Below are 54,481 nucleotides of genomic sequence, written 5' to 3'. Positions count from 1 at the left end.
CTTCGGCCGCCCCGTGGTCGAACACTGGCAGGGGCTGGCCTTCGCGCGGGGCCCGGCCGCGACCGCCGTACCGCGCGCCGCCACGCGCCGCGCGGTGGCGGTCCCGGACTCCGGCGACCCCGCCACCGCCGTCGACCGCGCGCTGGTGGAGCTGCGGGAGCGGGCGGGTACCGAGGGCGTGTACGCGACGGCCCTGGCCATCGACCCGCGCGGCTGGGAGCTGGTCCACTTCACGCTCTGGGAGGACGTCGCACCGACCGCCGAGCCCGGCGACCGCTACCAGGTGCTCCATCTGTCGGCGCCGGGCCTGGCCACGCTGCCCGAGGGGCGGCAGTGGTGACCGCGCCCGCCGTACGGACGGTCCTCGGCGACATCCCGGGCGCGGAGCTGGGCGTCTGCGACGCCCACGACCATTTGTTCCTCCGCAGCACACAGCTGCCGGGGCAGGAACTGGACGACGTCGGCGCGGCCACCGCCGAGCTGCGCGCCTTCCACGAGCTGGGCGGCCGCGCGGTGGTCCAGTGGACCCCGTACGGCCTCGGGCGGGCGGCCGGTGAGCTGCCCGGGCTGTCCCGGGCGACCGGCGTCCATGTGGTCGCCGCGACCGGGCTGCACCAGGCCGCCCACTACGAGCCGAAGACGATCGAGGACGTCCGGGGGCGGCTCGCCGAGCTGTTCGTCGACGAGCTCACGCACGGCATCGGCGGACCCGCCGGCCCCAAGGCGGGGCTGATCAAGGTCGCCGGCGGCTTCCACGGCCTCGACGCCCACGCCCGTCACACCATGACCGCCGCCGCCCACGCCCACCACCGCACCGACGCCCCCATCGCCGTCCACCTGGAGCTGGGAACGGGCGCGCCGGACGTACTGGACCTGCTGTGCGCAGAGTTGGAGGTACCGCCGCACCGCGTCCTTCTCGGCCATCTGAACCGCTCCCCCGACCATGCCGTGCACCGGGAGGCCGCCGCCGCGGGGGCCTACCTCGCCTTCGACGGCCCCTCCCGCGCCCATCACGCCACGGACTGGCGGCTCCCGGAGGTGCTGGCCGCGCTCGCGGAAGCCGGTTACGCCGACCAGCTGCTGCTGGGCGGCGACACGACGACGGCCGCGGCGCGGTCGGTGAACGGCGGTCCCGGCATGCCGTATCTGCTGCGCGGACTCTGCGGGCGGCTCGAAGTGGCCCTGGGCGCCGAGGTGGTGGGACGGATGCTCACCGTGAATCCGGGCCGCGCGCTGGCCGCGGCCTGGCGCGACGGTTGGTACGGCGAAAAGGGCGGCGGGGCTTGACCGCACGTGGTGTCTCCGGCGGGAGCGCGCCGGGCCGCCCGGGCCGTCAGCGGTCGGTCCCGGCGGTGAACCGGCGGATCAGGTCGGCGCGCGACGTGAGACCCAGTCGCTCGAAGACCGTTGGCGCATGGACGCCCGGGGCCAGCTCCGGGAGGCGGCGGAGATCTTCCGGCGGCACCGGGCACGGCGCACTGGTGGAGCTGCCGGCGGGATCAGGCCGCGCCCAGCGCCGCCAGCGGGTCGTCCAGCACGGCCTGCCAGGCCAGCTCGGCCGCGCCCACCAGGCTGTTGTGGTCCAGCGTGCAGGGCAGGATCGGCACGCCGCCGCTCCGGCCGCCCCACAGGCTCCGCTCCGCCACGACCTCCCGCAGCCGTTCCGGGTCGGACTGAAGGAGCTCGCGGTGGAGCCCGCCGAGGATGATGCGGTCCGGGTTGAGGATGTTGACGAGGCCGGCGAGGCCGAGGCCGAGACGGTCGATGAGGAGGTCGGCGGCGGCCTTCACGGAGGGGTCGGCGTACTCGTCACGCAGCAGGTCGCGGGCCTGTTGGAGCAGGGAGCCCTCGGGGCCCGGATCGCGTCCGGCAGCGGTGAGGAAGGCGAGCGGATCGGCCTCGATGTCCAGGCAGCCGCGGCTGCCGCAGTGGCAGGGCGGGCCCTCGGGGTTGACGGTGAGGTGGCCGAGCTCCAGGGCGAGACCGGCGCTGCCCGTGTGCAGCCGCCCGTCCAGGACCAGCGCACCGCCGACGCCCCGGTGCCCGGTGGCGACGCACAGCAGATGCCGGGCGCCGGCGCCGGCGCCGTGGCGGTGTTCGGCGAGGGCGGCGAGGTTGATGTCGTTGCCCACCAGGCCCGCCGGCGGCTCTCCGTTCGGGCTGCGGATGCCCGCCTCCGCCAGGCTCCGGGTGAACAGCTCGCGCACGGGCGCGCCCGCGGGCCAGGCAATGTGCAGCGGATTGAGCGCGGTGCCCTCCGGTTCGGCGACCGCGGACGGGACGGCGAGCCCCGCGCCCACACAGCGGCGGCCGGTCTCGCGCAGCAGCCCCGCCCCGGCCTCGACGACCGCGTCGAGGACGTGCGCGGGATCGGCGGGCACGGTCATGCAGCCGGGGGCGGTGGCGACGATCCGGCCCCCGAGGCCGACGAGCGCGGCACGGAACCCGTCGGTGTGCACCTGGGCGGCGAGCGCCACGGGCCCGTGGGGCGCGATCGCGAGCCGGTGCGAGGGCCGGCCCTGCGACCCGGCGGAGCCGACCGGCCGCGAGTCGACCTGGATCAGGCCGAGCGCCTCCAGTTCGGCGGCGACGGCGCCCGCGGTCGCGCGGGTCACGCCGAGTTCGGCCGTGAGCACCGCGCGGGTGGGGGCGCGGCCGGTGTGGACGAGCTCCAGTGCCGGGCCGAGAGCGCTTCGGCCGCGCTCGAGCCTTGTCCGTGTCTGGGTCACGCCTCTATTCTCACTTTGTGCCGATGCCAAACAAAATACGGACGGCCATTCCGGGGAGGCGCCGCTCCGATGCCCCGGATCGCGACCTCGCCCAACTCCGTGCCGCCCTCGCCGCGTTCTTCGCCCTGGACGGCTTTGTGTTCGCCAGGTGGGTAGCCCGCATTCCCGCGACCAAGGACCAGACCGGCGCTTCGGAGGGCGCGCTCGGGCTGGCGCTGCTCGGCGTGTCCGCGGGCGGGGGTCGTCGCGTACGGAACGCGCAATGCCGCTCGCGCAACCGGAGGCTGACTTCCCAGTTGGCCATTTCCGGTTCGCCGGGCCCCCGGTTGTCAGTGGCGGCTGGCAGACTTCCGGCATGGAGATCGCTGAGCTGTTCGAGACCGTGGACCGCGAGGGCCGGCTGCTGGCCGACGCCGCGGCCAAGGCCGGAGTGGACGCCCCGGTGCCCACCTGCCCCGACTGGCGCGTCCGTGACCTGTTGTCCCACCTCGGCCGGGTGCACGGCTGGGCCGCCCGGATCGTCGGCGAGGGCCTGACTGAGCCGGTCCGGCCGTCCGTCGAGCCGGCGCCGGCCGACGTCGAGCTGGTGGCGTGGTACCGGGAGGTCCATCGCCGGCTGGTTGACACCCTCACCGGGGCCGATCCTCAGGTGGAGTGCTTCGCCTTCATCCCCGGGTCCTCGCCGCTGGCGTTCTGGGCCCGGCGGCAGGCCCATGAGACGGCCATCCACCGGGTGGACGCGGAATCCGCGGCGGGCATGGACTTCTCCCCGATCGACCCGGCCTTCGCGGCGGACGGGATCGATGAGCTGCTGAGCGGCCTGCACAGCCTGGAGCGGACCCGGTTGCGCATGGACACCCCGCGCACCTTCCGTTTCCGGGCCACCGACCAGGACGCGGTCTGGACGGTACGGGCGTCGGACGGCGTGCCGCGCACCGAGCGCAATGCCGAGGGGGTGGCGGACTACGAGCTCAGCGGGCCGGCCACCGATCTCTACCTCGCACTGTGGAACCGGCTGCCGCACTCCGCGCTGAGCGCCCAGGGCGATCCGGAGCTCGCCGTGCTCTGGCGGGAGCGCGCGGGCATCTGAGGCCCGGCCGCTGCGGTTACCAGCGAGTAACAAGTCATGTTAGCTTCCCACCATGTCACGACGCACGATGTCCGCGCGGGCCCTGCGCCGCGCGATGAACTGGTGGCCGCCCTATCTGTTCGCGGGCGTACGGGTGCTGCACCTCGCCGACGACTGGAGCAGCGCCCGGGTCCGGCTGCGGCTGCACCGGTTCAACACCAACTACGTGGGCACCCACTTCGGCGGCTCGCTCTTCGCGATGGGCGATCCGTTCTGGATGCTGCTGACGATGAACCGGCTCGGCCGGGAGTACATGGTGTGGGACAAGGCCGGCGAGATCGATTTCGTCTCGCCCGGCCGGGGCGATGTGTTCGCCGAGTTCAAGCTCACCGAGGACCGGCTGGAGGAGATCCGGGAGGCGACCGCGGACGGCGGCAAGGCGCTGCCGTGGTTCGAGTACGAGGTGGTCGCCGCGGACGGCACGGTCGTGGCGCGCGTTCGGAAGCAGCTTTATGTCCGCCGCAAGCGTCTGGATGGGCAGCGGAGCACGACCGGGAAGACCACGACCGACTGACGAACAGACCGGAGGGCTGAGGCCAGATGACCGGACCGCGCTCCCAGGACGAGCGTGACGCGCTCACCGTCGAGATCGTCTTCGCCGTCGTCACGGCGGGTCTGCTGGCGGCCGTCCTCTTCTTCGCCCTCGCGAGCCCGGCCCTCATCGGCGATCTGGGCCGGGCCCAGGAGACAGCCTGGCAGAGAGCGGCGTCCGCCGTGGCCGTCGTCGGATTCGCCCTGCGCATCGTGCACGTGCTGTGGTATCTGCCCCGTAAGGGGCGCGAATGACCGGGGACCCGCAGCCGGGGCCATGGCAGTGCGCGGGGCTGCGCTGGGACCCCCACGCCGGGCCCGCGCTGATCTGGCGCCATCCGGTCCGCGGTGAGCGGACCTCCCCGCTCGCCCCGGACCGACCGCTCGCCTTCACCACCGGTCCGCGGCGCGCCTGCGTCGGCGTCCGCAGGGGCGTTCGGCATACGCCCTGTCCGGCCGGGGCCGAGGTCGCGGCGTCCGCCGTCTCGGCCCAGTGCCCGGACTGCGCCCGGCTGGACCGCTCGTACTCCGTAGCCGCCGACACCCGTACCGACGATCCGCGCCCGTATGACGTCTATCTCGCCTGGTTCGGCCCGAAGCTGATCAAGGTCGGCATCACGGCGGCCGAGCGCGAGGGCGCACGGCTGCTCGAACAGGCCGCGCTCTCCTACGCCCTGCTCGGCCGCGGCCCGCTGATGGCCGCGCGCCGCGCGGAGGCGGTGCTGGGCGCCGCGCTCGGCGTCCCGGACCGCTTTCCCTACGCCGCCAAGCGCGCCGCCCGCGAGGCGCCGCCGCCCCCGGAGCGCCGCGCGGCCGAGCTCGCCGCGCTCCACGAGCGGGCGCGCGCCCTGGGCGGCCTGCCGGAGTCGCTGACCCGCGCGGCCTTCGAGCCGGTGCACCATGACGCGGCGTTCCGCCTGGACCGGGTGCGCCCCACGCACGGGGTGATCCGGCTCGCCGCCGGGACCACGGTGACCGGCCTGATCGAGGCCGTGGCGGGCCCGGACATCCATCTGACCGCGACGGACGGCCGGGCCCTGCTGCTGGACGCCCGCCATCTGGCGGGATGGCCGCTGGCGGCCGCCGCCGCGGACGCCATGACGACGGCGCCGGTGGCCGTCCGCGAGCGGGAGCCCGAGGGCCCCGAGGCGCTGTTCTGACGGCCGGGTCCCACCGCGGGATCTCCGGGTCAGCCGAGCCAGCCCGGCCTCACCAGCCCCGTCTCATAGGCGAGGACGACGAGTTGGGCACGGTCACGAGCACCCAGTTTGACCATCGTCCGGCTCACATGGGTCTTGGCGGTGAGCGGGCTCACGACGAGCCGCCGGGCGATCTCCTCGTTCGACAGGCCCATGCCGACCAGGGCCATCACCTCCCGTTCGCGCTCGGTCAGCCCGGCCAGCACCGACGCGGGCGCGGGCGCCTTGGAGCGGGCGGCGAACTCGGCGATGAGACGGCGGGTGACCCCGGGCGACAGCAGCGCGTCGCCCTCCACCACGGCCCGCACCGCACGCAGCAGCTCCTCCGGCTCGGTGTCCTTGACCAGAAAGCCGGAGGCGCCCGAGCGGATCGCCTCGAAGACGTACTCGTCGAGCTCGAAGGTGGTCAGCATGACCACCTTTACTTCGCCGAGCGCCGGATCCTCGGTGATCCGGCGGGTCGCGGCGAGGCCGTCGAGCAGCGGCATCCGGATGTCCATGAGGACGACGTCGGGGCGCTGTTCGCGCACCATACCCAGCGCCTGCTCCCCGTCGGCGGCCTCGCCGACCACCTCGACATCCGGCTGGGCGGCCAGCAGGGCACGGAACCCGGCCCGGACCAGGATCTGGTCATCGGCGAGCAGTACGCGGATCACGCTGTCTCCTTTGAGTCGCTCACCAGCGGAATCCTCGCGCGGACGCGGAAGCCGCCGTCCGGGCGGGGGCCCGCCTCCACCGTGCCGCCGAGGGCGGCGGCTCGCTCGCGCATGCCGACCAGGCCGTTTCCGCCGCCCGTCGGACCGTCCGCGGTCGCCGGGCCGTCGTCGTCCACCCGCAGCTCCAGCTCGCCCGGGGCGTAGCGCAGCAGGACGCGGGCAGTCCGGGAGCCGGAGTGGCGGACGATATTGGTCAGCGCCTCCTGGACGATACGGAAGGCCGCGAGGTCGGTGCCGGGCGGCAGGGCGGTGCGTTCGCCCGCCACCTCCACCCGCACCGCGAGCCCCGCGCTCGCCGCCTGTTGGGTCAGCTCCTCCAGACGGTCCAGACCAGGCGCGGGCGAGCGCGGCGCGGCGCCGGACGACCGCAACGTGTCGAGCACCTGGCGGACCTCGCCCAGCGCCTCCTTGCTGGCCGCCTTGATGGTGGTCAGCGCGGTACGGGCCTGCTCGGGGTCCTGGTCGAGGAGAGCGAGGCCGACCCCCGCCTGCACATTGATGACCGAGATGCTGTGGGCGAGCACGTCGTGCAGCTCACGGGCGATCCGCAGCCGCTCCTCGTCCGCCCGGCGCCGCGCCGCGGCCGCCCGCTCGGCCCGGTCGCGGGCCCACTGTTCACGCCGTACGCGGACGAGTTCGGCCGCGGCGACGACCGCCACCGCCCAGGCCGCGATCCCCAGCTCCTGCCCCCACGCGGCGGGCCCGTCGCCCGCCGGGGGGAGTCGACGGTAGAGCCAGTGGCCGATGAGCAGATGGCTCAGCCAGAGCAGTCCGAGGGCGCTCCAGGCGGCAATCCGCCGCCCGGCGGCGACGGCGGCGACGCACGCGACGACCACGCTGAGGAAGACCGGGCCGTACGGATATCCGGCGGCGAGGTAGACCGCGGTCACCGCCGCCGTGCCGAACACGGCGATCCGGGGGTGGCGGTGGCGCAGAAGCAGCAGCGCGGGCCCGGCGAGGAGCAGCGCGTAGCCGTACGGGGCGAGATGCGCCCGGGCGGGCTGGTCATGGGCGGCGAACTGGGTTCCGACCACTTGGAAGACCGCGAGGGCCAGCGACGAGCGCCAGGGCGGCCGGGCGGTGGCCGGCGGCTCGGCGCCCTCGCCGCGCCACGGAGCGCGGGCCGGCCACCGGCGCCGCCGGTCCGGCCCGCCGCACCACTGTGCCCGCAGGGCCGGGAAATCGCGCATACCCGCAACGCTAGACGGCCCCGGGCGGCGCGGCGTCCGCCCGGGGCGGTGGCCGGGCGTACTCCCGGCGGAGTAGACCCGCGACGATCCCGCCGGACAGGGCTCAGCCCCGGTCCGCCGCGCCGCCCAGCCCGGCGGCGCGGGCCAGCGCGGCGGCGGCCTGGCCGAAGAACTCCTCGCGCGCCTCGACCACCTTGGTGAACTGTCCGAAGAGCTCAAAGCTGATCAGGCCGAAGAGCTGCGCCCAGGCCGCGACGAGCGGTGCGAACACGGCGGCGGGCAGGTCGGCGCCGACCGCGTCCGCGATGTTCCGTGCGTCGTCCCGTACGGCCTCCGGCAGGTCCGCCTCCTCGGGTACGCGCAGGGCGCCGGCGGCGTGGGCGTCGCGTGCGACGGAGATCAGGGCGAGGCCGACGCGGGAGGCGGGGGCGATGGTGTCCTGGGGCGCGGCGTAACCGGGCACCGGGGAGCCGTAGATGAGCGCGTACTCATGGGGGTGGGCCAGCGCCCACGCCCGGAGCGTCCGGCAGACCGCCGTCCACCGCTCGACGGGGTCGCCGCCCGGGTCCGTGCGCGCGAGGGCCTGCTCGGCGGCGGCGCCGATCGCGTCGTACGCGTCCACGATGAGCGCGGTCAGCAGCTCGTCCCGGCTGGGGAAGTAGCGGTAGAGGGCGGAGGAGGCCATGCCGAGCTCCCGGGCGACGGCCCGCAGCGACAGCTTGGCCGCGCCCTGGTCCGCGAGCTGGCGGCGCGCCTCTTCCTTGATGGCGGCGGTCACTTCGGTACGGGCCCGTTCCCTGGCCCCTCGGATCGCACTCATGCGGGCAGTCTGCCATCCCTGAGGAGCACCGACCAAGAACGAGAGCACTGCTCTTGCAGTGTCGCGATTGGTGGTGCACACTGCTCTTGAGTGAGAGCAGTGCTCTCAAAGCGCAGCACAGGAGGACCCCATGCCGTCACAGCACTCCATCAAGCCCCGCGGCTTCGAGTCGTCCGTCCACCGCGGTGTGGCCTGGCTCGCCCGGCATGGCGTCAGCCTCTTCGGCACCGCCGAGCTGTCGGTGCTCGGCCGCTCGAGCGGCGAGTGGCGGCGCGTCCCGGTCAACCCGCTGACGCTGGACGGCGAGCGCTATCTGGTGTCGGCGCGCGGGAACGCGCAGTGGGTGCGGAACATGCGGGCGGCGGGCGGCGGACGGCTGCGCAATGGGCGCAGGACGCAGCCGTTCACCGCCGCCGAGCTCCCCGAGGGCGAGGAGAAGGCGGCGGTGCTCCGTGCCTATCTGGTGCGCTGGGGCTGGGAGGTCGGCGCGTTCTTCGACGGCGTGACCGCCAGGTCCCCCGAGGGCGAGCTCGCCCGGATCGCACCGATGCATCCGGTGTTCCGCATCACGGCGACGGACGGGTGAGCGGACGGCTGCGCAATGGGCGCAGGACCCAGCCGTTCACCGCCGCCGAGCTCCCCGAGGGCGAGGAGAAGGCGGCGGTGCTCCGTGCCTATCTGGTGCGCTGGGGCTGGGAGGTCGGCGCGTTCTTCGACGGCGTGACCGCCAGGTCCCCCGAGGGCGAGCTCGCCCGGATCGCACCGATGCATCCGGTGTTCCGCATCACGGCGACGGACGGGTGAGCGGTGGCGCCGGAGGCTCCGGCGCCGATGGGGCGTCTACCCCCGGTCCATCGCCGCCAGGGCCCGGCGGGCCGCCGGATGGGTGCGGACGAGTTCCCCCAGGGTCGTCGTGCCGCGGGTGATCTTTGTAAAGGCCCGCCACGCCGGGCGGAAGCCGGTGATCGCCGCGTGGAAGACCCCCGGGCGGCGGGCGAACGCCGCGTACAGCCGCCGCCCGACGCCCATCTCCACGCCCAGCCCCGCCTTGATCGCGAAGGCATAGTTCAGGGCCTGGCGGCGGGCGTCGACCGCGTCGTGCGCCTCGGCGATCCGCACCGCCCACTCCCCCGCGAGCCGGCCCGAGCGCAGCGCGAAGGAGATGCCCTCACGGGTCCACGGCTCCAGCAGCCCGGCCGCGTCGCCGCAGACCAGCACCCGGCCGCGCGACAGCGGCGAATCGTCCGAGCGGCAGCGGGTCAGATGGCCGGAGGAGATGCTCGGCTCGAAGCCGGCGAGGCCGAGCCGGGCGATGAAGTCCTCCAGATAACGCTTCGTTCCGGCGCCCTCGCCGCGGGCCGAGATGACGCCGACGGTCAGGGTGTCGCCCTTGGGGAACACCCAGCCGTAACTCCCGGGCATCGGCCCCCAGTCGATGAGCACCCGGCCCGCCCAGTCCTCCGCGACCGTCTCCGGAACCGGGATCTCCGCCTCCAGGCCGAGGTCGACCTGGTCGAGCTTCACCCCGACATGCGCTCCTATCCGGCTGGCGCTGCCGTCGGCGCCGACCACGGCCCGCGCCAGCACCGTCTCGCCGTCCGCGAGCACGACGGCGGCCGTGCGCCGGTCGGGCACGGACGGGCCGTGCTGCTCGACGCGCGTGACCGCGGCGCCCGTACGGACGCGGGCGCCCGCGTCCTTGGCCGCCTCGACCAGACCGGCGTCGAACTCCGGCCGGTTGATGAGCCCGAAGAGCACGTGCTTGGAGCGGCGCGTGCGGGCGAGCCTGCCGTTCATCGAGAAGGTGACCGCGTGCACCCGCTCGCGCAGCGGCAGTTCGAATCCGGGCGGCAGCGCCTCGCGCGAGGGACCGATGATGCCGCCGCCGCACGTCTTGTAGCGCGGCAGCTCGGCCTTCTCCAGCAGCAGCACCCGGCGCCCGGCGCAGGCGGCGGCGTACGCCGCGGAGGCGCCCGCAGGCCCCGCGCCCACCACCACGACGTCCCATACCGTCTCTTTGTCCGGGGCTGCGTTGTCGCTGCTCACCTGTGGATCCGCTCCCAATCGACCGACCTGATGCGCCTACCGGCATCCTACGGCGCACCGGCACCCGAGCCTGCTGTGGGATGATCGGCCGCAGAGTCTCAAGCCGTACATAAGTACCATCGCCGCGCATCCCAGGAGCCTTCCCTCATGGAACAGGATCTCGCCGCCACCGTCGCCGCCCTGCAGCCCCGCGCCCGGGCCGAACTGGCCGAGCTGGTGGCCTTCCGGTCGGTCGCGGACCCGGCGCAGTTCCCCCGGAGCGAGTGCGAGGCCGCCGCGGCATGGGTCGCGGACGCGCTGCGCGCCGAGGGGTTCGAGGATGTGGCGCTGCTGGACACCCCCGACGGCACCCAGTCCGTCTACGGCTTCCTGCCCGGCCCGGCCGCGGATGCCCCGACGGTCCTGCTCTACGCGCACTACGACGTACAGCCGCCGCTCGACGAGGACGCCTGGAACACCCCGCCCTTCGAGCTGACCGAGCGCGACGGCCGCTGGTACGGACGCGGCACCGCGGACTGCAAGGGTGGCCTGATCATGCACCTCACCGCGGTGCGCGCGCTCAAGGAGCACGGCGGCGTCCCGGTCAACGTCAAGGTGATCGTGGAGGGTTCGGAGGAGCAGGGCACGGGCGGTCTGGAGCGCTACGCGGAGGCGCATCCCGAGCTGCTGGCGGCCGACGCGATCGTCATCGGCGACGCGGGCAACTTCCGGGTGGGGCTGCCGACGGTCACCGCGACGCTGCGCGGTATGACGTTGCTGCGGGTCTCGGTGGACACCCTGGAAGGCAATCTGCACTCCGGCCAGTTCGGTGGGGCGGCCCCGGACGCGCTGGCCGCGTTGATCCGCATGCTGGACTCGCTGCGCGCCGAGGACGGCACGACGACGGTCACCGGCCTTATGGCGGACGCGGCGTGGGAGGGCCTCCAGTATCCGGAAGAGGACTTCCGTAAGGACGCCAAGGTGCTCGACGGGGTCGACCTGATCGGCTCGGGCACGGTCGCCGACCGGATCTGGGCGCGCCCCGCGGTCACCGTGCTCGGCATCGACTGTCCACCGGTCGTCGGCGCGACCCCGTCCGTCCAGGCGAGTGCGCGGGCGCTGGTCAGCCTGCGGGTGCCGCCGGGCGTGGACGCGGCCGAGGCCAACCGGCTGCTGGCCGCGCACCTCGAAGCCGCCGCGCCGTGGGGCGCGCGGGTCGCGGTGGAGCAGATCGGCCAGGGCCAGCCGTTCCGGGCGGACACCGCGAGCCCGGCGTACGGGGCGATGCGCGAGGCCATGCGCACGGCGTACGACGGCCAGGAGATGGCCATCGCGGGGCAGGGTGGCTCGATCCCACTGTGCAACACGCTCGCCTCGCTCTATCCGGAGGCGGAGATCCTGCTGATCGGGCTGAGCGAGCCGGAGGCGCGGATCCACGCGGTCAACGAGAGCGTCTCCCCGCGGGAGTTGGAGAAGCTCTCGCTCACCGAGGCGCTGTTCCTGGGGAGGTACGCGGCGGGCAAGGGCTGAGCCGATCCCTCCGGGGGCGGGAGAAGGCTCGGAACGGAGCCGCACCACCGGAGCCGCGCCGGTCCTCGGGGGCGGTCCGGCCCCATGGGGGCCGCCTCCGCCCGCACGGCGACGCCGACCGGGCTCGGCCGATCGCTGCGCGGTCGAGCCGGACCGTGGGCCACAGCCGGTCGTCCGGAGCGACCGGCCGGCCAGGGACGGACCGGTCAGCCCACGGGGACACCGGCTTCGAGATACAGCGGGCGGCCCTGTTCGCGGGCGCGCAGCGCCCATCGCAGCCGGCTGAAGCGCACCGGCGGCAGGAGTTCGGCGGCCTCGCTCTCGGTGACGAACCGCCAGCCGCGCAGTTCGGCGCCGGGCAGCAGCACCTCCCGCGCGTCCGCGGCGGTGAGCCGGCCGCCGTCGAACAGCAGCCGCAGGCCGCCGTAGCCGGGCGGTTGGGGCCGCTCCCAGTCGGCGACGAGCAGCCGCAGCGGCTCATCGAGCCGTACGCCCAGCTCCTCGGTCACCTCGCGCAGCCCCGCGCACATCGGGGGTTCGCCGGGTTCGACGACGCCACCGGGGAACTCCCAGCCGGGCTTGTAGGTCGGGTCGACGAGCAGAACCCGGTCGTCCTCGTCGAAGAGCAGGACCCCGGCCGCCAGCGTCTCCGCCGTGGGCTCCGGGGTCTGCACGATGTCGCAGCTCCCGGCGCCCTCGCGGACGGCGTCCGCGATGTGCTCGGCGGTCTGGCGCGGGGTGAGCCCGGTGGTGTCCACGACATGCGCGTCGGTGGTCAGCCAGTCCAGGGCCGCGTGGTAGGGCGCGAGGTGATCCAGGCACCACCGGCGGACGGACTCACTCGCGTCCGCGTCGCCGGGGATCTCCTCGCGCTCGGCTATTCGCTCGCGAAGGATCGTTTCGTCGGTGTGCAGCAGAACATGCCGCACGGGGATCCTGCGGGCGGCGAAGCCACCGAAGATCTCATCCCGGTACTCCTGTCTGAGAACCGTCATCGGGACCACGAGCGGGCCGCCGACCTCCGCCATCAACGCCGCTCCGGTGTCCACCACCAGCCGCCGCCAGGAGGGCAGGTCCTGATAGTCGGACACCTGTTCAAGACGCTTGCGTGGCAGCATCATCCGCAGCCCGTTGCCGACCAGCTCCGGGTCGTAGAACGTGCTGCCGGGCATGAAGTCCACCAACTCGCGGGCCGCGGCGGTCTTGCCCGCGCCGAACGCACCGTTCAGCCAGACGATCACATTTCCCCCTATTCCATCGCCTCCTGACAGTTGCCCGCATCACCCTGTCACGGAAACGCGCGAACGCAGGGGAAGCCCGGATCGCGCCGCCGCCAGGCGGCGGCGCGGGTCCTCGCGTCAGGGGGCGCGGCGGTCACGGGCCCGGGTGACCGGCGCGGTGTCAGCCCTTGCTGGCGCCGAGGGTGAGTCCGGCGATGAAGTGGCGCTGAAGGAGCAGGAAGACCAGCACCGTGGGCAGCGCCACCAGCACCGAGCCCGCCGCGAGCAGGTTGTAGTCGGTGAAGAACTGACCGCGGAGATTGTTGAGCGCGGAGGTGACGGGCAGCTTGTCGCCGTCGGAGATGAAGACGAGCGCCCACAGGAAGTCGTTGTACATCCAGGTGAATTGCAGCGTGGCGAGGGCCGCGAGCGCCGGGCGGCACAGTGGAAGGGTGATGCGCCAGTACTGCGTCCACACCCCGGCGCCGTCCACCCGCGCCGCCTCGATGATCTCCTCTGGGAGGGTGCGCATGAAATTGGCGAGCACGAACACGCAGAAACCGACCTGGAAGGCGACCTGCACGGCGATCACCGCCCAGTAGGAGTCGTACATCGTCATCGAGTCCGACATCCAATAGGGCAGATCGATCTTGGTGAAGAGCACATAGAGCGGGGTGACGATCACCTGCTGCGGCAGCAGATTGCCCGCCGTGAACACCATCAGCAGGACCAGTCCGCCGCGCAGGTGCAGCCGGGTGACGGCGAAGGCGACGAAGGAGGCCAGAAACAGCGTCAGCAGCACCCCGGGCACCGCGACGATGAGCGAGTTGACGAAGTACTTGCTCATTCCGGAGTCGCTGAACGCCTGCTGGTAGTAGTCGAACGACAGATGGCGCGGCAGCGAGAAATAGCCGTACTCGGCCGTCTCCTCGTAGGGGCGCAGCGAGGCGTAGACCGCGAGCAGCAGCGGCGCGAGAAAGGCCAGCGAGACGGTCATCAGAAAGGCGTGCAGCCCGAGCCGTCCGGGCCGCACCCGGCGCCGGCCCGGTGCGGCCGCCGGGGCCACGGCCCGGACGGGGGCGGTCTCGGTGACGGTCATCGCTTCTTCTCCCCTCGTAGCTCCTGGACCAGATAGGTCACGATGAATCCCAGGGACACGGCCAGCAGGACGACGGCGATGGCGGAGCCGAAGCCGATCCGGCTGGCCTCGCCGATGATGTTGTCGGTGACGAGCACGGAGAGCAGCTCGAGCCCGTTGCGGCCGTGGTTGATGGCGTAGACGATGTCGAAGGCGCGCAGCGCCTCGATCACCGTGATGACGCCGACGATGACATTGACCGGCCGCAGCGTGGGCAGGACGACCCGGAAGAAGGTCTGGGTCTCGCTCGCGCCGTCGATGGCGGCGGCTTCCTTGAGCGAGGGGTCGACGGATTTCAGCCCGGCCAGATAGAGGATCATCACATACCCGGTGTGCCGCCAGGCCGCGGCGAGGAGCACCATCCAGATATTGAGGTCGGGGTCGCCGAGCCAGTCCACCGGGTTGTGCTCGTCGGCGAGAATCGCGTTGAGCGCGCCCTGGTCACGGGAGAAGACCAGCTGCGCGATAAAGCCGACAATGGCGAGCGAGAGCACCACCGGCATATAGAGGGTGGACTGGTAGAAGCGGCTGAACCGGACGCCCTTGTCGAGGAGCACGGCCAGCAGCAGTCCGAACGGTGTGGCGACGCAGCCCAGAAAGGCCACCCACAGCAGGTTGTTGCGGACGGCGGGCCAGAACGGCGGATAGTCGGTGAAGAGGGTCGTGTAGTTGTCGACGCCGACCCAGTGGATGTCGCCGATCCCGTCCCAACTGGTGAAGGAGAGACCGATGGAGGCCAGGGTCGGGCCCCAGACCAGGGCCAGGTCGAGCAGGACGGGTATGCCCAGCAGCACGCCGATGACGGCGAGGTCGCGGGAGGTGAACCTCCGCAGCCCCTGCCGCCCGGCACGCCGCACTCTGATGAGCGGCACTGCGTGGATCTCCTAGTCGCCGGCGAAGATGGTCTTCTTCTGGGACTCGATGTCCCGGGTCAGGGAGTCGATGTCGTCCGGCTTGTTGATGAACTGCTGGATCGCCCGGATCATGACCTGCGAGGCGAAGTCGGGCCGGGTGTCGCGGTCCATGAACTGCGATAGCTGCTTGGCGCCGGAGACGAGGTCGACGGCCTTCTTCTGGAGCGCGTTGTACGAGGAGGTGGACGCCTTGCTGTTGACCGCGACGTTGTTCGGGTCCCGCTTCAGATAGATGTCCTCGGCGGCCGGAGTGGCGAGGTACTTCAGCAGGTCCTTGCCCTCCTTCTGCTTCTTGGACTTCTTGGCCAGCAGAAAGCCGTCGATCGGCGCCTCGACCGCGTCCTGGCCGTGGGCGGAGTCGATCTCGGGGAAGGGGAAGAAGTCGAGGTCTTCGCGGTCCGCCTCGGAGAACTGCTGGCCCGGGTGGGGCAGCCCGAAGACCGCCATGCCCGACTTCTTCTGGGCGAGGCTCTGCGCGGCCTCCTGCCAGGTCCGTCCGTTGGCGCCCTTCTGGTGGTACGGCATGAGACCGCGCCACAGGTCGAAGACGTGTCTGACCCTGCGATCGGTCCAGGACTCCTTTCCGCCCATGAGCGAGATATGGAAGTCGTAGCCATTGGCCCGCATATTGAGATAGTCGAAGGTCCCCATGGCGGGCCAGCCGTCCTTGTCACCGAAGGCGATGGCGTCGAGCCCGTCCTTGTCCATGCGCTTGGCGAGCGCCCGGTACTCGTCAAAGGTCTTGGGGATCTCATAGCCGTGCTGTTTGAAGACGCTCTTCCGGTAGAAGACCGCCCACGGGTAGTAGTAGTACGGCACGAAGTACTGCTTGCCATCCTTGCCCGTGGACTGCGCCTTGAGCGCGTCGGAGAAGCCGTCGAAGCCCTTCCAGAGGTCGCTGATCTCGGCGAGCTGCCCCTGCTGGGCGAAGAACTGCATGCGGTAGCCGGCGAACCACATGAAGACGTCGTCCGGGGTGCCCTTGAGATAGCGGTTGACGCTCTCCTGGAACGCCTCGTGATTGACGGTGTTTACCTTGAGTTTCTTGTCCGACTTCTTCTCGTAGGCGTTGAACACCTCGGCGAACGCCTTGCGCGGCACGGCGTCCGAGGCGTTGGAGCCGATCTTCACTTCCTTGCTCGGCCCACCGCAGGCGGTGAGCAGCGTCGGGAGGGCGACCGCCCCGGCTCCGACCGCACTGCCCCGGAGCAGCGCACGGCGGGAGATCCGATGTCCTGACGATGACTGTGCCATGGCCCCCTCCACAGAGGTTCAATCAAACACAACCGAACGCGAGTGAGTGGATCTCACCCGCCCCACGGGCCCACAGTCAAGGGCTTTGACGAGATATCGGACAACCGTTATCGGTTCTCTTCCAACAGACTCCAACAGGGTCTACCGTAAACGCTCGCATGTGACGCGTTCATGACGCTGCGTCACTCCCCGCCCGGAACGGAGGACCCGCAATGCGCCACCGCTCTTCGCGTACCGCGAGACGGAGAATCATCGGAGGGCTGAGCGTCGCCCTGCTCGCCTCCCTCGGTCTTGCCGCCCCGGCCCAGGCCCAGGCCCATGCGTCCGGTACGGCCAGGGCCACCTCGCCGGCCGTGGCCCCGGCCGCGGCCCCGGCACCGGCCCCGGCGCCGAAGGCCGCATCCGGTGAAGGGCCGGCCCTCACCCCTCCGATGGGCTTCAACAACTGGAACTCAACGCGCTGCCGGGCGGAGTTCAACGAGGCGATGGTCAAGGGCATCGCCGACATCTTCGTCGCGAAGGGGCTGAAGGACGCCGGGTACCAGTACGTCAACCTGGACGACTGCTGGGCGCTGCCGCGGCGTGACGCCGATGGCAAGCTCGTCCCGGACCCCGCGCGCTTCCCGAACGGCATCAAGGCAATCGCCGACTATGTCCACTCCAAGGGGCTGAGGCTCGGTATCTACACCAGCGCGGGCACCAAGACCTGCGACAACGCCGGCTTCCCCGGGGCGCTCGGCCATGAGCGGTCCGACGCTCGGCAGTTCGCCGACTGGGGCATCGACTACCTCAAGTACGACAACTGCAATAACCAGGGCGTCGACGCCAAGCAGCGCTACCGCACCATGCGCGACGCCCTCAAGGCCGCATCCGAGACCACCGGCCGCCCCATCGTCTACAGCATCTGCGAATGGGGCCAGAACAAGCCCTGGGAATGGGCCGCGGACGTCGGGCAGCTCTGGCGCACCACCGGCGACATCAGCGACAACTGGGGCAGCATGCTGTCGATCGCCAAGCAGGATCTGCCGCTCGCGCCGTACGCCGGGCCCGGCCACTGGAACGACCCCGACATGCTGGAGGTGGGCAACGGCGGTATGACGGACACCGAGTACCGCAGCCACTTCTCGCTCTGGTCCATCATGGCCGCACCGCTGCTGATCGGCACCGATCTGCGCAAGGCCACGCCGGAGACCTACGAGATCCTCGGCAACCGCGAGGTCATCGCCATCGACCAGGACCCGCTGGGCAAGCAGGGGGTCGTGGTCTCCTCCGAGGGCGGGCGCTGGGTCATCGCCAGGCAACTGGCGGACGGCAGCCGTGCCGTCGCCCTCTTCAACGAGACCGACCGGCCGCGGCACATCGCCACGACGGCCGCCGCGGTCGGCCTGGACCAGGCGCCCGCGTACCGGCTGCGCGACGTGTGGCGGCACCAGGACTACAACACCGCCGGTGCCGTATCGGCCACCGTCCCCGCCCATGGCACCGTGCTCTACCGCGTCTCCCCCGACCGGCGCTGGGCCTCCTACCCGCCCGCCGTCGAACTCACCACCAGGGGCGCGTCGTTGACCGAGGCCGGGGCCACGGCCCCGGTCGATACGGTCCTCGCCGACCTGGGCCGCACCCCGGCCCGCGAGGTCTCGGTCCGGCTCACCGGGCCCGACGGCTGGCGGATCCGGGCCGTCTCCCCCACCCGGGTGGCCTCGCTGCCCACCGGTGCGAAGCTGCGGACGCGCTGGCGGGTCACCGCGCCCGCCGGTGCCAAGCCTGGTGCGTACGAGCTGATGGCCGGCGCCGACTACCGCTCACCGACGGGCGCCAGGGCCACCGCGCGGCTGGCCTCGACGGTCCATGTGGTGGTGGCCCCGCCCTCCGGCACCTCGTACGCGAGCGATCTGCCGTGGCTGAGCGCCCTCAATGGCTGGGGGCCGGTCGAGAAGGACACCAGCGTCGGCGAGAGCGCGGCGGGTGACGGCCGTCCGATCACCCTCGGTGGCACCGTTCACGCCAAGGGCCTGGGGGCGCACGCGCCCAGCGAGGTCACCTACTACACGGGCGGCCGGTGTACGGCCTTCACCGCCCAGGCCGGCGTGGACGACGAGGAGGGGACCGCCGGGACGGTCGCCTTCGAGGTCTGGGCCGACGGGACCAAGGTGGCCTCGACCGACACGCTGACCAACGCCGACCCCGCCAAGACGATCACGGCCGCCATCGCCGGGGCCACGACGGTCCGGCTCGTCGTCACCGACGGCGGGGACGGGGTCACCAGCGACCACGGGGACTGGGCCGACGCGGCCTTCACCTGCGCAAGCCGCTGACGCGCCGCACCCCTGGCCGGCCCTTTCCCGCATCCCCGTCAGCAGGTGGGCAGTCCGGGAAGGGGCTGGTCGTTGTCCCCGCCCTTGACGTAGACGGCGCTGACGTACACCCCGCGGTTGCCGTTGTCGTCGTCCGTCTTGACCCACCACACGTTGGTCCACTCGCCGTAGGTCTCGCGGCGGCCCAGCTTCTCCTGGCAGAAGAAGTAGCTCACGCCGTGCTTGAGGGTGCCGGCCGGCTCACCGCCGTGGGTGTACGAGGTGGCGTCACGCCACACCTCGCAGTTGTGCTTGCCGCCGCCGATGTCACGACAGGCCGGTGGCGCATCGGGAGACGGCGAGCCGCCGCCGGTGCCCGCGCCCCCGTCCTGCTTGCCTCGCTCCTGCTTGCCTCCCTCCTGCTTGCCGCCCCCGTCCTGCTCGCCGCCACCGTCCGAGCCCTCGCCGGAGCCGCCCGCCGCGCCACCGCCCTTCTCGCCGCCGCCGTCACCGTCCGCCGTGCGCCCAGCGGACGGTGAGCGGACGTCATCCGGCTCGGTGCCGCCTTCTTGGGCCTTCTCGTTCGCCTTTCCACCGTCCGGCGACGCGGTGGACGAGGCCCTGGGCGACGCCTTGGCCGACCCCGCCGCCGAGGTGTCACCGTCGTCCCGGACGAGCGCGTACGTCACTCCGCCCCCGGCGAGCAGGGCGGCGGCCACCGCGGCCGCGATCAGCGCCCGCCGGCGCCCCGTGCCCGGCGTGTTGACTCTCCGGGTGGCCGACATCCCTTGCGCCCCGCCGCTCACGACCGCCTCCGCCCGGGGTGGCGGGCCGAATCCCCGGGCGGGAACGACCGCCCCCTCCGCCACGGTCGGGGTCCTCGGGGCCTGCCGCGGACCCGCCTGCGGCTCGGGTGTCTCCCCGGCGGCGACCGCCTCCAGCATCCGCCGCGCCTCGGCGGCCGTCGGCCGGCCCTCCGGATCCTTGTCCATCAGCGCCCGCAGGACGGGCGCCAGCGGCCCGGCCCGGCGCGGCTCCGGCAGCGGTTCGGTGACGATCGCGGTCAGCGTCGACCATACGGAGGTGCGGCGGAACGGCGACGAGCCCTCCACCGCCGCGTACAGCGTCATGCCCAGCGCCCAGACGTCCGAGGCGGGACCCGGCTGCTGCCCCTGTGCGCGCTCGGGCGCGAGATAGTCCAGCGAGCCGATCAGCTCACCGCTGCGCGTCAGTTTGGTGGCCGCGCCGTCGTCGGGCGCCTCCATGCTGGCGATGCCGAAGTCGGTGAGCACGACCCGGCCCCCGGGGTCCAGCAGCACATTGCCGGGCTTCACATCCCGGTGCAGCACGCCGGCGTCGTGGCCCGCGCCGAGCGCGTCGGCGACCTTCGCGCCGATGCGGGCGGCCTCCCGGGGGTCGAGGACGCCGCGCTCGTCCACCACATCGTCCAGCGACGGGCCGTCGATCAGCTCCATGACGATGACGGGCAGCCCGTCCTCGTCGGTCACATCGTGGACCGTGATCACTCCGGAGTGCCGGATCCGGGCCGCGGCCCGCGCCTCCCGCTGCATCCGGGTGCGCAGATCGGCCAACTCCGCGCTGGACGCGTCGGTGTGGGCGCGCAGCACCTTGACCGCGACCTCGCGGCCGAGCACCTCGTCCACGGCCCGGCAGACCACCCCCATGCCGCCGCGGCCGAGCCGGCCCGTCACCCGGTACCGCCCGCCCAGCAGCCTGCCGGACAGATCGCCGCTCATGTCCCCCGGTGCCACGTTCTGGCTCCCCCTTGTGCGCCGTGTTCCGCCGGAACAGCTTAGGGACCCACGGTGACAGCCGCGGCTCAACCGGCGATAGGGGGCGTGCCCGCCCGGAAACCCTCCAGCCGCACCTCCTGGGCCGCCGCGGCGGCCGCGCCGACCAGCCCCGCGTCGGTGCCCGTCTGCGCCGGTACGACCTCCAGCCCCTGGACGAACGACAGCGTCGCGTAGTCGCGCAGGGCGCGCCGCAGGGGCGCGAAGAGCACGTCCCCGGCGCCCGCCACCCCGCCGCCCACGACCGCCACCTCGATCTCCACGAGCGTCGCGGTCGCCGCGATTCCGGCGGCAAGGGCCTGTGCGGCGCGCTCGAAGGATGCCTGTGCCACCGGATCCCCGGCCCGTGCGGAGACGGCGACGGCCTCGGCTCCGGTGTCCCCGTCCGGGCCCGGGAGCCAGCCGTCGTCCAGGGCGCGGCGGGCTATGTTGGGACCGCTGGCGATGCGTTCGACGCAGCCGCGCCCGCCGCATGGGCACAGGTCCCCGTCCAACTCGACGCTGATGTGGCCGATGTGCCCGGCGTTACCGGTCGGACCGGGGTGCAGCCGGCCGCCCAGCACGAGCCCGCCGCCCACCCCGGTGGACACGACCATGCACAGCGCGTCCGTACGCCCGCGTGCCGCGCCCTGCCAGTGCTCCGCGGCGGTCATCGCCACCCCGTCGCCCACCAGCGTCACCGGCAGCGTGCCGGTCCTCTCCCGGACCCCGGCGACCAGCGGGAAGTCGCGCCAGCCGGGGATGTTGACGGGGCTTACGGTGCCCACGGAGGCGTCCACCGGGCCCGCGCTGCCGATCCCGACGGCGGCGACCCGCGACCAGTGGGCGGTGCCCGACAGCTCTTCGAGCACCGCCGAGACCTGCCGCATCACCGTCGCGCCGTCCTCCTGGGCGGGGGTGGCGCGGCGGGCCCGTGCGACCAGCTTGCCGCTGCCGTCCACCAGGGCACCCGCGATCTTGGTGCCGCCGATGTCCAGCGCGGCGATGAGGTCACGTGGCATAGCTGTCGACTCTCCTGGTGGGCCTGGGTGGCATCGGTGTGCGGCTACAGTCTTCCTTGCCGTTGACAACGTTGTCCAGCGGCTATGCTCGACACCCTTCCGCCATGCCGACCAGCGACGGGACGAGCGCACCGTGACCGACACCGCCCCGGATACCGCCAGCCGCACCCCCGCACGCCGCTACGGCACCCGGCCGACGATGAAGGACGTCGCCGCGCGGGCCGGGGTCGGCCTCAAAACCGTCTCCAGAGTCGTCAACGGCGAGGCGGGTGTCACTCCCGACACCGAACGGCGCGTCCAGGAGGCCATCACCGCGCTGGGCTTCCGTCGCAACGACAGCGCCCGCATCCTCCGCAAGGGCCGCACCGCGAGCATCGGCCTGGTGCTGGAGGATCTGGCCGACCCCTTCTACGGACCGCTGAGCCGCGCCGTCGAAGAGGTCGCCCGCGCCCATGGCGCGCTGCTGATCAACGGTTCCAGCGCCGAGAACCCCGAGCGCGAGCAGGAGCTGGTGCTCGCCCTGTGCGCGCGCCGGGTCGACGGCCTCGTCGTCATCCCGGCCGGCCATGACCACCGCTATCTGGCACCCGAGATGGCGGCCGGGGTCGCCACCGTCTTCGTCGACCGCCCGGCGGGCCGGATAGACGCCGACGCGGTGCTCTCCGACAGCTTCGGCGGCGCGCGCGACGCGGTGGCCCATCTGATCGCCCACGGCCACCGCCGGATCGGCTTCCTCGGCGACCAGCCCAACATCCACACCGCCGCCGAGCGGCTGCGCGGCTACCACGCGGCCATGCGCCACGCCGGGCTCCCGGTCCATGACGCCTGGGTCTCACTCGGCCCCACCGACCCGCGGCGGGTACGGACCGCGGCCACCGCCATGATGGACGCCGTGGAGCCGGTCACCGCGCTCTTCGCGGGCAACAACCGGGTGACGGTCACCGTCGTACGGGTGCTTGCCGAGCGCCCCGAGCCCGCTCCCCCCGTCGCCCTCGTCGGCTTCGACGACTTCGAGCTCGCCGATCTGCTCTCCCCCGGCATCACCGTGATAGCCCAGGACTCGGCCCAGCTCGGCCGCGCCGCCGCCGATCTGCTCTTCCGCCGGCTCGACGGCGCGGGGGGCGAACCGCGGCGGGTCGTGCTGCCGACCCGGCTGATCGCGCGGGGATCGGGCGAACTGCCCCCGGCGGCCTCCGCGTCCTGAACGGACCCGCCCCGGTTGCCCCGGCCCCCGGCCGCCCGCAGGGTGGGGGCGGAGGGCCGGGACCCGAAGTGGCGGAACGAGGGAGACGCGATGAGCGGGCGCCGAATGCGGACGATCTGCGCGGTGAGCCTCATGGCCGCGCTGGCGGCGGCGGCCGCCGGCTGCTCGGACGGCGGTGGCGAGCCGTCGTCCGCGGTGTCCCGGGCCTCCGCCGCCATCGGGTCTGCCGAGGCCTCCGCGAAGGCGCAGCTGAAGAAGATCAAGGGCGGGGCCAACGCCAAGGGCGACGTGAAGGCCGGCTCCGTCTCACTCGACAAGAGCGGACAGGCCGTGGCCCGGATCACCATCACCAACAAGAGCCACAACACGGCGGACTACGCGATGGAGGTCAACTTCCGCGATGCGGATGGGGACCTGGTCGACGCCACACTCCTGCGGGTCCCCTCGGTCCGCCCGAACACCCCGAGACAGGCCACCGCCCGCAGCCACCGCAAGCTCACCGGCCACATCACGGCGCAGATCGGCCACGCGGTGCGGTACTGAACACCACGCGGCCGAACCTTCTCAGGCGGCGAGCACCTTGGCCTTGGCCCGCTCGTACTCCTCGGCCGTGAGGTCGCCGTGATCCTTCAGCTCCACCAGGCGCGACAGCTCCTCCGCGCGACCGGTGCCGCCGGCCTCGCGTACGAACTCCCGGAGCTCCTCCTCGGCCTGCTCGGCCCGCCTCATCTCGCGCCGGCCCATCTCACGGCCCCGTGCGATCAGGTACACGCAGACGCCGAGGAAGGGCAGCAGGATGACGAAGACCGTCCAGCCCGCCTTGGCCCAGCCGCTCACCGAGTCGTCGCTGAAGAGATCCGCGAACACCCGGAAGAGCAGGAACAGCCACAACACCCAGAGAAAGACCCACATCGTGGTCAGGAAAACATTCAGCAACGGGTAACTCATCTGTGCCTCCCGTCGGACACGCCCGGCGGCGCGAGGCACCGCCAGGGCCCAACGTCTTCAGCCTACGTCGCCGGAGCACCGCCGCAGGCGACGCGAGGGCCCCGGTCGGCGCAGCACCGGATGCCGTGCGGCCGCCGGTGCGTACGAATGGAGACACGACCGACGGCGGGAAGGACGGGCCATGGATCTCCAGATTCTCCCGCTCGCCGTCACCATGATGGCGGGCCCGCAGATCGTGGCCGCCGTCGTTCTGGTGACCACCGCGCGGCCGGTGCCGGTCTCCCTGGCGTTTCTGCTCGGGGTGGCGTTCGCGACGACGCTGGGGGTGGCCATCGCCAGGCGGATCTTCGGGCTGCTGGGCAACGCGGTCGCGCCGGGCAGCCCGTCCGACCGCGGGGCGTTCGCGACCGTCCTCCAACTGGTGCTGGTGGGGCTGCTGGTGGTGGTCGCGGTGAAGAACTATGTGCGGCGGAAGACGGTCGAGCCTCCGAAGTGGCTGGGCTCGCTGATGAAGGCGGGCCCCTACCGGGCGTTCATGACGGGTTTTCTGATCATCCTGGTCATGCCGTCCGACATCGTGGTCATGCTGACGGTCGGGGCGTCCTTGCGGCAGCACGGGGCGGGCCTGGTGTCGGCGGTGCCGTTCATCGCCGCCACTGTGCTGATCGCGGCGCTGCCGCTGCTGGTCTATCTCCTCTTCCGGAACCGCGCACGGCGGGTGATGCCCCGGGTCCGCGAGTGGCTCACCACCCACAGCTGGGTGGTCAATATCGCCGCCTGCCTGATCTTCATCGTGCTCCTCCTGAGCCCCTGAGGGCTCCTAGGCGGATGCGGTGAAGTTCGCCGCTGATCCCTCGCCGTTCGGCCTGGCCGAGGGCTTGGACGCCGAAAAGGATCAGCACTTGACTTCGCCGCATCCGCTTAGCGGCCCCTGCCGTGAGCACCGGCGCGGCCGGTGGCGGCCAACAGCGCGATCACCGCGAGCGCGGCGAGCAGGATCAGCACCAGGAAGAGCACCGTCAGCACGGTGGGGTGGTTCCACAGGGCGAACACCCCGGCGGGCACCAGCAGCGCCGTCGTCGTCAGTCCCCGTCGGTGGTCCGCGGTCCAGGTCCCGGCCCGGCCCGTGCGCATCCCGCGGGCCGCGCCCCAGGACGCCGCGCTCTCGGCTGCCCGCTCGGCCCCGCCCCGTACGGCGCGCGGCAGCCGGCCGGGGCCCGTCAGATAGGCGCCGAGCGCGACGACCACGCCGAGCACCAGCACGGTCGCCACGGTGACGCGCAGAAAGCGGGTGACGGTGTCGAAGATCACCGAGGCGGCCGCCCGGGACAGCACGCTCGGCGGCACATGGTCCAGGTAGTACCGGCGGCCGACGGCCAGCGTGAGCGCCAGAGCGAGGGAAGCGACAGCGGTGCCGAGGGCGGCGCGGGCCAGGGCGCGGCGGCGCCGGCGGGCGAGCAGCACTCCGGTGCCGCCGAGGGTCACGGTCAGCGCGGGCATCCAGTTGCCGGCCAGATCGAGCAGGCGCACCCCGCGCCGGATGGTGTCGAGCCGGTGGGAGTGGAAGAGGACGAGCCGCTGTTCGATGTCGGGGATGCCGCTCGCCGAGGGGAATCCGGCGTCCACGAGTTGCCGTTTGACCTTCTTCACGGCGACGCCGACGTTGAGCGTGACCGTGTCGCCCTCCACCCGGACCGGGCCGCCGCCCTTGCCGGTGAGGGCGTCCACCACGGCGGTGTGGGCAGCGCGGTTGGCGCCGGTCCACACGGCGGTGAACTGGTCGCTGTGCACGATGTGCCTCGCCACCCTTCGCACCGCCTGGTCGAGCGCCGCGTCCAGCTGCGGCGCCAGCCCCTCGATGGTGTCGGCGGCCTCGGCCGGGAGGCCGTGGGCGCGCAGCCAGTCGGCGATGTCGGCGGTGATCTCCCGGCTGTTGCGGCGGATGTCGACGGCCTGGCCGACGTGGTCCACGGCGGCGTCCTGGACCGCCGGGTCCTTCGCGAGCGGGGCGACCGTCGCCACATAGCGCTCGGTGTCCAGGAGACTGTCATGGACCCACACCGTCAGCACGGACACCGGTACGAGGAGGCACCCGAGCAGGATCAGCAGGGCCGAGACGGCGCTTCTGGCCATGACAACATCTCCCGCCCTCGGGGACGGTGCCGCATCCCGGGTGACACGTCCGGGTGAGCGGATGTGGCCAGGCGGCTCAGATGGTGGTCACGGCGCGCCCGGCCAGCGCGTCGAGGTCGGCGCGGGCCAGCCCGGTCAGCCGCTCGATCTCGGCGCCGTCGAGGGCCCCGCAGTCCAGGCCGCGCAGCAGATGACCGCTGAGCGCCTTGGCGGTGGCGGGCTCGTCGGCGATGCCGCCGCCGCTTGCGGCGGTGCGGTCCACGTACGCCGCGAGCCGTGTCGCGGCCTCCTCCAGCCCCTCGCGGTAGAAGGCGTAGACGGCCGCGTAGCGGGTGGGCAGATGGCCGGGGTGCATGTCCCAGCCCTGGTAGTACGCGCGGGCCAGGGACCGCCGGACGAGGCGGTGGTGGAGCCGCCAGGCCTCGTGGACCCGCTCGGCGGGGCCGACGGGCAGCACGTTCGTCGAGCCGTCGCACAGCCGTACGCCGGTGCCCGCGGCGGCGACCTGCATGACGGCCTTGGCGTGGTCGGCGACGGGGTGGTCCAGGGACTGGTGGGCCGCGCCCACGCCGCAGGAGGCGCTGTAGTCGAAGGTGCCGTAGTGCAGCCCGGTGGCCCGCCCTTCGGCGGCGTCGATCATACGGGCGACGGTTGCGCGGCCGTCCGGGCCGAGGATCGCCTGGGTGGTCTCGATCTGGATCTCGAAGCCGATCCGGCCCGCCGTGAGCCCGCGCGCCCTCTCGAACTCCTCGCACAGCCGGACCATGGCCCTGACCTGCTCGGGGTACGTCACCTTGGGGAGGGTGAGCACCAGTTCCGCCGGGAGCCCGCCGGCCTCCGTCAGACCGGTGAGGAAGATGTCCAGGGTGCGGATGGCCCGGTCGCGCACGGCGGCCTCCAGGCACTTCATCCTGATGCCCACGTAAGGAGGCGCGGTGCCCGCCGCGCAGGCGGCCGCGACGAGGGAGGCGGCGCGGGCGGCTGCGGCGTCCTCCTCGGCGTCGGGGCGCGGGCCGTAGCCGTCCTCGAAGTCGATGCGCAGGTCCTCCACGGGCTCGCGCTCCAGCTTGGCGCGCGTGCGCGCGTACACCGGCCCGGACAGGTCGTCCGGGAGGGAGAGGACGGCGGCGAAGGAGGCGGCGTCGGGGGCGTGCCGGTCAAGGAGGGCCAGCGCCTGGTCGCCCCAGTCGCGCACGGTGCCGGCGGTGATGAGGTCGGCGGGGACGTAGACGGTGTGGACGGGCTGGCGGGTGCCGGGGTCGCCGGGGTAACGGCGGGCGAGTTCGGCGTCGACGCCGGCGAGAGATGCGGCGAGGGATTCCCGTACGGCGCCCGGAAGGCTGGTCTTCACCGTCTCGCGCCGCGCCATGCCTACACCTCCGTCATTCCGCGCTGCGGAATGAACAATCCGCCCAGCGAAGTTATCCGGGGCCTGACCGCGGGTCAACACCCCCCTCGCAGGCGCGAGGCCCCGTACGCGGGATGCGTACGGGGCCTCGCGGACGTCGCCGGGACGGGTCGAACGGGTCAGCCCTTGCGGGTCTTGACCTCCTCGGTCAGCTGCGGGACGACCTCGAAGAGGTCGCCGACCACGCCGTAGTCGACCAGGTCGAAGATCGGGGCCTCGGCGTCCTTGTTGATGGCCACGATGGTCTTCGAGGTCTGCATACCGGCACGGTGCTGGATCGCGCCCGAGATGCCCGCCGCGACGTACAGCTGCGGGGAGACGGACTTGCCGGTCTGGCCCACCTGGTTGGTGTGCGGGTACCAGCCCGCGTCCACCGCGGCGCGCGAGGCGCCGACGGCGGCACCGAGGGAGTCGGCCAGCGCCTCGACGACGGGGAAGTTCTCAGCGCCGCCCACGCCACGGCCGCCGGAGACCACGATCGCGGCCTCGGTCAGCTCCGGGCGCCCGGTGGACTCGCGCGGCGTACGCGAGGTGACCTTGGTGCCGGTGGCCTTGTCGCCGAAGGAGACCTCCAGCGGCTCGACGGCGCCCGCGGCCGCAGCGGCCTCCGGGGCGGCCGAGTTCGGCTTGACGGTGATGACCGGCGTGCCCTTGGTGACCCGGGACTTGGTGGTGAACGCGGCGGCGAACACCGACTGGGTGGCAACCGGGCCCTCGTCGCCGGCCTCCAGGTCGACGGCGTCGGTGATGATGCCCGAGCCGATCCGGACCGCGAGACGGGCCGCGATCTCCTTGCTCTCCGCGGAGGACGGGAAGAGGACGGCGGCCGGGGAGACGGCCTGGTACGCGGCCTCCACCGCGTCCACCTTCGGGACCACCAGGTAGTCGGCGAACTCGGGCGCGTCGGCGGTCAGCACCCGGGCCGCGCCGTACTCGGCGAGGGTGGCGGCGGTGGCCTCGGCACCGGAGCCCAGGGCCACGGCGACGGGCTCGCCGACCCGGCGGGCCAGTGTCAGCAGTTCAAGGGTGGGCTTGCGGACGGCACCGTCCACGTGGTCGACATAGACGAGGACTTCAGCCATGGGAATCGCTCTCCTGCGGATGCGGAATGTCTGGGGGCGGCGGGGACGGGGATCAGATGAACTTCTGGCCCGCGAGGAACTCGGCGAGCTGCTTGCCGCCGTCGCCCTCGTCCTTGACGATCGTGCCCGCGGTGCGGGCGGGGCGCTCCGCGGCGCCGTCGACCGCCGTCCAGGCGCCCTCGAGGCCGACCTCGTCCGCCTCGATCTCCAGGTCCTCCAGGTCCCAGGAGGTCACCGGCTTCTTCTTGGCGGCCATGATGCCCTTGAAAGACGGGTAGCGGGCCTCACCGGACTGGTCGGTCACCGAGACCACCGCCGGCAGCGACGCCTCCAGCTGCTCGGTCGCGGTGTCGCCGTCACGGCGGCCCTTGACGGTGCCGTCCTCGACCGAGACCTCCGACAGCAGCGTGACCTGCGGGACGCCCAGACGCTCGGCGAGGATCGCAGGCAGCACGCCCATGGTGCCGTCGGTGGAGGCCATACCGCAGATGACCAGGTCGTAGCCGGTCTTCTCGACCGCCTTGGCCAGCACCAGCGAGGTGCCCAGCACATCGGTGCCGTGCAGATCGTCGTCCTCGACGTGCACGGCCTTGTCCGCCCCCATGGACAGCGCCTTGCGGAGCGCGTCCTTGGCGTCCTCCGGACCCACGGTCAGCACCGTGATCTCCGCGTCGTCCGCCTCGTCGGCGATCTGCAGTGCCTGCTCGACCGCGTACTCGTCCAGCTCAGAGAGCAGGCCGTCCACATCGTCGCGGTCGACGGTCAGGTCTTCGGCGAAGTGCCGGTCGCCGGTGGCGTCGGGCACGTACTTCACACAGACAACGATCCTCAGGCTCACGCCGGCTCTCCTACTGCATCGTCTCTTCCGAGCTGCCTTGTTTCTGGCAGCATAGGCGCCTTCGAGGGCGGTACCCGGGCGGTGCCCGGGACGGTTTTCCGGTCAGGGCGGCCCATGCGCCGAACGAAACATTACTCGCCAGTACACCCACCGCTTACTCGCCAGTACACCCACCGCTTTCCCCGGACGCAACCCGGTTGAACTGTGACCTATCCAACGGGCGATCAGCGGGACGTATCAGTCGCGCAGCGCGTTGAAGCGACCCTGGTGATACAGCAGCGGCCGACCGGCCCCGGACGGATCGCCCGCGGTCACCTCGCCGATCATCACCCGGTGGTCCCCGGCGGGTATGCGGGCCACCACTCGGCACACCAGCCACGCCACCACCCCGTCCAGCACCGGCACCCCCTCCGGCCCCGAGCGCCAGCCGGTGCCGGGGCCGAAGCGGTCCACTCCGCTGCGCGCGAAGGTCGCGGCCAGCTCCCGCTGATGTTCGCCGAGGATGTGAACACCGAAGTGCTCGGCGTCCTGGAGGATCTGCCAGCTGGAGGAGCCGGTGCCGACGCCGAAGGAGAGCAGCGGCGGCTCGGCGGCGACGGAGGCCAGCGAGGTGGCGGTGAAGCCGACCGGGCGCGAGCCGTGCGCGGTGATCACGGCGACGCCGGCGGCATGCTGCCGGAAGACCGAGCGGAAGAGGTCGGGGGCGGCGAGCGATGACGTGCCGAGATCGCGTGTTGCCGTCATGGAAGGAGTCCTTCTGCCAGAGGTACGGGCGGGGAAAGCGGTGCCGTCGTCGTCGCTCACCCGCTCGGACACCGCGCGCTCGCGGGCCGCACCAGGTCCACGTGCACACGTCCGTACAGAAGGAGTCCAGGCCGCATGAGATCACCCTGACGATGCCCGGTGCACACCGTCAAGTGCGGGCAGTCGCGGGAGATCACAGAGAGCACACCGCATCACCGAGGGCCGCGATGACATCCGCCCGGCGCGGCTGCCCACAGGCGCGCCGGACGATCCTTCCGGCCGCGTCGAGCACCAGCACGGTGGGGGTGCGGGCGATCTCCAGGGCGCGTACGAGCTCCAGGTGCGCCTCGGCGTCGATCTCGACATGGGCCACGCCCTCCACCATGGCGGCGACCTCGCCCAGCGTCCGCCGGGTGGCCCGGCAGGGCTGGCAGAAGGCGCTGGAGAACTGGACGAGCGTCGCCCGCTCCCCCAGCTGCGTACCGAGCTCGGCGGCGCTCAGCCGCCGCCCGATCGCGGCCACGCCGCCGCCCCCGTCGTGCCGCCCGTCCCGCACCTGTGTCCTCCCGATCGCCGTCATCCGTGCAGCGTCACAGTGTCCTCGGAGATTCCCCGAGGTGATGCGGAGATACCCCCGACGTGATGAGGATCTCCCGGCCGGGCGGGACCCCGCGCTAGCACAGAGAGGCGACATCGGGCACCATCTGCCAGAAGCCGGAAACCTACGGCTGCGTAACTTCCGCAGGGAGAGGCCTCCCAGGAAAACGACGAAGGGTCCCTCTATGGCAGAGCTCGTCTACCCGCCGGTGATCGGCGTCGCCCGCACCATGTTCAAGGCGCTGGATCTGCGCTTCGACATCAAGGGCACCGAGAATGTCCCCCAGCGGGGCGGCGCGGTTCTGGTGAGCAACCACATCGGGTACCTGGACTTTGTCTTCGCCGGGCTGACCGCCCGGCCGGCGGATCGACTGGTGCGCTTCATGGCGAAGGAGTCGGTCTTCCGGCACAAGGTCTCCGGGCCGCTGATGCGCGCGATGAAGCACATTCCGGTGGACCGAGCGGCCGGCATGGACGCGTACAGGCATGCCCTGAAGGCGCTGCGCTCCGGTGAGATCATCGGCGTGTTCCCCGAGGCCACCATCTCGCGGTCCTTCACCCTCAAGACCTTCAAGTCGGGCGCGGCGCGGCTGGCCCAGGAGGCGGGCGTACCGCTGCTGCCGATGGCGCTGTGGGGGACGCAGCGGCTGTGGACCAAGGGCCAGAAGCGGGCGCTGGGCCGCAACCACTTCCCGATCACCATGCGGGTCGGCGAGCCGATGGAGGCCGATCCCACGGAGCCGTCGGACACGCTGACCGACCGGCTGCGGTCACGGGTGCAGGAGCTACTGGAGGCGGCGCAGCGGGCCTATCCGGTGCGGCCGAAGGACGCGGACGACACCTGGTGGGTCCCGGCCCACCTGGGCGGCACGGCCCCCACTCCGGCCGAGGCCCTCGCCCTGGACCGCAGCGGCCGCTAGGGGCGCCCTGGGCGGGCCTGGACCGGCCCGCCCGCTCGCGGCTACCCGCGGCCCATCTCCTCCTTCAGGGCCGTGACGAAGCCGTCGACGTCCTCTTCCGTGGTGTCGAAGGAGCACATCCAGCGCACATCGCCGGCCGCCTCGTCCCAGAAGTAGAAGCGGTACCGCTTCTGCAGGCGCTCGCTCACATCGTGCGGCAGCCGGGCGAAGACCGCGTTGGCCTGCACCGGGTGGAGGATCTTCACCCCGTCCACCCCGCGGACGCCCTCGGCCAGCCGCTGGGCCATGGTGTTGGCGTGGCGGGCGTTGCGCAGCCACAGGTCGCGGCTGAGCAGGGCCTCCAGCTGTACGGAGACGAACCGCATCTTGGACGCCAGCTGCATGGACAGCTTGCGCAGATGCTTCATGGCGCCCACCGCGTCCGGGTCGAGGACGACGACGGCCTCGCCGAAGAGCATGCCGTTCTTCGTACCGCCGAAGGACAGCACGTCCACGCCCGCCACATTGGTGAGCGACCGCATCGGCACGTCCAGTGACGCGGCCGCGTTGGCTATCCGGGCGCCGTCGAGGTGCACCTTCATCCCGCGCTCATGGGCGTGCTCGCAGATCGCCCGGATCTCCTCCACCGTATAGACGGTGCCCAGCTCGGTGTTCTGGGCGAGGGAGACGACCTGCGGCATCGCCCGGTGCTCATCGTTCCAGCCCCACGCCTGGCGGTCGATGAGCTCGGGGGTGAGCTTGCCGTCCTCCGTGGGCACGGTGAGCAGCTTCAGCCCGCCGACCCGCTCGGGGGCGCCGCACTCGTCCACGTTGATGTGCGCGGTCTCGGCGCAGATCACCGCGCCCCAGCGGTCGGTGAGGGCCTGCAGGGCGACGACGTTGGCGCCGGTCCCGTTGAAGACCGGGAACGCCTGCGCGTACGGGCCGAAGTGGGTGCGCACCACGTGCTGCAGATGCGCGGTGTAGTCGTCCTCGCCGTAGGCGACCTGGTGGCCTCCGTTGGCGAGGGCGAGCGCGGCCAGGATCTCCGGGTGGGCGCCCGCGTAGTTGTCACTGGCGAAGCCGCGTATCTCGGGGTCGTGGTGACGCCGGGCGTCGGTTCTCACGGCTTGGGGGTCAGCCACAGGCGGGTTCCGTTCACTTCCTTGGCGGGCCGCTCCCAGACTCCGGTGATGGCCTCGGCCAGCTCCTTGACGTCCGTGAAGCCCGCGAACTTCGCGTTGGGGCGCTCCGCGCGCATCGCGTCGTGCACCAGCGCCTTGACCACCAGGATGGCAGCGGCGGCGGCCGGGCCGCCCTCGCCCCCCAGTTTGCGGAAGGAATCGGCGAGCGCGAGCGTCCACGCCTCGGCGGCGGCCTTGGCGGCGGCGTACGCGGCGTTGCCGGCGGTGGGCTGGGAGGCGCCCGCCGCGCTGATCAGCACATAGCGCCCGTTGCCACTGCGCTGCAGGGCGTCGTGGAAGGCGAGCGAGGTGTGCTGGGCGGTCCTGATCAGCAGATTGTGGAGGGTGTCCCAGTCGGCGAGCGGGGCGTCGGCGAAGGTCTTGCCGCCGCGCCAGCCGCCGACCAGATGCACCAGACCGTCGATCCGGCCGAACTCCTTCTCGGTGCGGTCGGCCCACGCCCGAGTGGCGTCCAGGTCGAGCAGGTCGACCGTCTCGCCGGTGACGCTGGCGCCGCCGTGGGCCCAGCGCGCCGCGTCCACGGCCTCCGCGAGCCGGGCGGGGTCGGAGTCGGAGGCGACGACCGTGGCCCCGGCCTCGGCGAGGCGGAGCAGCGCGGCGCGGCCCGCCGGGCCGGCCGCCCCGGCCACCGCCACCACCGCGCCGTCCAGCGGCCCCTGGCCACCCGGCTCGTTGGGGGTCGGGCTCGACGTCGGTGTGGTCATGGTCGTCGTCTCCTCGTCGCTCATCCCTGCCGCAGGCCCCGCCGCGTTCCCCGCCATGGGACTCACGCCGCCGCTCGTACGTCGCCGTGCCCGCCGTCGGCGGTGATGCCCTTGGTCGAGGCGACCACATCGCGCAGCTTCTTGGCCAGTGCCTCGTAGAACATGCTCAGCGGAAACTCGTCGGGGAGCACGTCGTCGACGAGTTTGCGCGGCGGCTGGGTCAGGTCCAGGGCGTCGGGGCCCTTGGCCCAGACCGAGCCGGGGTGGGGTGCGAGGTAGGTCGACACCAGCTCGTACGCCTTGAACCAGTGGACGAGCTTGGGCCGGTCGATGCCGTCGCGGTAGAGCTTCTCGATCTCACCGCAGAGCTGGTTGGTGACCTGCGAGGCGCGGGACCAGTCGATATGCAGGGTGTTGTCCGTCCAGCGTACGACGTCGTGCTGGTGGAGGTAGGCGAAGAGCAACTGGCCGCCGAGCCCGTCGTAGTTGCGGACACGCTCGCCGGTGACGGGGAACCGGAACATCCGGTCGAAGATCACCGCGTACTGGACGTCGCGAGCCTGTGCGACGCCCTCGGCCTCCAGCTTCACGGCCTCCTTGAAGGCGGTGAGATCGCAGCGCAGCTCCTCCAGGCCGTACATCCAGAACGGCTGGCGCTGCTTGATCATGAAGGGATCGAAGGGCAGATCGCCATGGCTGTGGGTACGGTCGTGGACCATGTCCCACAGGGCGAATGCCTCCTGGCAGCGGTGCTGGTCGGCGAGCATGTCCCGGATGTCGTCGGGAAGTTCGAGGCCCAGCGTCCGGACGGCGGCCTCGCTGACCCGGCGGAAGCGGGCCGCCTCGCGGTCGCAGAAGATGCCGCCCCAGGCGAACCGCTCGGGGGCCTCGCGGACGGCGATGGTCTCCGGGAAGAGGACCGCGGAGTTGGTGTCGTAGCCGGAGGTGAAGTCCTCGAAGGCCAGACCGCAGTAGAGCGGGTTGTCGTAGCGGGTGCGCTCCAGCTCGGCGAGCCAGTCCGGCCAGACCATACGCAGCACGACGGCTTCCAGATTGCGGTCGGGGTTGCCGTTCTGCGTGTACATGGGGAAGACAACGAGGTGCTGGAGGCCATCGGCGCGGCTCTTGGCGGGCTGGAAGGCGAGCAGCGAGTCGAGGAAGTCGGGCACCCGGAAGCCGTCGTCGGCCCAGCGGCGCAGATCGGCGACGACCGCGCGATGGTACTCGGCGTCGTGCGGAAGCAGCGGGGCCAGCTCCTCAATGGCCTCGATCACCCGATCGGTGGTGGCCCGGACCCGGTCATGGGCCGGCGCGCCCTCCGCGTCGAAGTCGATCGAACCGTCCTTGGACTGCCAGGGGCGAATCGTTTCTACAGCGCCCTTGAGGATCGGCCAGGCCGGGTGTTCGACCACACGCTCTGAAGGCAGAACGCCACCGTCTGCTATCGCGGGCGAAAGGATTTCCGTCATGACCACTCCTCTACCGGAGAAACTCTCGTCAAGACACCGTATCCATGGACGCTTCCCCTGCTCAAGTGACGGTACGGGAAATTATCCTGCGCCACACCCGCACCGCCGCTGTTTTTCCTGCCCCATCCGGGTGCACCCATGCCATGGGCGCGCCCTGGCGGTCCTGCCACCCTCGGCCGTTAGGCTGTGCGCCGGTCCGGGCAGCCTGCCTCCACAGACCCGCCGGAGAGCCCCGGCAGAGGCCGACAGAAGAGCGAGACAGCGTTGACTTTTCTCACCATCGGACACCGCGGCGTGATGGGCGTCGAGCCGGAGAACACCCTCCGCTCGTTCGTCCGCGCCGAGCATGAGGGTCTGGACGTCATCGAACTGGACCTGCACCTCAGCAAGGACGGCTCGCTCGTGGTCATGCACGACGCCCAGGTGGACCGCACCACCGACGGCACGGGCGCGATCAGCGACTTCACCCTCGCCGAGCTGCGCGAGCTCGACGCCGGGGAGGGCGAGCGGATCCCGGTCTTCGAGGAGGTCGTGGACGCCGTACAGGCGCCGCTCCAGGCCGAGATCAAGGACACGGCGGCCGCGCGGGCGCTGGCGGAGGTGCTGACCCGCCGGAGTCTGCTGGACCGCGTGGACGTGCTCTCGTTCCACGACGAGGCCCTCGCCGAGATCCGCCGGCTGCTGCCGAGCGCGCGCACCGCTCTCGTCGCCAGCCGCTACGGCCTCGATGTGATCGACCGGGCGCGGGCCGTGGGGGCCGGGATGCTGGTGCTCAACATCCGCCGGCTGACCCTGGAGCTGGTGGAGCGCGCCCACGCCGCCGATCTCAAGGTCATCGGGTGGACGGTGAACACCCCCGACCATCTGAAGCTGGCCCGCGGGCTCCGCCTCGACGGCGCCACCACCGACTTCCCGGAGATCCGGCAAGCGGCCCGCTACACGGCCTGACCGCGCTCAGTCCAGGACCTTGACCAGCAGCTCGAACGCAAGGCCGGGGCGGCGCGGCACACCGCAACGCGGATCGCCGTACGGGAACGGCGTCATCTTCCCCGTACGGACGTAGCCGCGCCGCCCGTACCAGGCGATCAGCTCCTCGCGGACCGAGATCACCGTCATATGCATCTCACCGACGCCCCACTCCGTGCCCGCCAACCGCTCCGCCTCGGCCAGGATCACCCTCCCCAGACCGCCGCCCTGCAGCTCGGGCCGCACCGCGAACATCCCGAAGCAGGCATGCTCGCCCCGGTTCTCCAGCTGACAGCACGCGATCAGCTCCCCGCCCCGCTCGACGACCATCATCCGGCTGCCCTCGTCCCGCACCACGGCCGAGACGCCCTCGGCATCCGTGCGCTGCCCGTCCAGGATGTCCGCCTCCGTCGTCCATCCCGCCCGGCCGGCGTCCCCGCGGTAGGCCGACTCGATCAGGGCGACCAGCGCCGCCACATCGGCCTCGGTGGCCGCACGGAAGGCGAGCGGGGCGGTGGGGCCTACGGTGGCGCCGGCGGTGTCCATGGGCGTCGGCGGTCCTTTCCAGCGGTCTCTGGCGGCTCACCCGGCCGGCCGACGGCGGCCCGCGCTGGATTCAGACCCTGAACCAACCCTGAGCCGCCCCCGCGCCGGAGAAGGTGCGTAGGGTCGCGGACATGGTGCACGTACTGAGCAGTCGCACGCTACTGCGGCCAACGGACCCCGAGCGCTCCCGGACCTTCTACGGCGAGGCCCTCGGCCTCGCGATCTACCGCGAGTTCGGAACCGGCCCCGAGCGCGGCACGGTCTACTTCCTCGGCGGCGGCTTCCTCGAACTCTCCGGCCGCTCTGACACCCCGCCCGCCCCGGGCCTCCAGCTGTGGTTCCAGGTGCCCGACGCCACGGCGGCGCACAAGGAGCTCGTCGCCAAGGGCGTCGAGATCGTGCGCCCCCCGAAGCAGGAGCCATGGGGCCTGGTCGAGATGTGGATCGCGGACCCCGACGGCGTACGGATCGCGATCGTGGAGGTCCCCGAGGACCATCCGCTGCGCTATCGGCCCTGACGCTCCCTCGCGACTTCGGCGGGGCTCCCCGCCGAAGTCGGCTGCGGGGCCCGCGAGGGCGACGCCGGCGCCGGGGGGCGGAATCCGAGGGCGCGGGTCAGCCGGGCTGGCTGCTGTCCTTGTGCTCGCCCCAGCCGTGCCAGCGGTCGATCTCGATCCAGGCGCTGACCCGGGGGCGGTCCCGCTGCGGGTACGGCTTGCCGAGATACTGCTGGGCCAGCCGGTCGATGTCGGTGAAGTCCTTGTCCTCACGGATCTCGGCCACATGTCCGATGACGCTGATGTGGCTGTACCAGTTGTCCTGGTCGAGCACCGTGAGCGTGACCCGGGGATCGTTGCGCATGTGCTCGAGCCGCTTGCGCCCCTCATCCATGTTGACCAGGATCCGGCCGTCGTCCCAGAGGTACCAGGTGGCCGTGGACACCGGCTGGCCATCGGCCCGAAGCGTCGCGATGACGGCCGGGTTGGGCTTCTTCATCATCTCTACCGCGGCGTCGGTGAGCGGTGGATTCGACACGAAATCTCCTTCTCGGTGATGCGTTCTCGGTGATCCATGGGGCTGCGTGTTCACGGTGCCACATCAGGCCGTGCCCTATGCCTTTCGACTCGACCCCGCGTGCCGTATGCCTGGCGCGTGTCGCCGGATCGCTTCCGCGCTCCCCCCACTGCGCCCGTGCGCTCCCGTATGCGGCGGCAGGAGTGGGGATATCTCCCGGTATACGTCCCTCCGGGAGGTGTGCCGTGCACGGACCTCCGCTCGTCGGCTGGTTGCTGGTCGCGCTGTGCGCGGCCACGGGTACGTACTGTCTGCTGCAGAGGCGTGGCGAGCCGCCCGGCCCCGGGCGGCGGGTCGCGGGGGCCGAGGCGCTGATGGGGTGGGGGATGGCGGTGATGGCGGTGCCGCCCGCCGTGCTGGACCCCCGGCCGTGGGGGCCGCCCGCCTTCGCGGCGGTCTTCGGTGTGGCCGCCGTACGGGCGCTGCTGCCCGCGTGGCGCGGCCAGGGGCGAGGCCAGGGGCAGCCGGGGCACCATCTGCACCACGCCATAGGGGCGTTGGCGATGGTCTATATGGCGCTCGCGATGATGGTGAGCACCACAGGCGGCCGGCACGACGCCGGCCACATGGCGATGTCGTCGGGGCGGATGGCGGGTGGGGTGCCCCTGCTGACCGGGGTGCTGCTCGCCTACTTCGCCGTGTATGTGGTGCGGTGCGGGCTGCGGCTGGTGCCGATGACGGACGGTGGGGCGGACGGGCCGGTGGGGGCCGGGGCGGCGGGCTCCGGGGCCGTGGGGCCCGGGGCGGCGGGGCCCGGGGCCGTGGGGCCCGGGGCCGTGGGGCCCGGGGCCGTGGGGCCCGGGGCCGTGGGGCCCGGGGCCGTGGGGCCCGGGGCCGTGGGGCCCGGGGCGGTCGGCGGAGGCTGGTCGCGGCGGCCCGAGGTGAGGCACGCGTGCAGATTGTCGATGGGCATAGGCATGTTCGCGATGCTGCTGACCCTGTGAACCGTTCCGCGCGCACGGCGTGGTATGCGTCACTTCGTCAGCGCGACCGTACCCGCCCCAGCGCCGCGATCATAGGCTGACCGCCATGATGGTCCCCCTCGCGCTGATGGGCCTCGGCGCGCTGGCGGCGGCAATCGCGCCGCGCCTGATGTCCCGCTCCACCTGGATCGACCGCGAACCCGTCCTCGCCCTTTGGGTATGGCAGTGCGTCGTCGTCGCCGTGCTGCTGTGCTGCGCGCTCACCATGGCGCTCACCGCGGCGGCCGCCTCAAAGGCCGTGCGCGGGAATGTCTTCGCCCCGGCGCCCCGGGGCGTGATGGAGGCGTATGCGCTCTCCGGTTACGGCCCGTGGGCCGCGCCCGTCGCCCTCGTGCTCGCCTGCGGGGCCGTCTGGAGCGCGGTGATGCTCACCCGCGAGATCGGCCGGGCCCGGGGGTGGCGCAAACAGCACCGCACCGAACTCCTCGCCCGCTCCCCCGTGTTGCCCGGTGAGAAGACCTCCGGCGACCGTCTGGCCGTCCTGGAGGGAGACAAGCCGGCCGCCTGGTGGCTGCCGGGCCCCACGCCGCAGCTCGTCATCACCACGGCGGCGCTGCGCCGTCTCAAGGGCCGCCGACTGGACGCCGTCATCGCCCATGAGCAGGGCCACGCCCGCGCCCGCCACCACTGGCTGCTGCACTGCTCGGGCGCGCTGGCCACCGGCTTCCCCCAGGTGCCGGTCTTCGCGGCGTTCCGCGACGAGGTGCACCGGCTGGTCGAGCTGGCCGCCGACGACTCCGCCTCGCGGCGCTTCGGCCGTACGACGACCGCGCTCGCGCTGGTCGAACTCAACGAGGACCGCGGGGTATTCGGTCCCTGCCCCAGCGCGCTCGCGCAGGTCCCGCAGCGCGTGGACCGGCTGCTGGCCCCCGCCTCCCGTCTCCCGGCGGCGCAACGGTGGCGACTGACGGCCGCGGCGGCCCTCGTCCCGGTCGTCCCGCTCCTGGTCACGCTGGTGCCGGCGCTGCGGGTCATGGGCTAGCGCCAAGGCCGCAGGAGAGCTACGGCCCCGGGGCAGAGGGGCGCCCACCCGGCCTGCTGGCCTCCGCCCCCGCCCGTCCGCGATCATCGACGGATGCAGCCGCCCACCCAGCACCCCGCCCGCACCGCAGCCGCGCTGCTCGCGCTCTTCCTCGCGCTGCTCTCCCTCGTCGCCGCCCACTGGGGGCCGCTGATCAGCACCGACCGGGACATCGCCGTCACCCTGCACCGCTCCGCCCTGGCGCACGACGGCTGGACGCGGACCAGCAGAGTGCTGACGGACTGGGTCTGGGACCCCTTGACGATGCGTGCGCTGCTTGCCGTGGTGGCCGGGTGGCTGCTCTGGCGCCGGGAGTGGCTGCTCACGGCGTGGATCGTCGGCACGGCGATCGTGGGCGCGGCCTTGCAGCAAGGAGTGAAGGCGGCGGTCGACCGGCCGCGTCCGCACTGGGCGCATCCGGTGGACACGGCCCACTACGCGGCCTTCCCGTCCGGCCACGCCCTCACCGCGACCCTCGCCTGCGGACTCGTGCTGTGGGTGATGACCCTCCACGGGGCAGCGACAAAGTGGCTGCGGCTCGCGGCCGCCGTGGCCGTCGTATCGGTGCTGGGCGTCGGATTCACCCGGCTGTACCTCGGCGTCCACTGGGCCGGCGACGTACTTGGCGGCTGGCTGCTGGGCGCGGCGCTGGTGTACGCGGCGATCGCCGGCTACGCGTACGCATCGCGCCCTAAGGACGAGCGCGCTGGGGCCCCCGATGGGGATGGGAGAGCGCGGTCTTGAGCGATCTCGACCCGATGCCGTGCTACCGCCCAGGCGAACGCGAGTGTCGTGGTTCCTCGCGGCGGGTACCCGCATATGTTCGGTTCGCGTACGTGCCCACCTCGGCTACTCCGCACATACGGCCCGGGGGCCGCTCGCCCTCTCCGTAAGGAGTTTTGCGCTCGCTCACCCAGGGCACCGCTCAGCGCGCGAAGCTGCGCGGCATCTCCGCCTCCCGGGCCCGCCAGTCCCTCCCAGGCGCCGTGGTCGCGGAGGCAGTCATGGACGCGACGAAGGTGGAACGGCTCACCATCTGTCCCCGCTGGGGCCCCCGCCCCAGTGACCGTCGCCGTGATGCGAGACGCACCCGCCTCCTCTGGAGCCGCTGAGCCCTGAGCGGGCACGATGAGGCCATGACGACCAAGGGCGCGCTCTTCGATTTCTCCGGGACCCTCTTCCGTGTCGAGTCCACCGAATCCTGGCTGCGGGCCGCGCTGGGGCGGGCCCGGACCGCTGTACCGGAGGGGGATCTCCTGCGGTACGCACGTGACTTGGAGGACGCCGGCGCCCTCCCGGGCGGCGCCTCCCCGCTCGCGGTGCCGTCGCATCTGGCCGAGGCGTGGAGCGTTCGGGACCGCAGCGCCGAACTGCACCGCGCCGCCTACACCGGCCTTGCCCGGCAGGTTCCCCTCCCCCGCCCCGAGTTGTACGACGCCCTTTATGACCGCCATATGGAGCCCGCCGCCTGGCGGCCCTACCCCGATACGGCCGAGGTGCTGCGGGAGTTGCGCCGTCGCGGGATACGGATCGCGGTGGTCAGCAACATCGGCTGGGACCTGCGTCCGATCTTCCGTGCGCATGGCGTGGATGCGTTGGTGGACGCCTATGTGCTGTCTTTCGAGCACGGCGTACAGAAGCCGGACCCGCGGCTCTTCCGTACGGCCTGCGACGCCCTGTCCGTCGCCCCGCACGACGCCGTGATGGTGGGCGACGACCACCGCGCTGACGGGGGTGCGGCGGCTCTGGGGTGCCGGGTCCATCTGGTGGACCATCTTCCGGTGCGGCAGCGGCCGAACGCCCTGCGCGCCGTCCTGGACCTGCTGCCGGACGGCGCCACGGCGTCATAAGAGCGGGTAAGGGCCGGTGCGAACCCGCCGGTTCGGGCGATCCCCCGCGTCGCCCGAACCAGCGGAGACAGTGGGTCGTCCTGATCGGATCGACGGACAACCAGACGCCCCCTGAGTATATTGGCTAGTAGCCAGCCAACGCAGGAGTTACAGCATGTCCCCCCGCAGCGCATCGGTCAATGAGGAGTTGCGCCGCCGATCCCAGGCCCGTCTGCTCGAGGCGACGGTCGAGTTGGTCGGCGAGCGTGGCTATGAGGCGACGACGCTCGCCGATATCGCCGACCGGGCCGGGGCCGCCCGGGGGCTGGTGTCGTACTACTTTCCGGGCAAGCGGCAGCTGCTGCAGACGGCCGTGCACCGGCTGATCCATACCGAGCTCGCGCACGGGCTGGAGCGGGAGCCGCGGCCGGAGGGAGAGGGGTCCGGGCGGGAGCTGTTGGCGCGGGCGATCGATGTGGTCCTGGGGCTCGCCCGGGACCGGCCGCGGCTGATGCGTACGCATATGGCGGGGATCCTTACGGCCGAGGGGTTCATCCAGTGCCCCGAACAGCAGCGGCTGGCGGGGCTGTTGCGGGACACGGTGGAGCGGTTCGGCTCGCAGGACCCGGAGACCGACTACCGGCTGCTGCGCGCGCTGTTGATGGGCGCGGTGGTCGCGGTGCTGCTGCCGGGGGCGCCGATGCCGCCCGAGCGGCTGCGGGCGGAGCTGTTCCACCGCTACGGGCTGGACTGGGAGCTCGGTGTCCCGCCGGGCGAGAAGCCGCCCGGCGGGACTCTGGAGACCGATCAGCGGGTGAGCGGTCAGGGCTGAACGGGCTGAAAGATCAGCGGTAGTCGGGCTGCGTCTGCACGTTGAGCTCGTGCAGCCGGACCGAACGGGCGCTGTCGGTACGCCGATCGTCGATCTTCAGGACGTCGAAGCCCTTGGCGATGTCGTTCGAGTAGATGTAGCCGTTGTAGTAGTACGCGGACCAAGCCCCGCCGCCAACCAGCGTGTCGGCGGAGATCGGGCCGCGCTCGAAGTAGCCGATCTCCTTGGGATGGGCGGAGTCGGTGAAGTCCCAGATGGACACGCCGCCCTGATACCACGCCTGGACCATGATGTCGCGGCCCTTGGCCGGGATCAGCGAGCCGTTGTGGGCGACGCAGTTCTCGGTGTCGGCCTGGTGACGCGGGATCTTGTAGTAGCTCCTGAAGACCAGCTTGCGCTTGTCGCCCTTGCCGACGATGTCGTAGATGCCGTCGGCGCCGCGGTCCGGACCTACCTGGGCGTTGCAGGTCGCGGCACCGCCGCCGCCGAGCTCATCGGTGAACACGACCTTGGTGCCACCCTCGTTGAAGGTCGCCGAGTGCCAGAAGGCGAAGTTGACGTTGTCCTCGACCCGGTCGATGACCCGGGGCCTGGCGGGGTCGGCGATGTCGAGGAGGATGCCGTCGCCCATGCACGCGCCCGCCGCCAGCTTGAGCTCGGGGAAGGTGGTGAGGTCATGGCAGCCGGTGGTCTGGGAGACGCCCGGGTTGGTGGGGCCGCCGGGGTTGCCGCCGTCCGGGAAGAGCACGGGGAAGTCGATGACCGCGGCCTTCTCGGGGGCGTAGCGCGGGACTTTGATCACCGAGATGCCGTCATGCGGGGGTTGGCAGTCCGGGAAGGTCTCGCTGGGCGAGTACGAGGAGACGTAGATGTAGACGTTCCGGCGCTCGGGCACCAGGGTGTGGGTGTGCGAGCCGCACGAGGTCTCGACGGCGGCGACGTACTTCGGGTTCCGCTTGTCGCTGATGTCGAAGACCTTCATGCCCTCCCATGAGGACTTCTCGGTCGCGGGCTGGGTGGTGCTGTTGCAGGAGTTGTCGCTGCGCGAGGAGTCGGTGGAGAGAAAGAGCAGGTCCCCGGAGACCGAGACATCGTTCTGCGCGCCGGGGCAGAGCACCTGGCTGACGATCTTCGGGGTCCTGGGCCGGCTGATGTCGTAGATGACGAAGCCGTCGTAGTTGCCCGCGAAGGCGTACCTGCCCTGGAAGGCCAGGTCGGAGTTGGTGCCCTTGAGGTCCTGCTTGGGGATGTTCGTCAGATGGCTGACATTGTCGCTGTGGACGATCTCGTCCACCCCGGGAATGTCGCCGTTCTCGATGGCGGCCTTGACGTCGGATGCCTGACCCTTCGTCACGCGCTTGCTGTGCGGGGCGTCACCGGGGTCGGGTGTCGCCGCCGCCGGGCCTGCCGCCAGCAAAGAGGCCACGAGGCCCAAGCCGGCTATGGCCGCACCGAGGTATCTGCGCCGCTGCGGGGATCTGTCCCACGGCTTCACTGCGTCCTCCCTGTGTCCCTTGTCGCCGTTCGGAGTTGAACGTTTGACGGACGTGGGCAGTATGACGCTATCCATGTACACAACAACAGCGCGGCAACGTCATCGTAAAGAGATTTCTGCCGCCCCAGGAGGCATCGGTGTCCAACCGCCGTACCACACGCCACTCCAGACCTCTCACGATCGTGGCGGTCGCCGCTTCCCTGGCATTCGCCCTCGCCGGATGTGACGGGGAGGGTGACGGCCGGGCCGACACCGGTAAGGGGAAGGACGGGAAGCCCGCGGTCATCGCGCCGGGCAAGCCGGGCGAGGCGGCGAAGCACCTGTCGGCCGACGAGGCGGCGAAGGCGGGGGACGACGACTCCGCCAACTCGGCGGACATCTCCTACGTCCACATGATGATCGAGCACCATCGGCAGGCCCTGTCGATGACCGGTCTCGCCCCCGACCGCGCGAAGTCCGCCAAGGTCAGACGGCTCGCGGAGCGTATCGCGTCCGGGCAGAGGCCGGAGATCGACGCCATGCGGGGCTGGCTGACCACGAACGGCGGCGACGCGGAGGGCGGCGCCAAGGGCGGGCACGAGGGCCATGAGGCGATGCCCGGGATGGCCACCCCGGAGCAGCTGGACGCCCTGCGCGCCGCCAAGGGTGCCGACTTCGACACCCTCTTCCTCAAGCTGATGATCAAGCATCACCGGGGCGCGGTCTCCATGGCCACGGATGTGCTCGCGCAGGGCAACAACGTCCGGGTCGAGGAGATGGCGGGCGATGTGATCGCGCAGCAGAGCAGTGAGATCCGGCGGATGCGACAGCTGCGGTAGGGCGGGTGGGGCGATCGGGGGCGGTGGAGCGAGGGGCGCGTGCGTCACCCGTGCCGGTCGTCCGGCGCGTATTGCCGGACGCGGCACCTCGCCGGGTGGGATGCTGGAGGCATCCTGCGAAAGGAGCTCCGCCGTGCTTCGCGTCGCGGTTGTCGGGTCCGGGCCGAGTGGGGTCTACGCCGCCCAGGCGCTCGTCCAGCAGCAGGCTGTCCCTGACGTGTCGGTGCATGTGCTGGACCGGCTGCCGGCTCCGTACGGGCTGGTGCGGTACGGCGTCGCACCCGACCACGAGAAGATCAAGTCACTGCAGAACACCCTGCGCGCGGTCCTGGAACACCCCCGCGTCAGCTTTTTCGGCAATGTGCACGTGGGGCCCCCGCCGCTGGTGCCCGAGCGGCTGCTGGACCTCTATCACGCGGTGGTCTACTGCGTGGGGGCGGCGACCGACCGGCGGCTCGGCGTGCCCGGCGAGGAGATGCCGGGCAGCTTCTCGGCCACCGACTTCGTCTCCTGGTACAGCGCCCACCCGGACGCGCCCCGCGACGCCTTCGCGCTCGGCGCGCACTCCGCCGTCGTCATCGGCGTCGGCAATGTGGCGGTGGACGTCGCCCGCATCCTTGCCCGTGGGGCGGAGGAGCTGCGGCCCACCGATGTGCCGCACGCGGCCCTCGGGGCGCTCGCCGACAGCCGGGTCTCCGATGTCCATATGGTCGGCCGGCGCGGTCCGTCCCAGGCGAAGTTCACCACCAAGGAGTTGCGCGAACTCGGCGCGCTGACCGGCGCCGATGTGATCGTGGACCCGGAGGAGCTGGCGCTGGACCCGGGGTTCGCCGATCCGTCCGGACTGCCGGCGGTCAACCGGCGCAATGTCGAGGTGCTGCGCGACTGGGCGCGCCGGGAGCCCTTGGGCCGCCCACGCCGGCTCCATCTGCGCTTCTTCCTCCGGCCGACGGCGCTGTTGGGCGAGCGCGCGGTGCGTGCCGTGCGCTTCGAACGGACGGCACCGGACGGGCGCGGCGGAGTCGCGGGCACGGGTGTCTTCGAGGACATCGAGACCGAGTTGGTCCTGCGGTCGGTGGGCTACCGGGGTGTGCCGCTGCCCGGGCTGCCGTTCGACGCGGAGCGCGGCACGGTCCCCAATGCGGCGGGGCGGGTTTTGCGCGGCGGTGCGCCCTCGCCCGGGGAGTACGTGGCGGGGTGGATCAAGCGCGGGCCCACCGGGGTGATCGGCACCAACCGGCCCTGCGCGAAGGAGACCATCGCCTCGTTGCTGTCCGACGCGGACGCCCTCGCCGCCCGCCCGGTGGCCGAGGCTCCGCTGCGGGCGCTGCGCGAGGCGGGGCTGGAGCCGGTGGAGTGGACGGGCTGGCTGCGGATCGAGGAGGCGGAGACCGCGCTCGGGGAGGCGCTGGGGCGTACGAAGGTGAAGATCCCGGACTGGACGGGGCTGCTGACGGCGGCGCGCGACCAGGACTGACGGGCGACCAGCGTCTACCGGGCGACCAGGGTCTGCCGGGCGACCAGGGGACTACCGGACGACCAGGGGACTACCGGACGACCAGGGTCTGCCGGGCGACCAGGGGACTACCGGACGACCAGGGACTACCGGGCGACCAGGGACTGCCGGGCGACCAAGACGGAACAGATCCCTCCGGGGGGCTTGACACAGGGCGGCAACGGCCCTGCAATCAACAGATTGTTTAAGCCTTCTACGGTCGCGTCACCCTTGTCCGTCGCCCCGCGAGGAGCCGCCATGACGTCCGTATCCCAGTCCGTACCCCATCCCGTGGACGAAGTACCGCCGCCCGGCCGGCTCGCCGCCTTCGGGCTTCAGCATGTACTGGCCATGTACGCGGGCGCGGTGGCCGTGCCGCTGATCGTCGGCGGCGCGATGAAGCTGCCGCCCGCCGATCTGGCGTATCTGATCAACGCCGATCTGCTGCTGTGCGGGATCGCGACCGTCCTGCAGTGCGTGGGGCTGTGGCGGTTCGGCGTACGACTGCCGATCATGCAGGGCTGCACCTTCGCGGCGGTCACCCCGATGGTGCTGATCGGCACCGAGGGCGGCGGACTGCCCGCGATCTACGGTTCCGTGATCGTCGCCGGGGTGGCGATGACCTTGCTGGCACCGGTCTTCGGGCGGCTGCTGCGGTTCTTCCCGCCGCTGGTGACCGGCACGGTGATCCTGGTCATCGGTCTGTCGCTGCTGCCCGTCGCGGGCAACTGGGCGGCGGGCGGCCAGGGTGCGGCGGACTTCGGGGCGCCGAAGAACCTGGGCCTGGCCGCCGGGGTGCTGATCATCGTGCTGGCGGTGCAGCGCTTCGCGCCCGGCTTCGTGGGCCGGATCGCGGTCCTGGTCGGCATCGTGGCCGGGACGGTGGCGGCCGTACCCCTGGGCTTCACCGACTTCTCCGGGACAGGCGACGCCGACTGGGCCGGGATCTCCACCCCGTTCCACTTCGGCGCCCCGACGTTCCACGCGGCGGCCGTGGTGTCCATGCTGGTCGTCGGGCTGGTCACCATGACCGAGACCACGGGGGACTTCATCGCGGTCGGCGAGCTGACGGACGCCCGGGTCGATGGCCGGCGGCTGGCGGACGGGCTGCGCGCGGACGGCGTCGCCACCGTGCTCGGCGGCGTCTTCAACACCTTCCCGTACACCGCCTTCGCCCAGAACGTGGGTCTGGTGGGGATGACCCGGGTGCGCAGCCGGTGGGTGGTGGCGACCGCGGGCGGCATGCTGGTGCTGCTCGGTCTGGCGCCGAAGCTGGGCGCGCTGGTCGCGGCGGTCCCGGCGCCGGTGCTGGGCGGGGCCGGTCTGGTGATGTTCGGTACGGTCGCGGCGAGCGGGCTGCGGACGCTGGCGGGGGTGGACTTCCGGGACAACCACAACCTCACGGTGGTCGCGGTGTCGGTCGCGATCGGGCTGCTGCCGGTGGGCGTGCCGGGCGTCTACCAGAGGTTCCCTAACTGGTTCCAGACGGTGATGGACAGCGGGATCAGCGCCGGGTGCGCCACCGCGATCGCGCTCAATCTGCTCTTCAACCACCTTCCGGCCGGGCGGACATCAGCCCCGGTCGCCGCCGAGGCGCCGCTCCTGGAGGGCGGCGGCGCCCAGGACACTGTCGAGCAGACCGGGGAACAGCGCGTCTAGGTCCTCGCGGCGCAGGGCGCTCATCTTGGCGGTGCCGCGGTAGACCTGGTGGATCACGCCGCATTCGCGCAGCACCCGGAAGTGGTGGGTGGTGGTGGACTTGCTGACCGGAAGGTCGAAGACCGAGCAGGAGAGCTCCTCCGACTCCTCCGCCAGCGTCCGCACCACCCGCATCCGCATGGGGTCGGACAGCGCGTGCAGCACATCCTCCAGGCGCATCGCCTCGCGCCGCGGATGTTCCAGGGAGCGGCCGGTCGCCTGGGCCTGGCCCTGGCTCCGGGGCGCGGTCGGCGGGGTCTGCGTCTGCACGGCTGCTCCTCGTCGCCTCGTATGGACGCCGCCATTGTACGAAAATCGTCGTAGTTTGACACTCTCCGCGCTGCGGTCGCGATGAGCGCCCGGAGGGAGCGGGGGCCGCGCGGCGCGCGCGGCCCCGGCCGGCCCCGGCCGGCGGGGGCCGGCCGGCTCGGTCAGATCGCGCGGTGGTACTGGTCCGGAGCGGCCACCCGGCCACCCAGCTCCCGGGCGGCGTGGCGGGCGAAGTACGGATCGCGCAGCAGCTCGCGGCCCAGCAGCACGGCGTCCGCCTCGTCATTGGCGACGATCTTCTCGGCCTGCTCGGCCTCGGTGATCAGCCCGACCGCGGCGACCGGCAGCCCGGTCTCCCGGCGCACCCGCGCGGCGAACGGCACCTGGTAGCCCGGCTCGACCGGGATGCGCACCTGGGCCGCGTTGCCGCCGCTGGAGACGTCGAGCAGGTCCACGCCATGGTCCTTCAGCAGCGCGGCGAGGCGGACGGTGTCGTCCACCGACCAGCCGTTCTCCTCCAGCCAGTCGGTGGCCGAGACGCGGAAGAAGAGCGGCAGTTCGTCCGGCCAGACCGCGCGGACCGCGTCGACGACCTCCAGGGCGAAGCGGACGCGGTTCTCGAAGGAGCCGCCGTAGCCGTCGGTGCGGTGGTTGCTGTGCGGCGAGAGGAACTGACCGATCAGATAGCCATGGGCGCCGTGGACCTCCACGACCTCGAAGCCGGCCGCGAGTGCGCGCCGCGCGGCATCCGCGAACTGCGCGACGATCTCGTCGATCTGTTGGGACGTCAGTTCATCCGGCACCGGGTGGCCCTCGTCGAAGGGGACCGGGCTGGGGCCCTGCACCTGCCAGCCCAGCTGCTCCGCACCGAGCGGCGCGCCGCCCCGCCAGGGGGCGTCGGTGGACGCCTTACGGCCCGCATGGGCGATCTGGATACCCGGGACGGTGCCCTGCCCCTTGAGAAAGGCGGTGATCCGGCGGAACGCCTCGACCTGCGTGTCGTTCCATATGCCGAGATCCCCGGGGCTGATCCGGCCCTCGGGCGAGACGGCGGTCGCCTCGGTCAGGATCAGCCCCGTACCACCGGTGGCGCGGGCGGCGTAGTGGGCGAAGTGCCAGTCGTGCGGGACCCCGGCCCGCTCACCCGACTCCGCGCTGTACTGGCACATGGGGGCCATCCAGAGGCGGTTGGGGATGGTCAGCGACCGCAGGGCGTAGGGCTCGAAGAGGGCACTCATGAACGTCTCCGTTTCACCTCGGGGCAGCCGGCTCGACTGCGCTTGTACGGTACACGCCGTAGTACGACGATCGTCAAATTACGACGCCTCTCGTACAACACTGTGGGCCAACAGTGCGCAGCGCCGATCGCTTCCCGGGGCGTTGTCAGTGGCAAGGTGCAGACTCTGTGATGGCGGACACACCCCCGTTGCCCGTCCTCCGTTCACGCCCAAAGGAGTGAGCCGTCATGGACGATGTCCTGCTCGCCGTCGGCACCCGCAAGGGTCTTTTCCTCGGCCGCCGGAGCGGCGGCGATGCCTGGGACTTCACCGGTCCGCACTTCCCCATGCAGGCGGTCTACTCCATCGGCATCGACACCCGCCGCGCCCGCCCCAGGGTGCTGGTCGGCGCGGACAGCTCGCACTGGGGCCCGTCCGTCTTCCGCTCCGACGACCTCGGGCGCACCTGGCTCGAACCCGCCCGGCCCGCGGTGAGGTTTCCCGAGGGCACCGACACCTCGCTGGAGCGGGTGTGGCAGCTGCATCCGGCCGAGCCCACCGATCCCGAGGTGGTCTGGGCGGGCACCCAGCCGGGCGCGCTGTTCCGCTCCGAGGACGGCGGGGAGACCTTCTCGTTCGTACGGAACCTGTGGGAGCATCCGCAACGGCCCCAGTGGGGCGCGGGATTCGGCGGCCAGGCGGTCCACACGGTCGTCACCGATCCGCGGGACCCGGGGGCGGTCATGGTGGGCGTGTCGTCCGGCGGGGTGTACCGGTCCGAGGACGGCGGGGAGAGCTGGGCGCCGTCCAACAGCGGGCTCAAGGCGGACTTCCTGCCCGATCCGTATCCGGAGTTCGGGCAGTGCGTCCACAAGATCGCCCGGGATCCGGCCGCACCCGAGCGGCTGTATCTGCAGAACCACGGCGGGGTGTACCGCAGCGACGACGGCGGGGCGCACTGGTCGGAGACCGGCAAGGGGCTCCCTGCCGGCTTCGGGTTCGCGGTCGCCACCCATCCGCAGCGCGGCGGCGTGGCCTATGTCTTCCCGGTCGTGGACGGCTCGGACCGCTATCCGCCGGACTACCGCTGCCGGGTGTACCGGACCGGGGACGGCGGCTCCACCTGGGATGAGCTCTGCGCCGGGCTGCCGGACGAACCCCACTACGGGGTGGTCCTGCGGGACGCGCTGCGCACGGATGACGCGGACCCGGCGGGGGTCTACTTCGGCAATCGCAACGGGGAGGTGTACGCGAGCGCGGACGAAGGCGAGAGCTGGCGGCAGATCGCCCGCCACCTCCCGGATGTGCTGTGCGTCCGGGCGGCCGTGATCGGCTGAGCGAGATGGGCTGGGCGAGATGGGCTGGGCGAGATGGGCTGAGCGAGATGGGCTGGGCGTGATCGGCTGAGCGAGATCAGCTGAGCGAGATCAGCTGAGCGAGATGGGCTGAGCGTGACCGGCTGAGCGAGATCAGCTGAGCGAGATGGGCTGAGCGTGATCGGCTGAGCGTGACCGGCTGAGCGAGATCAGCTGAGCGAGATGGGCTGAGCGTGATCGGCTGAGCGTGATGGGCTGAGCGTGATGGGCTGAGCGTGATCGCCTGAGACGGCACGTGGCCACACGCTGAGCCACTAGAGTGACGCGGTGTGGCAGCACGACCGTTGAAAGACATTGTGGAACCGGGCTGGGCCAAGGCGCTGGAGCCCGTCGAAGAACGCATCGCGGCGATGGGCGGCTTCCTGCGGGCCGAGATCGCGGCCGGCCGTACCTATCTGCCCGCCGGGCCGCATGTGCTGCGCGCCTTCCAGCAGCCCTTCGACGAGGTCAAGGTGCTGATCGTCGGTCAGGACCCCTATCCGACACCGGGACACGCCGTGGGGCTCAGCTTCTCGGTGGCCCCCGAGGTCCGGCCGCTGCCCGGCAGCCTGGAGAACATCTACCGGGAGCTGCACACCGACCTCGGGCTGCCACGCCCGTCCAACGGCGATCTGACGCCCTGGACCCAGCAGGGCGTCCTGCTGCTCAACAAAGCGCTCACCACGGCGCCGCGCCGCCCCGCCGCCCACCGCGGCAAGGGCTGGGAAGAGGTCACCGAGCAGGCCATCCGGGCGCTGGCCGGGCGTGGCCGCCCCCTGGTGTCCATCCTGTGGGGCCGCGACGCCCGTAACGTGCGGCCGCTGCTGGGCGCCCTCCCGGCGGTCGAGTCCGCGCACCCCTCCCCCATGTCGGCCGACCGGGGGTTCTTCGGTTCGCGTCCGTTCAGCCGCGCCAACGACCTGCTCGTACAGCAGGGAGCGCAACCCGTGGACTGGCACCTTCCCTGAGCGCTTCGTTCCAGGTGAGCGGGCGGTAGTCTGCCCGCCATGACGACACATCCGAACACCCCTGCGGGCTGGTACGTCGACCCGCAGGGCACCCCGAACCAGCTGCGTTGGTGGGACGGTGCCCAGTGGACCGAGCACACCCACGCCGGCCAGCCGGGGCAGGCCCCGGCGCAGCAGGCCGGGCCGCCCAACCCCAACCCGGCCAAGGTCCAGCGCCAGGTGCAGCAGCAGGCGCATGTGGCCCCGACGGTGGGCGGCGGCGGCACGCTGTTCACCGAGCCGGTGCTGGTGGTGAACCAGAAGGCCAAGCTGATCGAGCTGACCAATGAGTACAGCGTCTTCGACCAGCACGGCCGCACCATCGGTTCGGTAGTGCAGGTCGGCCAGAGCACGCTCAAGAAGGTCGCGCGGTTCGTCTCCAGCCTCGACCAGTTCATGACGCACAAGCTGGAGATCCGCGACGCTCACGGGCAGCCGCATCTGGTGCTCACCCGCCCGGCGAAGTTCATCAAGTCCAAGGTGCTGGTGACGCGTCCGGACGGCCAGCCGGTCGGCGAGATCGTCCAGCAGAACGCCATCGGCAAGATCAACTTCGGAATACACGTCAACGGCCAGCAGATCGGCGCCATCAAGGCGGAGAACTGGCGCGCCTGGAACTTCGCCATCGTCGACCACACGGAAACCGAGATCGCCCGGATCACCAAGACCTGGGAGGGCCTCGCGAAGACGATGTTCACGACGGCGGACAACTATGTGCTGCAGATTCACCGCCAGCTGCCCGATCCCCTGCTGAGCCTGGTCGTGGCCACCGCCCTGACCGTGGACACGGCGCTCAAGCAGGACGCGCGCGGATTCGGCTGAGCCGGTGGGCGATGCGATGACCGGTGCGACGCATGTACTGGGGATCGACTCGGGCGGGTCCGGCGTACGGGTGGGTGTGGCGAGCGCCGATGCGCTCAGCGGTTCCGTGGAGAAGCCGCTGACCTGGTCCTCTCCCACTCCCGCCGTCGTCGGCGACCGAGGCATCGACGCGGAGGGCCTGCTGGCGCGGGTCCTGCCGGCAGCCCGGGAGCTGCTGCGCGAGGCCGGGGTGCGACACCTTGACGCCGCCTGTGTCGGCGCGGCGGGGATGGCCACGCTCGGCGACGATCTGCGCGCGACCCTGCCGGGCGCGCTCGCGGACGCCTTCGGCGTCACACGACTCGCCCTGGCGGCCGATGCGGTGACCGCCTACGCGGGGGCGCTGGGACAGCGGCCGGGCGCGGTGGTCGCGGCGGGCACGGGACTGATCGCCCTGGGCGCGGTGCCCGAGGGTTTCGCCGAGGGCCCGGCCGGCACGGGCGCGGGCGACTCGGCGCGTACCGGCGCGGACGGCTCGGTTCGCACGCGTACGGACGACGCGGCGCCTACGGGCCCGGGCGGCTGGCGGCGCGCCGACGGTTGGGGCCATCTGCTGGGCGACTGCGGCGGTGGCGCATGGATCGGCCGCGCGGGCCTGGAGGCGGCGATGCGCGCGTACGACGGACGCGAAGGTGGCTCGCGGCCGCTGCTGGCCCGCCTGGAGGCCGTCTTCGGACCGCCCGGTGAGCTGCCGGGGAAGCTGTATCCGCGCCCGGACCGGCCCGCCGTGCTGGCCTCCTTCGCACCCGAGGTCGCCCGGTGCGCCGTCGCGGATCCGCTCGTGAACCCGGTCGCGGATCCCGTCGCCGAGGCGATCCTGCGGGACGCGGCCCGGCATATCGCCCAGGCCGCGGAGGCGGTCTGTCCGCGGCTGGAGGCGAGCGAGGTGGGGCTCGCCGGTGGCCTGTTCCGCATCGGCGACCCCCTTCTCACGCCCCTGCGTGCGGAGTTGGCGGCGCGGCTGCCGGGGGTCCCGGTCACCGAGGCCGCCGGGGATCCGCTGGACGGCGCGCTGTGCGTGGCTGCGGCGCTCGCGGCGGGCGAGCTGCGGCTGCCGCGTGACCCAGGACTGCTGAGCGTTGCCCGATAAGCGGTGATCCGACATCATATTTCGGACAGATTATCGGTTCTTCGAACAACCTCGGCCGCTATGCGCGCATCAATGAACAACGGGAGTCGGCAAAAGGGGACAGATAACACCCAGTCGCACCCTCCCGAACAGCCGAGCCCATGAAGCGACTAACATGCGGCGCCATGAGCTCCCCCACTGGGCCCGCGTCCGGCCTGCCAGTACGAATGCCGCGTCCCCGCCAGTCCGGACAGCCCGGACAGCCCGGACGGCACCGCCGACCGGGCCCCGCGGCCGCGCCTCTCGGCGTACCTCCGCTGGTGCTGGCCGTCCCGGGCACCCCGGACGGCGGCACCCGGAGTCTGGCCGAGGAGGTCGTGAGCATCGCGCGCTCCGAGCTGCCGGGTCTCGACGCCCAGATCGGCTACGTGGACGGCGACGGCGAGGAGTTCCCGCAGCTCGAGGCCATGCTCACGCGCGCCGCCCAGGAGCGCCCCGAGCGCCTGCGGCAGGCGGAGGACGCGGCCAGGGCCGCCGCGGAGGCGACCGCGGCGTTGGTCGCCGAGGCCGAGGCCGCCGGCGAGGTGGTCGAGGAGGTCCCGCCCGCGCCCACCGTCGCCCACGACGCCCCCGCGGCCGTCGTGGTTCCGCTGCTCGCGGGCCCGGACAACGCGACGCTGCGCCGGATACGCCAGGCCGTCATGGGCAGCGGCTCGGCCGCCGAACTCACCGGTGTCCTCGGCCCGCACCCGCTGCTCGCCGAGGCCCTGCACGTGCGTCTGTCGGAAGCCGGTCTGGCTCGCGCCGACCGCGCCCGCCTCTTCACGGTGGCGACCGCCGCGGACGGCATCATCCTGGCCACGGTCGGTGGCGGGGAGGCCACGCAGGCTGCCGGCATCACCGGCATGCTGCTCTCCGCGCGTCTGGCCGTGCCGGTGATGGCCGCCGCGCTGGACGAGGACGGGGCCGTCGTCCGCGTCGCCGAGCAGCTGCGCTCGGCCGGCTCCGCCCGGCTCGCGCTCGCGCCGTACCTCATCGGCCCCGAGGTCTCCCCTGGGCTGACCGCGGCCGCCGCCGAGGAGGCGGGCTGCGCCACGGCCGAAGCGCTCGGTGCGTACCCGGCCGTCGGCAAGCTGGCGCTGGCGAAGTACGCGGAGGCGCTGGGCATCCCGCTGCAGGCGTCCCCGGCGATGCGCTGACCCCGCTACTCGCG

The 54,481-nt window shown here is 72.1% G+C and carries 54 protein-coding genes and 3 pseudogenes (1 of these 57 running past the window's edge); 31 read left to right on the top strand and 26 right to left on the bottom strand.

Annotation, left to right across the window (positions count from 1 at the left end; all coding sequences use genetic code 11):
• A protein-coding gene (locus ABZU99_RS19050; protein ID WP_355945963.1) for a DUF4865 family protein crosses the window boundary here: on the top strand, positions 1-340 show its 3' portion. Its footprint begins 248 nt before the window's first position; 340 of the gene's 588 nt are visible here — the last part of the coding sequence; its start codon lies off the left edge, out of view; it ends in the stop codon at positions 338-340.
• Positions 334-1,287 (top strand): phosphotriesterase, encoded by a 954-nt coding sequence (locus ABZU99_RS19045; RefSeq protein ID WP_355945960.1) that lies wholly within the window; start codon positions 334-336, stop codon positions 1,285-1,287. The genes ABZU99_RS19050 and ABZU99_RS19045 overlap by 7 nt, the downstream gene beginning before the upstream one ends.
• 212 nt (positions 1,288-1,499) lie before the next feature.
• Here ABZU99_RS19045 and ABZU99_RS19040 read toward each other — a convergent pair whose 3' ends face one another.
• Positions 1,500-2,729, bottom strand: coding sequence for an ROK family protein (locus ABZU99_RS19040; RefSeq protein ID WP_355945957.1), 1,230 nt, complete (start codon positions 2,727-2,729; stop codon positions 1,500-1,502).
• Positions 2,730-2,746: 17 nt separating this feature from the next.
• On the opposite strand from ABZU99_RS19040, the pseudogene ABZU99_RS19035 reads away from it, so the two are divergent.
• The 5 genes and pseudogenes from ABZU99_RS19035 to ABZU99_RS19015 form a co-directional block, all read left to right on the top strand.
• Positions 2,747-2,965: pseudogene (locus tag ABZU99_RS19035) on the top strand (MFS transporter); the annotation flags it as partial.
• Between the two features lie 119 nt (positions 2,966-3,084).
• Positions 3,085-3,819: a maleylpyruvate isomerase family mycothiol-dependent enzyme gene (locus ABZU99_RS19030; protein ID WP_355945954.1), complete on the top strand. Its 735-nt coding sequence runs from the start codon at positions 3,085-3,087 to the stop codon at positions 3,817-3,819.
• Between the two features lie 52 nt (positions 3,820-3,871).
• A complete protein-coding gene (locus ABZU99_RS19025; RefSeq protein WP_355945951.1) occupies positions 3,872-4,372 on the top strand; it encodes a DUF4442 domain-containing protein in 501 nt (166 codons plus the stop codon).
• A gap of 26 nt (positions 4,373-4,398) precedes the next feature.
• Positions 4,399-4,644, top strand: a complete 246-nt coding sequence (locus ABZU99_RS19020; RefSeq protein ID WP_355945948.1) for a DUF6332 family protein — start codon at positions 4,399-4,401, stop codon at positions 4,642-4,644.
• Complete coding sequence (locus ABZU99_RS19015) at positions 4,641-5,549, top strand: DUF2797 domain-containing protein (RefSeq protein WP_355945945.1); 909 nt, start codon at positions 4,641-4,643, stop codon at positions 5,547-5,549. Before ABZU99_RS19020 ends, ABZU99_RS19015 begins: the two co-directional genes overlap by 4 nt.
• Before the next feature lie 29 nt (positions 5,550-5,578).
• Here the strand turns inward: ABZU99_RS19015 and ABZU99_RS19010 are convergent, their stop codons facing one another.
• The 3 genes from ABZU99_RS19010 to ABZU99_RS19000 all read right to left on the bottom strand — a co-directional run bounded on the left by ABZU99_RS19010 (position 5,579) and on the right by ABZU99_RS19000 (position 8,314).
• A complete protein-coding gene (locus tag ABZU99_RS19010; protein WP_355945943.1) occupies positions 5,579-6,244 on the bottom strand; it encodes a response regulator transcription factor in 666 nt (221 codons plus the stop codon).
• Positions 6,241-7,494: a sensor histidine kinase gene (locus ABZU99_RS19005; RefSeq protein WP_355945940.1), complete on the bottom strand. Its 1,254-nt coding sequence runs from the start codon at positions 7,492-7,494 to the stop codon at positions 6,241-6,243. The genes ABZU99_RS19010 and ABZU99_RS19005 overlap by 4 nt, the downstream gene beginning before the upstream one ends.
• A 103-nt stretch (positions 7,495-7,597) precedes the next feature.
• Positions 7,598-8,314 carry a TetR/AcrR family transcriptional regulator gene (locus ABZU99_RS19000; RefSeq protein WP_356049408.1) on the bottom strand — a complete coding sequence of 239 codons (717 nt, stop codon included), beginning with the start codon at positions 8,312-8,314 and terminating at the stop codon, positions 7,598-7,600.
• Positions 8,315-8,444: 130 nt separating this feature from the next.
• On the opposite strand from ABZU99_RS19000, the gene ABZU99_RS18995 reads away from it, so the two are divergent.
• Together ABZU99_RS18995 and ABZU99_RS18990 are read left to right on the top strand one after the other, a co-directional pair.
• Complete coding sequence (locus ABZU99_RS18995) at positions 8,445-8,900, top strand: nitroreductase/quinone reductase family protein (protein WP_355945934.1); 456 nt, start codon at positions 8,445-8,447, stop codon at positions 8,898-8,900.
• 2 nt (positions 8,901-8,902) lie between these two features.
• Positions 8,903-9,118 (top strand): annotated as a pseudogene (locus tag ABZU99_RS18990) (deazaflavin-dependent nitroreductase); the annotation flags it as partial.
• A gap of 36 nt (positions 9,119-9,154) precedes the next feature.
• On the opposite strand, the gene ABZU99_RS18985 reads toward ABZU99_RS18990, so the two are convergent.
• The gene (locus ABZU99_RS18985; RefSeq protein ID WP_355945932.1) at positions 9,155-10,360 is read right to left on the bottom strand and encodes a geranylgeranyl reductase family protein; all 1,206 of its coding nucleotides are present in this window, start codon (positions 10,358-10,360) and stop codon (positions 9,155-9,157) included.
• Between the two features lie 147 nt (positions 10,361-10,507).
• Between ABZU99_RS18985 and ABZU99_RS18980 the strand changes: the two genes are divergently transcribed.
• Entirely contained in the window at positions 10,508-11,869 is a 1,362-nt protein-coding gene (locus tag ABZU99_RS18980; protein WP_356049411.1) for a dipeptidase, read from the top strand.
• A 206-nt stretch (positions 11,870-12,075) separates the two neighbouring features.
• Here the strand turns inward: ABZU99_RS18980 and ABZU99_RS18975 are convergent, their stop codons facing one another.
• From ABZU99_RS18975 to ABZU99_RS18960, 4 genes are all read right to left on the bottom strand, one after another.
• Positions 12,076-13,110 carry an NUDIX domain-containing protein gene (locus ABZU99_RS18975; protein ID WP_356049413.1) on the bottom strand — a complete coding sequence of 345 codons (1,035 nt, stop codon included), beginning with the start codon at positions 13,108-13,110 and terminating at the stop codon, positions 12,076-12,078.
• 160 nt (positions 13,111-13,270) lie between these two features.
• Entirely contained in the window at positions 13,271-14,188 is a 918-nt protein-coding gene (locus tag ABZU99_RS18970; RefSeq protein WP_356049415.1) for a carbohydrate ABC transporter permease, read from the bottom strand.
• Positions 14,185-15,099, bottom strand: coding sequence for a sugar ABC transporter permease (locus ABZU99_RS18965; RefSeq protein WP_356049417.1), 915 nt, complete (start codon positions 15,097-15,099; stop codon positions 14,185-14,187). Before ABZU99_RS18965 ends, ABZU99_RS18970 begins: the two co-directional genes overlap by 4 nt.
• Positions 15,100-15,111: 12 nt before the next feature.
• Positions 15,112-16,395 (bottom strand): ABC transporter substrate-binding protein, encoded by a 1,284-nt coding sequence (locus tag ABZU99_RS18960; protein WP_356049419.1) that lies wholly within the window; start codon positions 16,393-16,395, stop codon positions 15,112-15,114.
• A gap of 212 nt (positions 16,396-16,607) precedes the next feature.
• Here ABZU99_RS18960 and ABZU99_RS18955 point away from each other — a divergent pair, with 212 nt between their 5' ends.
• Positions 16,608-18,710 carry an NPCBM/NEW2 domain-containing protein gene (locus ABZU99_RS18955; RefSeq protein ID WP_356049421.1) on the top strand — a complete coding sequence of 701 codons (2,103 nt, stop codon included), beginning with the start codon at positions 16,608-16,610 and terminating at the stop codon, positions 18,708-18,710.
• A 38-nt stretch (positions 18,711-18,748) separates the two neighbouring features.
• Here the strand turns inward: ABZU99_RS18955 and ABZU99_RS18950 are convergent, their stop codons facing one another.
• Both ABZU99_RS18950 and ABZU99_RS18945 read right to left on the bottom strand, forming a co-directional pair.
• Positions 18,749-20,461, bottom strand: a complete 1,713-nt coding sequence (locus ABZU99_RS18950) for a serine/threonine-protein kinase (protein WP_356049423.1) — start codon at positions 20,459-20,461, stop codon at positions 18,749-18,751.
• 68 nt (positions 20,462-20,529) lie between these two features.
• Positions 20,530-21,501 carry an ROK family protein gene (locus ABZU99_RS18945; protein WP_355945912.1) on the bottom strand — a complete coding sequence of 324 codons (972 nt, stop codon included), beginning with the start codon at positions 21,499-21,501 and terminating at the stop codon, positions 20,530-20,532.
• A 133-nt stretch (positions 21,502-21,634) separates the two neighbouring features.
• On the opposite strand from ABZU99_RS18945, the gene ABZU99_RS18940 reads away from it, so the two are divergent.
• Positions 21,635-22,705: a LacI family DNA-binding transcriptional regulator gene (locus ABZU99_RS18940; RefSeq protein WP_356049425.1), complete on the top strand. Its 1,071-nt coding sequence runs from the start codon at positions 21,635-21,637 to the stop codon at positions 22,703-22,705.
• A gap of 90 nt (positions 22,706-22,795) precedes the next feature.
• Positions 22,796-23,248, top strand: a complete 453-nt coding sequence (locus tag ABZU99_RS18935; RefSeq protein WP_356049427.1) for a hypothetical protein — start codon at positions 22,796-22,798, stop codon at positions 23,246-23,248.
• Between the two features lie 21 nt (positions 23,249-23,269).
• On the opposite strand, the gene ABZU99_RS18930 is transcribed toward ABZU99_RS18935, so the two are convergent.
• Positions 23,270-23,653: an SHOCT domain-containing protein gene (locus ABZU99_RS18930; protein ID WP_355945903.1), complete on the bottom strand. Its 384-nt coding sequence runs from the start codon at positions 23,651-23,653 to the stop codon at positions 23,270-23,272.
• 181 nt (positions 23,654-23,834) lie between these two features.
• On the opposite strand from ABZU99_RS18930, the gene ABZU99_RS18925 reads away from it, so the two are divergent.
• Positions 23,835-24,467: a GAP family protein gene (locus ABZU99_RS18925; protein ID WP_355945900.1), complete on the top strand. Its 633-nt coding sequence runs from the start codon at positions 23,835-23,837 to the stop codon at positions 24,465-24,467.
• A 107-nt stretch (positions 24,468-24,574) separates the two neighbouring features.
• Here the strand turns inward: ABZU99_RS18925 and ABZU99_RS18920 are convergent, their stop codons facing one another.
• From ABZU99_RS18920 to ABZU99_RS18895, 6 genes are all read right to left on the bottom strand, one after another.
• On the bottom strand, positions 24,575-25,786 hold the full coding sequence (locus ABZU99_RS18920; protein WP_356049430.1) for a hypothetical protein: 1,212 nt from the start codon (positions 25,784-25,786) through the stop codon (positions 24,575-24,577).
• Between the two features lie 76 nt (positions 25,787-25,862).
• On the bottom strand, positions 25,863-27,155 hold the full coding sequence (locus ABZU99_RS18915; protein WP_356049432.1) for an aldolase/citrate lyase family protein: 1,293 nt from the start codon (positions 27,153-27,155) through the stop codon (positions 25,863-25,865).
• Between the two features lie 158 nt (positions 27,156-27,313).
• Positions 27,314-28,276 carry an electron transfer flavoprotein subunit alpha/FixB family protein gene (locus ABZU99_RS18910; RefSeq protein WP_355945891.1) on the bottom strand — a complete coding sequence of 321 codons (963 nt, stop codon included), beginning with the start codon at positions 28,274-28,276 and terminating at the stop codon, positions 27,314-27,316.
• A gap of 52 nt (positions 28,277-28,328) precedes the next feature.
• On the bottom strand, positions 28,329-29,114 hold the full coding sequence (locus tag ABZU99_RS18905) for an electron transfer flavoprotein subunit beta/FixA family protein (protein ID WP_355945888.1): 786 nt from the start codon (positions 29,112-29,114) through the stop codon (positions 28,329-28,331).
• A gap of 237 nt (positions 29,115-29,351) precedes the next feature.
• Entirely contained in the window at positions 29,352-29,858 is a 507-nt protein-coding gene (locus tag ABZU99_RS18900) for a flavin reductase family protein (RefSeq protein WP_355945886.1), read from the bottom strand.
• A 193-nt stretch (positions 29,859-30,051) separates the two neighbouring features.
• On the bottom strand, positions 30,052-30,438 hold the full coding sequence (locus ABZU99_RS18895; RefSeq protein WP_355945883.1) for a thioredoxin family protein: 387 nt from the start codon (positions 30,436-30,438) through the stop codon (positions 30,052-30,054).
• Between the two features lie 202 nt (positions 30,439-30,640).
• On the opposite strand from ABZU99_RS18895, the gene ABZU99_RS18890 reads away from it, so the two are divergent.
• Positions 30,641-31,375, top strand: a complete 735-nt coding sequence (locus tag ABZU99_RS18890; RefSeq protein ID WP_355945880.1) for a lysophospholipid acyltransferase family protein — start codon at positions 30,641-30,643, stop codon at positions 31,373-31,375.
• Between the two features lie 41 nt (positions 31,376-31,416).
• Here the strand turns inward: ABZU99_RS18890 and ABZU99_RS18885 are convergent, their stop codons facing one another.
• The 3 genes from ABZU99_RS18885 to ABZU99_RS18875 all read right to left on the bottom strand — a co-directional run bounded on the left by ABZU99_RS18885 (position 31,417) and on the right by ABZU99_RS18875 (position 34,732).
• Positions 31,417-32,481 carry a low specificity L-threonine aldolase gene (locus tag ABZU99_RS18885; protein ID WP_356049436.1) on the bottom strand — a complete coding sequence of 355 codons (1,065 nt, stop codon included), beginning with the start codon at positions 32,479-32,481 and terminating at the stop codon, positions 31,417-31,419.
• Complete coding sequence (locus tag ABZU99_RS18880; RefSeq protein WP_356049438.1) at positions 32,478-33,263, bottom strand: SDR family NAD(P)-dependent oxidoreductase; 786 nt, start codon at positions 33,261-33,263, stop codon at positions 32,478-32,480. Before ABZU99_RS18880 ends, ABZU99_RS18885 begins: the two co-directional genes overlap by 4 nt.
• Before the next feature lie 62 nt (positions 33,264-33,325).
• Positions 33,326-34,732, bottom strand: a complete 1,407-nt coding sequence (locus ABZU99_RS18875; protein WP_355945873.1) for a DUF6421 family protein — start codon at positions 34,730-34,732, stop codon at positions 33,326-33,328.
• A 264-nt stretch (positions 34,733-34,996) separates the two neighbouring features.
• On the opposite strand from ABZU99_RS18875, the gene ABZU99_RS18870 reads away from it, so the two are divergent.
• A complete protein-coding gene (locus tag ABZU99_RS18870) occupies positions 34,997-35,680 on the top strand; it encodes a glycerophosphodiester phosphodiesterase family protein (RefSeq protein ID WP_356049440.1) in 684 nt (227 codons plus the stop codon).
• 6 nt (positions 35,681-35,686) lie between these two features.
• On the opposite strand, the gene ABZU99_RS18865 is transcribed toward ABZU99_RS18870, so the two are convergent.
• A complete protein-coding gene (locus ABZU99_RS18865; RefSeq protein ID WP_356049442.1) occupies positions 35,687-36,244 on the bottom strand; it encodes a GNAT family N-acetyltransferase in 558 nt (185 codons plus the stop codon).
• A gap of 131 nt (positions 36,245-36,375) precedes the next feature.
• On the opposite strand from ABZU99_RS18865, the gene ABZU99_RS18860 reads away from it, so the two are divergent.
• A complete protein-coding gene (locus ABZU99_RS18860; RefSeq protein WP_356049444.1) occupies positions 36,376-36,762 on the top strand; it encodes a VOC family protein in 387 nt (128 codons plus the stop codon).
• Between the two features lie 97 nt (positions 36,763-36,859).
• Here the strand turns inward: ABZU99_RS18860 and ABZU99_RS18855 are convergent, their stop codons facing one another.
• Positions 36,860-37,279 (bottom strand): PPOX class F420-dependent oxidoreductase, encoded by a 420-nt coding sequence (locus ABZU99_RS18855; protein WP_355945861.1) that lies wholly within the window; start codon positions 37,277-37,279, stop codon positions 36,860-36,862.
• A gap of 224 nt (positions 37,280-37,503) precedes the next feature.
• Between ABZU99_RS18855 and ABZU99_RS18850 the strand changes: the two genes are divergently transcribed.
• The 6 genes and pseudogenes from ABZU99_RS18850 (at position 37,504) to ABZU99_RS18825 (ending at position 41,983) form a co-directional block, all read left to right on the top strand.
• Positions 37,504-38,262 carry a DUF5134 domain-containing protein gene (locus tag ABZU99_RS18850; protein ID WP_356227888.1) on the top strand — a complete coding sequence of 253 codons (759 nt, stop codon included), beginning with the start codon at positions 37,504-37,506 and terminating at the stop codon, positions 38,260-38,262.
• A gap of 85 nt (positions 38,263-38,347) precedes the next feature.
• Entirely contained in the window at positions 38,348-39,283 is a 936-nt protein-coding gene (locus ABZU99_RS18845; RefSeq protein ID WP_355945855.1) for a M56 family metallopeptidase, read from the top strand.
• A 93-nt stretch (positions 39,284-39,376) separates the two neighbouring features.
• Positions 39,377-40,066 (top strand): phosphatase PAP2 family protein, encoded by a 690-nt coding sequence (locus ABZU99_RS18840; protein WP_356049368.1) that lies wholly within the window; start codon positions 39,377-39,379, stop codon positions 40,064-40,066.
• Between the two features lie 182 nt (positions 40,067-40,248).
• Positions 40,249-40,434, top strand: a pseudogene (locus ABZU99_RS18835) (Ppx/GppA family phosphatase); the annotation flags it as partial.
• 24 nt (positions 40,435-40,458) lie between these two features.
• The gene (locus tag ABZU99_RS18830; RefSeq protein WP_356049366.1) at positions 40,459-41,172 is read left to right on the top strand and encodes an HAD-IA family hydrolase; all 714 of its coding nucleotides are present in this window, start codon (positions 40,459-40,461) and stop codon (positions 41,170-41,172) included.
• A 154-nt stretch (positions 41,173-41,326) separates the two neighbouring features.
• Positions 41,327-41,983, top strand: a complete 657-nt coding sequence (locus ABZU99_RS18825; RefSeq protein WP_356049364.1) for a helix-turn-helix domain-containing protein — start codon at positions 41,327-41,329, stop codon at positions 41,981-41,983.
• Between the two features lie 13 nt (positions 41,984-41,996).
• Here ABZU99_RS18825 and ABZU99_RS18820 read toward each other — a convergent pair whose 3' ends face one another.
• Positions 41,997-43,478, bottom strand: coding sequence for a hypothetical protein (locus ABZU99_RS18820; RefSeq protein ID WP_356049362.1), 1,482 nt, complete (start codon positions 43,476-43,478; stop codon positions 41,997-41,999).
• A gap of 137 nt (positions 43,479-43,615) precedes the next feature.
• On the opposite strand from ABZU99_RS18820, the gene ABZU99_RS18815 reads away from it, so the two are divergent.
• The 3 genes from ABZU99_RS18815 (at position 43,616) to ABZU99_RS18805 (ending at position 47,450) form a co-directional block, all read left to right on the top strand.
• Positions 43,616-44,296 (top strand): DUF305 domain-containing protein, encoded by a 681-nt coding sequence (locus tag ABZU99_RS18815; protein WP_355945840.1) that lies wholly within the window; start codon positions 43,616-43,618, stop codon positions 44,294-44,296.
• 133 nt (positions 44,297-44,429) lie between these two features.
• Complete coding sequence (locus ABZU99_RS18810) at positions 44,430-45,773, top strand: FAD-dependent oxidoreductase (protein ID WP_356049359.1); 1,344 nt, start codon at positions 44,430-44,432, stop codon at positions 45,771-45,773.
• Between the two features lie 276 nt (positions 45,774-46,049).
• Positions 46,050-47,450, top strand: coding sequence for a nucleobase:cation symporter-2 family protein (locus ABZU99_RS18805; protein ID WP_355945834.1), 1,401 nt, complete (start codon positions 46,050-46,052; stop codon positions 47,448-47,450).
• Here ABZU99_RS18805 and ABZU99_RS18800 read toward each other — a convergent pair.
• Together ABZU99_RS18800 and ABZU99_RS18795 are read right to left on the bottom strand one after the other, a co-directional pair.
• Positions 47,364-47,669 carry a helix-turn-helix domain-containing protein gene (locus ABZU99_RS18800; protein WP_355946042.1) on the bottom strand — a complete coding sequence of 102 codons (306 nt, stop codon included), beginning with the start codon at positions 47,667-47,669 and terminating at the stop codon, positions 47,364-47,366. The genes ABZU99_RS18805 and ABZU99_RS18800 overlap by 87 nt on opposite strands.
• Before the next feature lie 251 nt (positions 47,670-47,920).
• Positions 47,921-48,997 (bottom strand): NADH:flavin oxidoreductase/NADH oxidase, encoded by a 1,077-nt coding sequence (locus ABZU99_RS18795; protein ID WP_356049357.1) that lies wholly within the window; start codon positions 48,995-48,997, stop codon positions 47,921-47,923.
• A gap of 227 nt (positions 48,998-49,224) precedes the next feature.
• Here ABZU99_RS18795 and ABZU99_RS18790 point away from each other — a divergent pair, with 227 nt between their 5' ends.
• The 5 genes from ABZU99_RS18790 to ABZU99_RS18770 all read left to right on the top strand — a co-directional run bounded on the left by ABZU99_RS18790 (position 49,225) and on the right by ABZU99_RS18770 (position 54,467).
• On the top strand, positions 49,225-50,313 hold the full coding sequence (locus ABZU99_RS18790; protein ID WP_356049355.1) for an exo-alpha-sialidase: 1,089 nt from the start codon (positions 49,225-49,227) through the stop codon (positions 50,311-50,313).
• 308 nt (positions 50,314-50,621) lie between these two features.
• The gene (locus tag ABZU99_RS18785) at positions 50,622-51,299 is read left to right on the top strand and encodes a uracil-DNA glycosylase (RefSeq protein WP_356049353.1); all 678 of its coding nucleotides are present in this window, start codon (positions 50,622-50,624) and stop codon (positions 51,297-51,299) included.
• Positions 51,300-51,338: 39 nt separating this feature from the next.
• On the top strand, positions 51,339-52,160 hold the full coding sequence (locus ABZU99_RS18780) for a phospholipid scramblase-related protein (RefSeq protein ID WP_356049351.1): 822 nt from the start codon (positions 51,339-51,341) through the stop codon (positions 52,158-52,160).
• Between the two features lie 16 nt (positions 52,161-52,176).
• Positions 52,177-53,289 carry a BadF/BadG/BcrA/BcrD ATPase family protein gene (locus ABZU99_RS18775; RefSeq protein ID WP_356049349.1) on the top strand — a complete coding sequence of 371 codons (1,113 nt, stop codon included), beginning with the start codon at positions 52,177-52,179 and terminating at the stop codon, positions 53,287-53,289.
• 164 nt (positions 53,290-53,453) lie between these two features.
• The gene (locus ABZU99_RS18770; protein WP_355945821.1) at positions 53,454-54,467 is read left to right on the top strand and encodes a hypothetical protein; all 1,014 of its coding nucleotides are present in this window, start codon (positions 53,454-53,456) and stop codon (positions 54,465-54,467) included.
• The last annotated feature ends 14 nt before the right edge of the window (positions 54,468-54,481 follow it).

This window comes from Streptomyces sp. NPDC005266 (assembly GCF_040607655.1).
In the GTDB taxonomy this organism is placed as follows: Bacteria; Actinomycetota; Actinomycetes; order Streptomycetales; family Streptomycetaceae; genus Streptomyces.
Note: the sequence above shows the minus strand (reverse complement) of the source record. Positions and strands in the feature narration are given on the sequence as shown.

What these genes read in the sequence shown, in the direction of transcription:
- ABZU99_RS19030 (WP_355945954.1), top strand. Translation starts at nt 3,085, where the DNA reads ATGGAGATCGCTGAGCTGTTCGAGACCGTGGACCGCGAGGGCCGGCTG.
- ABZU99_RS19025 (WP_355945951.1), top strand. Translation starts at nt 3,872, where the DNA reads ATGTCACGACGCACGATGTCCGCGCGGGCCCTGCGCCGCGCGATGAAC.
- ABZU99_RS19020 (WP_355945948.1), top strand. Translation starts at nt 4,399, where the DNA reads ATGACCGGACCGCGCTCCCAGGACGAGCGTGACGCGCTCACCGTCGAG.
- ABZU99_RS19015 (WP_355945945.1), top strand. Translation starts at nt 4,641, where the DNA reads ATGACCGGGGACCCGCAGCCGGGGCCATGGCAGTGCGCGGGGCTGCGC.
- ABZU99_RS19005 (WP_355945940.1), bottom strand. Translation starts at nt 7,494, where the DNA reads ATGCGCGATTTCCCGGCCCTGCGGGCACAGTGGTGCGGCGGGCCGGAC.
- ABZU99_RS19000 (WP_356049408.1), bottom strand. Translation starts at nt 8,314, where the DNA reads ATGAGTGCGATCCGAGGGGCCAGGGAACGGGCCCGTACCGAAGTGACC.
- ABZU99_RS18995 (WP_355945934.1), top strand. Translation starts at nt 8,445, where the DNA reads ATGCCGTCACAGCACTCCATCAAGCCCCGCGGCTTCGAGTCGTCCGTC.
- ABZU99_RS18980 (WP_356049411.1), top strand. Translation starts at nt 10,508, where the DNA reads ATGGAACAGGATCTCGCCGCCACCGTCGCCGCCCTGCAGCCCCGCGCC.
- ABZU99_RS18970 (WP_356049415.1), bottom strand. Translation starts at nt 14,188, where the DNA reads ATGACCGTCACCGAGACCGCCCCCGTCCGGGCCGTGGCCCCGGCGGCC.
- ABZU99_RS18960 (WP_356049419.1), bottom strand. Translation starts at nt 16,395, where the DNA reads ATGGCACAGTCATCGTCAGGACATCGGATCTCCCGCCGTGCGCTGCTC.
- ABZU99_RS18955 (WP_356049421.1), top strand. Translation starts at nt 16,608, where the DNA reads ATGCGCCACCGCTCTTCGCGTACCGCGAGACGGAGAATCATCGGAGGG.
- ABZU99_RS18945 (WP_355945912.1), bottom strand. Translation starts at nt 21,501, where the DNA reads ATGCCACGTGACCTCATCGCCGCGCTGGACATCGGCGGCACCAAGATC.
- ABZU99_RS18935 (WP_356049427.1), top strand. Translation starts at nt 22,796, where the DNA reads ATGAGCGGGCGCCGAATGCGGACGATCTGCGCGGTGAGCCTCATGGCC.
- ABZU99_RS18930 (WP_355945903.1), bottom strand. Translation starts at nt 23,653, where the DNA reads ATGAGTTACCCGTTGCTGAATGTTTTCCTGACCACGATGTGGGTCTTT.
- ABZU99_RS18925 (WP_355945900.1), top strand. Translation starts at nt 23,835, where the DNA reads ATGGATCTCCAGATTCTCCCGCTCGCCGTCACCATGATGGCGGGCCCG.
- ABZU99_RS18920 (WP_356049430.1), bottom strand. Translation starts at nt 25,786, where the DNA reads ATGGCCAGAAGCGCCGTCTCGGCCCTGCTGATCCTGCTCGGGTGCCTC.
- ABZU99_RS18915 (WP_356049432.1), bottom strand. Translation starts at nt 27,155, where the DNA reads ATGGCGCGGCGCGAGACGGTGAAGACCAGCCTTCCGGGCGCCGTACGG.
- ABZU99_RS18910 (WP_355945891.1), bottom strand. Translation starts at nt 28,276, where the DNA reads ATGGCTGAAGTCCTCGTCTATGTCGACCACGTGGACGGTGCCGTCCGC.
- ABZU99_RS18900 (WP_355945886.1), bottom strand. Translation starts at nt 29,858, where the DNA reads ATGACGGCAACACGCGATCTCGGCACGTCATCGCTCGCCGCCCCCGAC.
- ABZU99_RS18895 (WP_355945883.1), bottom strand. Translation starts at nt 30,438, where the DNA reads ATGACGGCGATCGGGAGGACACAGGTGCGGGACGGGCGGCACGACGGG.
- ABZU99_RS18890 (WP_355945880.1), top strand. Translation starts at nt 30,641, where the DNA reads ATGGCAGAGCTCGTCTACCCGCCGGTGATCGGCGTCGCCCGCACCATG.
- ABZU99_RS18880 (WP_356049438.1), bottom strand. Translation starts at nt 33,263, where the DNA reads ATGACCACACCGACGTCGAGCCCGACCCCCAACGAGCCGGGTGGCCAG.
- ABZU99_RS18875 (WP_355945873.1), bottom strand. Translation starts at nt 34,732, where the DNA reads ATGACGGAAATCCTTTCGCCCGCGATAGCAGACGGTGGCGTTCTGCCT.
- ABZU99_RS18865 (WP_356049442.1), bottom strand. Translation starts at nt 36,244, where the DNA reads ATGGACACCGCCGGCGCCACCGTAGGCCCCACCGCCCCGCTCGCCTTC.
- ABZU99_RS18860 (WP_356049444.1), top strand. Translation starts at nt 36,376, where the DNA reads ATGGTGCACGTACTGAGCAGTCGCACGCTACTGCGGCCAACGGACCCC.
- ABZU99_RS18845 (WP_355945855.1), top strand. Translation starts at nt 38,348, where the DNA reads ATGATGGTCCCCCTCGCGCTGATGGGCCTCGGCGCGCTGGCGGCGGCA.
- ABZU99_RS18840 (WP_356049368.1), top strand. Translation starts at nt 39,377, where the DNA reads ATGCAGCCGCCCACCCAGCACCCCGCCCGCACCGCAGCCGCGCTGCTC.
- ABZU99_RS18830 (WP_356049366.1), top strand. Translation starts at nt 40,459, where the DNA reads ATGACGACCAAGGGCGCGCTCTTCGATTTCTCCGGGACCCTCTTCCGT.
- ABZU99_RS18825 (WP_356049364.1), top strand. Translation starts at nt 41,327, where the DNA reads ATGTCCCCCCGCAGCGCATCGGTCAATGAGGAGTTGCGCCGCCGATCC.
- ABZU99_RS18805 (WP_355945834.1), top strand. Translation starts at nt 46,050, where the DNA reads ATGACGTCCGTATCCCAGTCCGTACCCCATCCCGTGGACGAAGTACCG.
- ABZU99_RS18800 (WP_355946042.1), bottom strand. Translation starts at nt 47,669, where the DNA reads ATGCGCCTGGAGGATGTGCTGCACGCGCTGTCCGACCCCATGCGGATG.
- ABZU99_RS18795 (WP_356049357.1), bottom strand. Translation starts at nt 48,997, where the DNA reads ATGAGTGCCCTCTTCGAGCCCTACGCCCTGCGGTCGCTGACCATCCCC.
- ABZU99_RS18790 (WP_356049355.1), top strand. Translation starts at nt 49,225, where the DNA reads ATGGACGATGTCCTGCTCGCCGTCGGCACCCGCAAGGGTCTTTTCCTC.
- ABZU99_RS18780 (WP_356049351.1), top strand. Translation starts at nt 51,339, where the DNA reads ATGACGACACATCCGAACACCCCTGCGGGCTGGTACGTCGACCCGCAG.
- ABZU99_RS18775 (WP_356049349.1), top strand. Translation starts at nt 52,177, where the DNA reads ATGACCGGTGCGACGCATGTACTGGGGATCGACTCGGGCGGGTCCGGC.
- ABZU99_RS18770 (WP_355945821.1), top strand. Translation starts at nt 53,454, where the DNA reads ATGAGCTCCCCCACTGGGCCCGCGTCCGGCCTGCCAGTACGAATGCCG.